Origin of the sequence: Nibribacter koreensis (assembly GCF_039541795.1) — a bacterium.
Taxonomy (GTDB): domain Bacteria; phylum Bacteroidota; class Bacteroidia; order Cytophagales; family Hymenobacteraceae; genus Nibribacter; species Nibribacter koreensis.
Window position 1 is genome coordinate 288,358 of sequence record NZ_BAABGX010000002.1, and the last position, 57,671, is coordinate 346,028.

The following is a 57,671-nucleotide window of genomic DNA, read 5'->3' on the forward strand; positions in this document are numbered from 1 at the left end:
GTTGCCATTGATAAACTTATGCCTGGACGCCCCGGCGGCAGTATCTACTTTAATAAGGGTAGACAAGCCCACTTTCATTGCCAGGCTGTTCAAAGACTCGCGGTTCACCATGCGGGACCGAATCTCCGTCAGGAAGCCTTCGTCTTTGTAAGGGTATTTTTTGAACAGATACTCCGCCACTACCGCGCCTAAGATGGCATCTCCTAAAAACTCAAGGCGCTCATTGGTCTCCTGGTTACCTTTCAGGTTCAGTCGCACGAAGGACGTGTGCGTAAACGCCAATTGGTACAGGTGCAAGTTGTCTGGCGCCATGCCCGTAATCTGCGTGATGGCGTTGACAAAGGCTTTGTCTTTGTAGAAGAATTTGTGAAAAGCGCGGAGAACCGGTCTAATCGGAGACACTAGTCAACAAATTTGCGGAATATCACAGACGTGTTGTGCCCCCCAAACCCGAACGTGTTGCTCAGTGCAATGTTCACCTCGCGCTCCTGTGCCTTGTTAAAGGTAAAGTTAAGCTTGGAGTTGAATTGCTCATCATCCGTTGAGTGGTTGATGGTTGGAGGAACTGCCCCGTTTTGGATAGCCAGAATACAAGCGATGGCTTCAATAGCACCTGCCGCGCCTAACAGGTGACCCGTCATGGACTTGGTTGAGCTAATGTTGAGGTTGTAGGCATGCTCACCAAACACGTGCTCAATGGCCATGGCCTCACTCACATCTCCTAAGGGAGTAGAAGTGCCGTGCACGTTGATGTAGTCTACTTCCTCTGGCTTGATGCCAGCGTCTTTCAAGGCGTTCTTCATTACGTTGCGCGCGCCCAAACCTTCTGGGTGCGGAGCGGTAATGTGATACGCATCGGCAGACATGCCACCGCCAATGATCTCGGCGTAGATTTTAGCGCCACGCGCCTTGGCATGCTCATACTCTTCCAGGATGATGGCACCGGCGCCTTCGCCTAACACAAAACCGTCACGGTCTTTGTCAAACGGACGCGAAGCTGTTTCTGGAGAGTCATTGCGCTCTGAAAGGGCTTTCAAAGCATTAAAGCCGCCAACGCCTGCCTCTGTCACCGCTGCCTCAGAACCACCAGTCACCACTACGTCTATCATCCCCAACCTAATGTAGTTGAAAGAGTCAATAATAGCGTTAGACGCAGAGGCACAGGCAGATACCGTCACAAAGTTAGGTCCCCGGAAGCCGTATTTAATAGAGATGGACCCGGCGCTGATGTCAGCGATCATCTTTGGGATGAAGAACGGGTTGAAGCGAGGCGTACCATCACCGTTGGCGAAGTTCACACACTCCTCTTGGAAAGTACGCAGACCACCAATCCCAGAGCCCCAGATTACACCAATGCGGTCTTTGTCTAGTGCTTCAGAATCAATGCCTGAGTCCTTCACGGCCTGATCGGCCACAACCATAGCAAATTGCGTAAAGAGGTCCATTTTGCGGGCCTCTTTACGGTCAAAATATTGCTCAGGATCATATCCCTTTACTTCGCACGCAAACCGAGTCTTAAACTTAGAGGCGTCAAAGCGGGTGATGGGCGCTGCGCCACTTACTCCGTTCACAAGGCCGTCCCAATACTCTGAAACGGAATTCCCCACGGGGGTAAGCGCACCAAGGCCTGTAACTACAACTCTCTTAAGCTCCATAAGCTGCTAATAGAGGATAGAACCTGTATGATTGTAAAAATTGGATCGATGTAATAAAGAATAGGGGAAGATTACTTCGCGTGCTCTTCCAGGTAGCTGATCGCTTGGCCTACCGTTGCAATGTTCTCAGCTTGGTCGTCTGGAATAGAAACATTGAATTCTTTCTCGAATTCCATGATCAATTCTACGGTATCAAGAGAGTCGGCACCCAGGTCGTTTGTAAAGCTAGCTTCTGGCGTTACCTCAGATTCTTCAACGCCTAATTTGTCAATGATGATAGCCTTTACTTTTTCTGCGATTTCTGACATTTTTTTAGAAGTTTTTTAAAACACAGTTGCAAAGAAATGGATTTGCCAACACAATGTCAAACAAATTGTCTTCAATAGTTTTATACAGGTTTTTTATAAATTCTATTCTTGCGTTTACAAATCGGTTCTTTAAATTGCCCATCCAACATTATTTCCCCCTTACCTGCAATGAAGTCTTATAAGTTAGATGTGGAGTACGATTACGACTTTGACCTGTACGGGGTTGTATCGTCCAGTAAAGAGCACACGTTGGCTTGGGCTTTGAACAAGTCCTTTAGGCTGCGTTTGATCAAGCAGGCAGACCTTTGCATTGATTTTTTAAACAAGGGCCGGCTGGTCATCTCTAATTATCTGCACTGCGCAGAGCATGGCAACTTACGCCTGTTCAGGAACCGTTCTGTGGCCATGAGCACGCTCCCCACCCCGTTTCTGGTGCCAGACATTAAAGAGTATGACTACGTAATACAGGTAACGGGCCGGCTAGATTCATTTCAAGAACAACTATTACACAAATTACACGCGGTACCCTTGGTACAGTACGTGCGGTCTTTTGACCCCAACAGTTTACGTCACAGAGAAAACCTTTTATTTTAGCCCATGGCTATCTATTTTAACAAGACCAAGATTATCGCAACGGTTGGCCCTGCCAGCAACACATCTGAACGCCTCAAAGCCCTGGTGGAAGAAGGCGTGGATGTTTTCCGCTTAAACTTTTCGCATGGCTCTCATGAGGAGCATGCCAAGGTGATTACCGCAGTCAGAGAGCTCAACGTAGAGATGGGCACCAACATCTGCCTGCTGCAAGACTTACAGGGTCCTAAGATTAGGATTAATGACGTAGAGAACGGCGCTGTAGAGATTGCTCCGGGCCAGATCATCAAGATTGTCTGCGACAAATCTATGGGTACCGCTTCTCGCCTATCTACCAGCTACATGCGCCTGGCGCAAGACGTACGCCCTGGTGACGCTATCCTGATAGATGACGGCAAACTAGAACTGACGGTCATTAGCACTGACGGCGACAAAGAAGTAGAAGCCGAAGTAGTGTACGGCGGCACCGTAAAGCCAAGAAAAGGCATTAACCTGCCAGACACCTTGGTGACCGCTCCTTCCTTAACCGAGAAAGACATCCAGGACCTGCACTTTGGTCTTGACAATAACGTGGAATGGATTGCGCTTTCCTTTGTAAGAAAGGTAGAAGACATCCATGAGATCAAGCGCATCATAGCCGAACGCGGCAAAGACGCCCGCGTAGTGGCCAAGATTGAGAAGCCAGAAGCCATCCGCAACATTGACTCCATCATAGAGGCCACTGACGCCGTGATGGTGGCACGCGGTGACCTGGGCGTAGAGATTGGCATGGAAGAGGTGCCTATGCTTCAGAAGATGATTGTAGAGAAGTGCACAGCCATTGGCAAGCCTGTAATCATTGCCACCCAGATGATGGAGAGCATGATCACCAGCCCACGCCCTACCCGCGCCGAGACCAACGACATTGCCAACGCCGTTATGGATGGTGCTGATGCCCTGATGTTGAGCGCCGAGACGGCCGCCGGCATGTACCCCATTGAGACCATCCGGAGCATGAACCGCACTATTCAGTCGGTAGAGAACCAGGCCGAAGTGTTTCACCGCAACTTCGTTTTCAACCCTACTTCTGACACGTTTTACAGTGACACCCTGGTAGCCAATGCCGTGGGCCTGGCCCGTGACACCAACGGCCGTGCCTTGATAGGTATGACCAAGTCTGGTTACACGGCGTTCCAGCTGGCCAAGCACCGTCCTAAAGCCAACATCTTCATCTTCACGGATAACCGGACGCTCCTGAATACCTTGAATTTGGTATGGGGCATTAGAGGTTTCTACTATGACCGCTTTGTGTCTACTGATGAAACCATTGCCGACGTGAAAGAGATCTTGGTGCGCGAACAACACTTGGAGACCGGTGACATCTTCATCAACATCGGTTCTATGCCGGTGATGGAGAAGAAACGCGCCAACATGATCAAATTGAGTATTGTCCACTAAAAGACGCTAGAGGCTAGATTTTAGTAGCTAGACTTATCATACAGCAAGAAGGCCCGTCTCCAAGTGGAGGCGGGCCTTCTTGCTATTGGCAGCATAAGACCCTGTTTTGGGGCTACTTTCTGGAAAACAAGCTAAAAACGAGAAGAAGACAGTTTTCAGAAATGTTACTAAATGGACATTATTGACACAGACGCTCGCAAGTCCTACCGAACGATATGAGGTCTTTTGAATAAAGGCCGTTTTATATGGAAGGCGCTCCTGTCCTCCCCCTACCCCCTCTGAAGGGGGACAGAACGCGCCGGTTGAAGCCAGCGCTCCAGGGCAGTTGCAGAATGCCCGCCATCATGGGACCAAGGCGCAGACTTGAACCATGCCCACGTGATAGCAGATGGCTACAACCGTGCCTTGGCACGCGTGCCTCTGCAGCGACAGGGACGGACTTTACCTACAACCACCTGAACCAACCATCAAGCCCTCACAGGATTGGAACCGAAAACAGTCTTGGCTCTGAGCGCCTCTGTTGTTTCGTCGCCCGCCAGGGCGGGGCCAAAGGCCCAGAGTACAACAGCAGTGCGAAGGGCCAAGACGAGGCCCCGCGGCCGTGAGCGCTTAGCGGAAGAGATGGAACAAAGCTGTGAATGCGCACCGGTAAAGGCATTATTTCTCAGGAACAGCCAATTGCATGCACAAATGTACTACAGCTGGAGAAGCAATATTGGTCGTTGGTGAGAACACCAACAACGGCGGGCGTGGATGGAGAACAGTTAGAAAGCAGGCCTGGCAAATGGGAGTGAGGCTGAGAGGAAGTAAATTTAAGACGCAATCATCAGACCTATGATGCGTGCAGACACAAACGGACGCTTGCCCCTGAGAAGATTGCATTCAAGCAAAGACAAAGGAAGCGCCTAACGTGAATCTGGAGACTCACCCCTCCCATGTCATGAGGCTTGAGGCTAGCGTCAGAGAAAAGGGTTTCAGGGACTTTGTCTGAGTTGGTAATCGGCCACTTGCAAATGACTACCAATAGTTTAAAAAGGCGTTTTCTGCCTATTTACCAGAAAACAAGCCAAAAACAGAAACCAGCTACAACACAAAAAGCCTTGCACAGGGCAAGGCTTTTTGTTCAGCATAAGACAAGGAGGAAATCCTTAAACTTAGGCTGCTAAGCTATTTACAAATTTAGCCAACTTAGATTTGTTGTTAGCCGCTTTGTTTTTGTGGATCACGTTTTTCTTGGCCAAACGGTCTAGCATACCAGACACAGTTTTGAAAAGCTCTTGCGCTTCAGCCTGGTCGGTGGTGTTTTTCAAACGCTTTACAAACGTACGAGTAGTTTTTGCTTGATAACGGTTAAGCAAGCGTTTCGCGTTGTTAGATCTGATTCTCTTTATTGCTGACTTGTGGTTAGCCATGGTTTACAGTGAATATAAATAAATGCTTTTGACTTCTGGTTCTAAATGAGTTTGCAAAACTACAAGACTGCCAGATTAATTCCAAGAAGGAAGGGATTAAAATTTAATATTCTTCCTTTGCTGACCGGCCAATTGTGGCCTCCAGCACCCTATGAACCACCCATCTACCCTTTCAGCAGGTTAGCTTTCCTGCAGGATACTGGAAACCAAAGGACCAAGTGCGGTGTTCTAGGCTTGATTCTGTAAATTTACAACAAAATAAGAATTCACGCACCTAATTTTATAAAAGAACCATGGGAATGTATCCTGAATATATGGTGGCCCCTATCCGGGAAGACCTTACCTCTGTAGGCTTTGAACAATTGATGACCCCAGAAGAAGTAGAATCTGTCCTGAACCAGAAAGAGGGCACTGTGTTGGTAGCTATCAACTCGGTCTGTGGTTGCGCCGCTTCTAAAGCGCGTCCTGCCCTTAAAATGGCCGTAGCCTCTAGTGAGAACAAGCCAGCCAAACTGGTGACCGTATTTGCCGGTATGGAAGGCGACGCCGTGGCCAAAGCCCGCGAGTTCATGTTGCCGTATCCTCCCTCGTCTCCTTCCATTGCTTTGTTCAAAGATGGTGAGCTGGTACACATGATTGAGCGCCATCACATTGAAGGCAATGACTTGACCAGAATCGTGGACAGCCTGCAAGGCGCCTTTGAGGACTACTGCGCTAAGTAATCTATCTTACAACATCACAGAAAAGCCTGACACATTGGTTGCGTCAGGCTTTTTCGTTTTTGGGCTATTTCCTGGAAATCAGGCTAAAAACGCATCAGCACAGTCCCTTCTCCCTGAGGGAGAAGGTTAGGATAAGGGGGTTTGTATTGGAAATAAACCATCTGTATGCATAATCATCCCCCTACCCCCTTCAAAGGGGGACTGAATGCGCGGATTCTATAGAGACTAGGCACTGCGGAGTACCACCGCTCACTTTTGAAAGAATCCGTATTTTCTAGTTCGAATAAACAAATAACCAACAACAACTACCCTACAGCGTCTTAAACCTGTCAAAGGCCAGGCGCTCCAATTCTTCCCGGTGGTTGGGATGGGCAATCTGAATGAGGGCCTTGGCGCGCTGGCGCAGGTTCTTGCCGTATAGATCCGCGATGCCGTATTCTGTCACGATGTAGCGCACGTGGGCCCTGGTGGTGGTCACGCTAGCGCCGGGCTTGAGCATGTTCACTATCTTGGACTCGCCTTTGTTGGTGATGGAGGGCAGGGCAATGATGGGCTTTCCGCCTTCAGAGAGCGCTGCGCCGCGCATGAAGTCCATCTGGCCGCCTACGCCAGAGAACTGGTAGGTGCCAATGGTATCGGCGCAGACCTGGCCGGTCAAGTCCACCTCAATGGCGCTGTTGATGGCCGTCACTTTGGGATTCCTCCTTATGATGGACGTATCATTGGTGTAGATAGCCTCTTTTAAGACCACCCCCGGGTTGTCGTCCAGAAAATCAAATACCTTTTGGGAGCCGTTCACAAAACAGGAGACAATCTTATGTGGCAGAATCTTCTTCTTAGAACCCGTAATGATACCTTTTTCTACCAGCGGGATGATGCCGTCTGAGAACATCTCGGTGTGAATGCCAAGGTCCTTATGGTGCATCAGCTGCGCCAGCACCGCGTCTGGTATGGCGCCAATGCCCATTTGCAAGGTGGCACCGTCTTCTACCAGTTCGGCCACCATTCTGCCAATCTGCAGTTCTATACCGCCGGTGTGCTTGCCAATATGCTCTGGCAAGGGCTCGTCTACCCATACCTTGGCATGAAACTGCTTCATGTGCACCACGCCGTCGCCGTGTGAACGCGGCACCTGCGGATTCACTTCGGCAATAATGATCTTGGCGGTCTCCACGGCAGACAAGGCTACGTCTACCGAGGCTCCCAGACTGCAATACCCATGCGCATCTGGCGGTGACACTTGCACCAAGGCCACGTCTAAGGGCAGGATGTTTCTTCTAAACAAGAACGAAATCTCGCTCAAGAAAATGGGAATATAATCTGCGTGGCCGTCATGGAGCGCCTGGCGGATGTTCCCTCCCACAAAGCACGCGTTGGTCTTAAAACTTTTGGCGTTTTCTGGGTTGGTATAGGGTGCGGGGCCTTCGGTGTGGATGTGGATGAATTCTACCTCACGGAGTTCAGAAGAGCGGGCAGATACGGCATTCACCAATCTAGTGGGTGTCATGGCGGCCCCGTGCACAAACACGCGGTCTCCGGATTTTATGAGTTTGACGGCTTCCTCGGCGGAGGTATATTCTGTGGACATGATCATAGTGCGTGCGGAATTTGTATAAGGACTTTCTTACCCAACGACAAAATTACCCACACGTTGCCTACCCATAAATGACAAGGGCCAACCGTTTGGTTGACCCTTGTCATTTATGACCTAATTCCCAGAAAACAGGCTAAAATCGCTCAGCTACATATTTGCGCAAGTCAAAACCAATGTCCTGCCTAAAATAGCGGCCCGGCCATTTAATGTGCGTGGCTGCCAGGTTTACTTTCTTCAAGGCTTCTTCCATGTCATTGCCTAAGGCGGTGATGGCAATAACGCGGCCGCCGTCCGTCACCACTTGGCCCTGCTCATTCTTCTTAGTACCGGCATGGAAGCAATAGACGTCCTGTGGCACTTCCTTCTCCAGACCGTGGATTTCCTTGCCTTTCTCATAGTCCTCTGGATAGCCGCCCGACACCAGGAAGATGGTAGTGGCCGAGCGCGGGTCTATCTGCAGGTTGAACTGTCCCAGTTCATGGTCATGCAGGGCTTTGAACAACTCAAACAAATCTGACTGGATGCGGGGCAAGATGGCTTCGGTTTCTGGGTCACCCAGACGTACGTTGTATTCAATCACGTAAGGCTCCTCGTTTACGCTCATCAACCCAATGAACAAGAATCCTGAGTACGGGATGTTCTCAGCTTGTAAGCCCTTTAACGTAGGCTCAATGACGCGCTCACGCACTTTGGTCATGAAGGCGTCATTGGCAAACGGCACCGGGGAGACAGCCCCCATACCACCGGTGTTCAGGCCAGTGTCTCCTTCCCCTATGCGCTTGTAGTCCTTGGCCTCTGGCAACATGACATATTCCTTGCCATCGGTTAGAATGAACGCCGACATCTCAATGCCCTGCAAGAATTCCTCTATTACCACTTTGTTGCCCGCACTGCCAAATTTGCTGTGCAAGAGCATGCCTTTGAGCGTGAAGCTGGCTTCCTCAAAATCCTGTGCAATGACCACGCCTTTTCCCGCGGCCAGCCCATCGGCTTTCAAGACAATGGGATAAGACTGCTGTTGCAGGTAGGCCAGACCCTGGTCAATGGTGTCTGCCGTGAAGGTCTGGTATTGCGCCGTGGGGATGCCGTATTTAAGCAGGAACTGCTTGGAGAAGTCTTTGCTTCCCTCCAGTTGCGCGCCAGCTTTGCACGGGCCCACTACCAGAATATGCTTCAGGTATTCCCGCTCCGCGAAGTAGTCAGAGATGCCGGCTACCAATGGATCTTCGGGACCTACTACCACCATCATGATGTTAAAGTCCGTGGCGAATTTGGCTAGTTCCTCAAAGTTGGAGGTAGAGATGTCTACGTTGGTGGCCATCTGGGCCGTGCCGGCATTACCGGGCGCTACGTAGACTTTATCACAGTAAGGGCTCTGCTGAAGTTTCCAGGCCAAGACGTGCTCGCGGCCGCCGGAACCGATGATGAGGACATTCATATTCTTTTGGTTTGCACCCGGGCGTGGCCGCCCAGATATGGTTCAAAATGAAGCCTTGTCCGTTTTTGGCCTGATTTCTGGGAAACAGGCCAAAAACGAAATGCTCTACAAAGGAAACAAAAAAAGCAGGTGTTGCCACCTGCTTTTTCTTTTTTTCTAACGCATTGCCAATGATTAGTTGGCGTATTTAGAAAGGAACTTGATGCGCATCAAACGCAGGTCGTCCTCGGTGTAATCATCAGTGCCCAGTTCTTTCATTGCCTCAGCCATGTTGTCTGTGGTGGCATGCATAAAGTAGTCCATCACCTCTTGCTGGCGCTCTTGGTCCAATACCCCGTTGATGTAGTAGTCCAGGTTGAGTTTGGTGCCTGAGTAGCAGATGTGCTCAATCTCCTCAATCAGCTCGCCCATGGTAATAGATTTAGAAGAGGCAATCTCCTCCAGGTCCATTTTCTTGTCTATCTGCTGAATCACGTAGATTTTGAGCTTGGACTTGTTCACCGTGGTCTTCACCACCACATCGGCGGCAGTCTCAATCTCGTTTTCTTCTACGTACTTGGTGATAAGCTCTAAGAATGGCTTCCCGAACTTCTGGGCCTTGCCCATACCCACGCCCGCAATGTGCGACAGGTCTTCTTTGTTGGTAGGGTACGTGGTGGCCATCTCTTTGATGGACGGGTCCTGGAACAGCACGTACGGCGGCAGGTTCATCTCCTTGGCCAGCTTCTTACGCAAAGACTTGAGCATGTCAAACAGCACGGTGTCATGCCCGGCCGCAGCCTGAGACTCTACCTTGTCTTCTTCCTGCTGTACCTCTTCCTCAAAGTTATGGTCCTTGGCAAACTTGATAGGGTGCGGCTTCTTCAGGTACTCTCTTCCCTTGTCAGAAATCTTCACCGTCCCGAAGTTCTCAATGTCCTTCTCCAGGTAGTCAAACAACAGGGCCTGGCGCAGCACCGAGTTCCAGTATTGGGCGTCATGCTCCTTGCCAGCGCCGTACACTTCTAGCTGGTCATGGCTGTAGCTTTCCACGTACTGGTCTTTCATGCCCATGAGCACGTGTACCAGGTGGTCCATGGCAAAGCGCTCCTTGGTCTGCTGTACCGTTTTAATGGCCAGAATCAATTCCTTCTCGGCCTCAAACTTCTCCTTGGGGTGCACACAGTTGTCGCAGAAGCCACAGTCCTTGTTGTACATCTCCCCGAAGTAGTGTAACAGCTGTCTTCTTCTGCACACCGCTGAGTCTGCGTAAGAAGCCATCTCTTGCAACAACAGCTTAGAGTTGTCACGCTCGGTGACCGGCTTGTCCTTGCTGAACTTCTCTAGCTTGACGATGTCATCATAGCTGTAGAACATGAGGCAGTTGCCTTCCAGCCCGTCACGTCCCGCACGACCCGTCTCCTGGTAATAGCCTTCAATGGACTTAGGCGTGTCATAATGGATCACAAAGCGAACGTCTGGCTTGTCAATGCCCATACCGAAGGCAATAGTGGCCACAATCACATCGGCATCTTCATTCAAAAATGCATCTTGGTTCGCCATGCGGATGGGAGCGTCCAGCCCGGCGTGGTACGGCAAAGCCTTCACGTCGTTCACGCGCAGTAGTTCGGCAATCTCTTCTACCTTCTTGCGGCTCAGGCAGTAAATGATACCGCTTTTGCCTTTGTTTTTCTTGATGTATTTGATAACCTGCTTTTTGGTCTGGTGCTTAGGGCGCACCTCATAGTACAGGTTGGTTCTGTTAAAGGAAGATTTAAACAGAGAGGCGTCATCCATCTGCAGATTGCGCTGGATGTCTAGCTGCACCTTAGGCGTAGCCGTAGCGGTCAGGGCAATGATGGGCAGGTTGCCTATGCTGTCAATAATGCCTCTGATCTTGCGGTACTCTGGCCTAAAGTCATGGCCCCACTCAGAAATACAGTGCGCCTCGTCAATGGCTACAAACGTAATCTTGGCCTGCTTAAGAAAGTCTAGCGTGTCTTCTTTGGTCAAGGACTCAGGAGCCACGTACAGCAACTTCACAGCGCCACTAATGGTCTCACGCTTGACGCGGTTAATCTCTGCCTTAGAGAGCGTAGAGTTCAGGAACTGTGCGTTCACGCCAAAGGCGTTCAGTTGGTCCACCTGATTCTTCATCAGGGCAATTAAAGGCGAAATGACAATGGCCGTTCCTTCCATGGCCAGCGCCGGCAACTGGTAGCAAAGCGACTTGCCCGCGCCGGTAGGCATGATCACAAACGTGTTCTTGCCCGCCATGATGTTTTCAATAATCGCTTCTTGGTTGCCCCTAAATTGACTATAGCCGAAAACTTCCTTTAATTTGTTTTTTAAAAAATTGTCTTGTTTCACTAACATGTGAGATTCCTGTGTTATAAACAAGGTTCTGGTAAACTGTCTTTTGTTGTCTTGTCTAATACAAATTTAACTTGAATATCACGAAAAATATCAAAAACATCGCAAAAAATGTCCTTCAGGAAGAAGCGGCTGCGGTGTTAAAATTGGCAGACTACATTAATGATGAGTTTGAGGCCTGTGTGCAGGCTATTTTGACCATTAAAGGCCGGGTTGTGGTGACTGGAATAGGAAAAAGCGCCAATATTGCCACCAAAATTGTGGCCACCCTCAACTCTACCGGAACGCCCGCTTTGTTCATGCACGCGGCAGACGCCATTCACGGCGACCTTGGTATGATACAATCTGAGGACTTTGTCATCTGTCTTTCTAAAAGCGGCAACACCCCAGAGATTAAAGTGTTGGTACCGTTGCTTAAGCGCAAGGGCGCCCAGTTGGCAGCCCTGGTGTCTAACACAGATTCTTACCTGGCCCAGCAGGCAGACTTTGTACTCAATGCCACCATTGAGAAAGAAGCCTGTCCCAACAACCTCGCTCCTACCACCAGCACCACCGCGCACCTGGCCTTAGCTGATGCCCTGGCCGTGTGTCTATTAGAGGCCAGAAACTTTAGCAGTGAAGACTTTGGCGCTTTGCACCCGGGCGGCTCTTTGGGCAAACGATTGTACCTGAAAGTAGACGATCTAGTCTTGTTGAATGCGGCCCCCAAAGTAACGGCAGACGCGGCTCTCAAAGAGATCATCATTGAAATCTCCTCCAAGCGCCTGGGCGCTACGGCCGTGGTAGACGCGCAAGGAGAATTGGTGGGCATTATCACAGACGGTGACCTGCGCCGCATGCTTTCCAACCATGACGACCTCAAAGGCATCCATGCCGCAGACATCATGACGCCTTCTCCCCTGACCATTGATGTAGACGCCTACGCCGCCGAAGCCCTGGTCATTATGCAACAAAAAAACATTACGCAGCTCATTGTCACTAAATCTGGTACCTTTGTGGGGTTTGTGCATCTGCACGATTTGCTGAAAGAAGGATTAATTTAGACATGAACGCGAATACCTACGTGGTGATCATGGCCGGCGGCATTGGCAGCCGTTTCTGGCCGTTTAGCCGCATCAATCACCCCAAGCAGTTCCATGACGTGCTGGGCATAGGGGAAAGTCTGTTGCAGTCAACCGTGAAGCGGTTTGAGGGCATCTGCCCCCCTGACCATATTTATGTGGTCACCAATAGAGAGTATGAGACGCTTGTCAAGGAGCACCTACCTTCTTTGAATGAGGAACAGTTGCTGCTAGAGCCTATTGGCCGCAACACCGCTCCCTGCATAGCCTACGCCACCTATAAGATTCTTTCTAAGAACCCTAACGCCAACATAGTGGTGAGCCCGGCAGACCACGTCATCCTGCGCGAGGAGTCTTTCAAGAAATGCATTAATCAAGCTTTAGAGGCCACCGCAGACCAGGAGATTCTGGTAACGCTGGGCATCAAACCCACGCGCCCTGACACCGGCTACGGCTACATCCAATTCTTGGATAGCCAGGAGGCTGAATTAAAGAAGGTAAAGACTTTCACTGAGAAACCGTCTCTGGAGATTGCCCAAATGTTTATTGACAGCGGCGAGTTTGTCTGGAACTCCGGCATTTTCATCTGGAACGTACAGGCCATTGTCCACGCTTTTGAGGAGCACCTAAGCGAGCTGGCCGACACCTTTGAGGAAGGAAAAGCGGTCTTGAACACAGACAAGGAAGAAGCCTTCATCAACAGAGCCTATTCGCATTCCCGCAACATCTCCATTGACTATGGCATCATGGAGAAGGCAGACAACGTGTTTGTGATTGAGGGCGATTTTGGTTGGTCAGACCTAGGCAGCTGGAACTCCTTGTACAGCGTGACGGAGAAGACGTCTGAAGGCAACGTGGTAGACGGCAACATTCTGCTCTATGACGTAAACAACTGCATCATTAAGACCCCAAAAGACCAATTGGTGGTAGTGCAGGGCTTAACCGATTATATCATAGCCGAGCATGACAATGTACTCATGATCTGCCGCCGCGAGGATGAGCAGAAAGTGAAAGACTTTGTCTCAGACGCCAAAGCAAAAAAAGGTAACCAGTACATTTAAGCCGTTTTCAGGCTATTTTCTGGAAAACAGGCCAAAAACGGAACGGCCCGCTATTTCTACAATAGCGGGCCGTTCTGTTTTATATTGCAATAAAGTGATTATGCCTTGCTGCGCTGTCTTAGCGTCTCATACAAGACAATGCCGCTGGCCACAGACACGTTCAGGGACTGGATCTGGCCCGTCATAGGGATTTTCACGCGAACATCGGCGCGCTTTAAGTATTCAGGAGAGATGCCATCCTCTTCACTGCCCATCATGATGGCAAGTGGTCCGGTTAAGTCTACCGAGACGTCGGTCAGTTCTTCTTCGGCTTTCTCTGTACAGGCCACCACGCGTATGCCAGACTCCTTCAAAAAGTGAAGGGTGTCTTTGAGGTTGTTCTCTCTACACACTGCAATCAGGTTCAGGGCGCCGGCAGAGGTCTTCAAAGCGTCTGCGTTTATCTGAGCAGCGCCGCGGCTTGGGATCACAATCGCGTCCACGCCCATACACTCTGCGTTACGGGCAATGGCGCCAAAGTTGCGCACATCCGTGATTCTGTCCAGCACCAACAGCAAGGGGTCTTTGCCTTTCTCAAAGATAGAAGCCACAATCTCATCCAGCGGCAAGTAGGTCACAGATGACAGGAATGCCACAGCGCCCTGGTGGTTCTTGCGCGTTAACTGGTCTAGTTTCTCAATAGGCACAATGGAGATGGGCACGCCCGCGGCTCTGGCCAGTTCACTTATCTCCTGGCTGATGCTGTGGTTGACGCCTTTCTGCAGGTAGATTTTCTCCAGCGTTTTGCCGGCGTTGAGCGCTTCTAAAATGGGACGAAGGCCAAAGACCATCTCCATCTTGTCCACCTTGGGTTGTCTATGGTAATTAGGGCGTCCGCCGCCGTCTCTATCTCTGTAATTTCTGTTCTCCATGCCTCTGTTTTCTTACGGCGGGCCAAAACAACGGCGCGCCAATTAGGGCAAAGGTAGAGGGATTTATCCAGACTTCGGCAAGGAGGCTTTGATGGGAGCGGCAAATTGAAACATCTACTCCATTCTGCATAAGGAGAAGACCCATGCTGGCGCAATCCGTTTTTGGCATGATTTCCAGAAAACAAGCCAAAAACGACTCTCTATCTGCAACCTTCTCCTTACCAGACCAGCTCCAAAAACAAAGAGGCCAACCGTTTCCGGCTGGCCTCTTAAAGTATGAGTCAAGAATGCGTTAGTTCCCCATCTGGCTATAGTAGCGCATAAAGGTCTGTTCTATCTGCGCGGCTTTCTCGTTCATGCCAATCTGTTTGGACACCTGCATCAACTGTTGCAAGATGAACAGGTTGATTCTAATCTCAGAGTCAAACAGCGCCTCTTGGTTGAAGTAATATGCCAAGGCTTGGTCAGAACGTTTGAACATGACGTCTACAATCTCTTGGGCCTTCTTCTGCTCGCCCATTTGGTACAACGGCACCACGTACGGCGGCATGTAGTAGTCATACGGGATGGATTTGTCAGGCAACTGCGCCAGCGAGTGCATTAACACTTTCTTGGCGGTAGCCATGTCATCGTCCTTTAGGTACTCTACTGCCAGTTGGTAGTACTTGTCACGGGCGTTAGCCGGGAAGCGCAGGTAGTTCTCGTCATAGAAAATATCCTCACGGTCCATGTTACGCCAAGAAAACTTGTTCATCATGTTGTCATACATAATGTCTTTGGCAATGTAACCCATGTTCTCTTTGTTAGCACTCTTAACCGGCACCACACGGTAAGCCAGGCCTTCTAACTGCAGGTAGTTGTCCAGACCTACAAAGTCTGAGTTGTCTGCCGTGGTAGAGAAGTAGACAGGGCGCTTCCAGTTGTTGTTGGCAATCAAGTCCAGAATAGCTAAGTGCTTTTTCTCCAGACCGCCTTGGTTGATGGTCCAGGTCATGCGGCTCACAATAGAGTCCTGATAGCCTTTGGCCACGGCGTTGTTGGCAATCACGGCCTGCTTGTCCACGTTCAAGAAGAAGTTCTTAGTAGGGAAAGACAAGTAGGTTTTACCAGAACGGTCGCCAATCTGAAGGGCCTCGTGGTTGGCTTTCACCAGTTCAATGTACTGCTTCAAGTCAATACCGGCGGCCACTTCCGGGCGCTCCATATACGGCAGATAGTCATTGATGCCCTGGCGGTAGTTGGCGTTCTCCAAGCTCATCGGGAACGGCTCAGACTCGTAGGCCTGGCGCTTCATCTGGTCTATGTACCAGTCGGTGTTCATGTAGCTCAACACAGCCACGCGTACGTCTGTCCTGAAGCCTTCCACCTCTTGGGCGTACCACAGCGGGAACGTGTCATTATCCCCATTGGTGAACAAGATGGCATTAGGCGCTACGGAGCTCAACAGGTTTTTAGCCGAATCAACGGAATGGTATCTGTCTGAGCGGTCATGGTCATCCCAGCCTTGGGCCGCCATCACGCCAGGTATTGCCAAACCAATCAAAGTAGCCAAGGCACCGGCGGCCACATCTGCTTTCATCATCTTTCTCAGGAAGTCAGCAATGGCCAACACGCCCAATCCAATCCAAATGCTAAAGGCATAGAACGCCCCTGAGAAGGTATAGTCACGCTCACGCGGTTCAATAGGCGGCTGGTTTAGGTACACCACAATGGCAAGACCTGTGAAGATGAACAGCAAGCCAATGATGAAGGCGTCGCGCTCTTTGCGTCTTATTTGGAAGATAAGTCCTAAGATACCTAAGGCCAAAGGTAACATCAGGAAGTTGTTACGGGCCTTGCTCTCGGCTATGCGCTCAGGCAAACCGTCATTACCTTCCCAAGGCCATAAGACACCAGAGTTCTGGATGTCTCCTTCGCGGCCCACAAAATTCCACCCGAAGTACCGCCAGAACATGTGCCCCATCTGGTATTTGAACAGGAACTCCATGTTGGCGCCAAAGCTAGGCTTCTGACCTTGCCGCACATCGGTCCATTTCTGGTATTGTTGCAAATGGCCCGGGGCGTTGCTGTACAGACGCGGCAACAGCACCTTATCTGCGCTGTTGTACACCGGCTCTACCTTAGGATCTACTTTGATGTAGTTCTCTGGCCCTTTAATGTATTGGTCGGCGCCAATTTCCTGGTCTACCGGCTCTGCGTTAAACTGCGGCCCAATCAACAAAGGACGGTCGCCGTACTGCTCGCGCTTTAAATAAGAAACAAAAGAGACAATGTTCTCAGGGTCATTCTCATCAATAGTGGGGTCATAGCCAGACCGGATAGGAATGATCAGGTAAGAAGAGTAGCCAATCAAGATGTAGACAAAACACACCAAAGCGGTATGTAGGACGCGGTTGCCTTTGCGGGTAGAGAATTTAATAGCCCAAACGATGAGGGCAATAAACAAAGCCACAAAAAAGATCACGCCACTGCCAAACGGCAACCCGAAGCTGTTCACAAAAATCACCTCAAACTTACCAGCAATAGACGGCAAGCCCGGGATAACCCCCACCAGGATGATGCCTAGTACTACCGCGCTCACCAGCATGGTAATGATGGCACCTTTGGTAGAGTATTTCTTTAATCTGAAGAAGAAGATGAACGCCAACGCCGGCAAAGCCACCAAGTTCAACAAATGGACGCCAATGGAAAGACCCACCATGTAGGCAATCAAAATCAGCCACTTGTCGGCGGTAGGTTTGTCGGCGCTGATCTCCCAACGCAACATGGCCCATACCACAAAGGCAGTAAAGAACGCTGACAAGGCATATACCTCGGCCTCTACAGCAGAAAACCAGAAAGAATCTGAGAACGTGAACGCCAAGGCGCCAACGGCCGCACTACCCATGATGGCAATGGTCTGGCCCATGGCAGGCTCAGTAGCATTGTCTTGCACCAATAGCTTGCGCGCCAAGATGGTGATGGTCCAGAACAGGAACAGCACAGTGAACGAGCTGGACAAGGCAGACAGCATGTTCACCCACCAGGCTACCTGTGTAACGTCCCCAAAGGCAAACAAAGAGAAGATGCGTCCCAGCAACAAATAGAAAGGCGCTCCCGGCGGATGGGGAACCAATAACTTATACGAGCAGGCAATAAATTCGCCGGCGTCCCAGAAACTGGCCGTGGGCTCTAGCGTGAGTATGTACACTAGGGTTGCCACCGCGAAAACGAGCCACCCCACCAGATTGTTAATCCGTTTGTATTGAAGCATGATGTGTTATTGATTGAACCCTCGAAATTAGCAATTTTCTGAAAGCCTAACGCGCAGGTAGGCCATTTATTAAAAAAAGAGCCAGCGACTGCTGGCTCTTCTAGTATAGGTTACTCTTAAGAAAGGGCTATTGTAGGATAAGGCGCTTGGTCTCCACCATTTTGTCATTCACTAGCAGGCTGTAGAAATAGATGCCGGCGGGCAGCTCAGACAAATCTACCGGCGGCAAGGCCGTCTGTCCTACCTCATAGGTCCTGATCACTTTGCCAATGGTGTTTGAAATACGCACCTTGTAATTGTCATCACCTACCGGGTTCAAAGAAAAGTTGATGATACCGGTAGAAGGGTTAGGATACGCGCTCAGAGAAGGAATCACCTTATGCTCTTTCATGGCCGCGCTCACTGAACGGCTAATGCCAGATTTATAGGAAGAGGCGTTGCGCACGCTTGGCTTTAACGCCAATGATTTGTTTTTCTTGTTGTTGGTGACGTGCAGAAATGGAGAATATTTCTTCGCGTTGGGGTTATAAGATGGCAGATTCAAAGCCGTAGAAATCCCAAAGTCCATCACCGTTAAGCTAGTACCGCTACGCCATACCATCTGCACTGAATCTGACTTAGAGGCATCTGTAGATCTGGTACCCACCGGCACCACGCCAAAAGCCGCGGCCTGGCTACCAAAAACCAGGCAGAAAGCTAAAAACCCTAAAAGAACGCGAGTAAAAATCTTCATACCATATATGCTTCCAATTCGTTGAGAATACATCCCTGAACAGGTCAAATATACCGCCTATATTGTTAAAAGCAAATGAAAGAAGGCAAAAAACCAAGATTTAACGCCTCCTTAACATAACTCTAACCCATTGCCGCTCAAGCGGTTGTTTTTGGCTTGTTTTCCAGAAATCAGGCTAAAAACGCTTTTCAGAAAAGGTACTTGATCTCCTGGAACTGGAAGAACTTCAATTTCTGTTCCACAATGACGGCCAACCGTCCCACCGCGTCTACGCCGGCAATCTGCCCCATCACCCGCTGGCCCTCCACTTCAAAAGGATGCCACTCCTGGTACCGGAAAAGCTGCTTCAGGAACTCCTGCTTTTGCTGGTCGTGGGCCCCGGCGCGCAAGGCCAGGTAGCGGCGTTCCAGGTTTTGCAACAGTTGGGTGACCATAGTTTGCAAGGAGAATTCTTTACCAGCCAGAAGCGCAAAAGAGGTGGCGCGGTCATGCTGAAAAGTGACTTGGTTTACATTTATGCCAATGCCAATGATGCTGTGTTGCAAGAATCTGCCACTTATGGCGTTTTCTATCAAGATACCTCCTACCTTTAAGTTTTGGTGGTAGAGGTCATTGGGCCACTTGATCTTGGCGCCTTCGGGCAGGTGGGACTTGAGCAGGTCCAAAGCCGCCAAAGACACGGCAATGTTAAGGGCAAACTGTTGGGTAGCCTCCAGAAAGGTGGGCTTGAGCACCAGGGACAACGTGATGTTTTTGTCAGGTTCCACGTCCCAGGTATTGCCACGTTGGCCGCGCCCGCCCGTTTGGGCGCCCGCAATGATGACACAACCGTCTGTGGCGTCATTTTTGTTAACTAGCTCCTGTGCCACAGTATTGGTAGAGGCGCATTCAGGCAAAAACAGCAGTTGTTGCCCTACAAACAGGGTATTCAGCGAAAGATTTTGCAAAGACATTCGTATAATTGAAGATCAAATTTATATTTCCCAGATGAAACAAAACACGATTAAGGATAAATCCGACATATTGGCAGAGCTGGTAGTAAAAGGAATGCAGGAAAGAAAGGCAGCCGATATAGTGGTTTTAAACCTGAAATCCCTTAAGAATGCCGTGGCAGATTATTTCATTATCGCTTCTGCCAGTTCAGATACGCAATTGGACGCCATTGCCACTTCTGTTGAAGACGAAGTATTTAAACTTACCAAAGAGTATCCTTGGCAGAGTGAAGGCCGTACCAACCGTGAGTGGGTGGTATTGGACTACGTAGATGTAGTGGTGCACGTCTTCTTGAAAGACAAACGTAGTTTCTACGCCTTAGAAGAACTCTGGGGTGACGCGGACATCACGCACGTAGCCTCTGAAGAAGGCACCAGTAAGGCAGTGGTCTAAACATATCCCCTCTGCCCGAAGTTTACTTGTTTATTGACGAAAACAATCCATGACTGAAAAACCAGAGAATAAGAATAAAAGACGCAAGATAATCCCTAACACTCCACCCAAGCCCACCATGCAAATGTGGGTATTGGCGGCGTTAGTGCTGTTTATTTTCGGGCTGACGTATTACAACAACCAAAACTCTACCGTTGAGATCAAGCAGTATGCCTTTGAAGACATGCTGGCGGCCCAAGACGTGAAGCGGGTGGCGGTAGTGAACAATAACATGGTAGAGGTGACCTTGAAAGACGAGGCCCTTAATAATGATAAATACAAAGGCCAGTTAGAAAACCGCGGCTCCTTTGCCACTAAAACCGGTCCTCACTACCATTTTGACATCATCTCTGCCGAGAGCTTTAAAGAGGATTTTGACAAAATGCAGGCGGCCACGCCAAGAGAGCAGCGTCTGCCGCTAGAGACAGAAAAGCGCGCGGGCCTGATGGAAATCCTGATGGGCTGGCCGTTCTTTATCCTGTTAATGGTGGGCTTCTGGTTCTTGATGCGCCGCATGGCGGGTGGCGGAGCCGGTGGCCAGATTTTTAACATTGGCAAATCACGCGCTGCCTTGTTTGACGCCGAGAATAAAGTAAAAATCACGTTCAAGGACGTAGCCGGTCTAGAGGAAGCCAAAGAAGAGATTGAAGAGATTGTAGAGTTCCTGAAGAACCCTACCAAGTTCACCATCCTGGGTGGTAAAATCCCGAAAGGTGCTTTGTTGGTAGGTCCTCCGGGTACCGGTAAAACCTTGTTGGCCAAAGCCGTTGCCGGCGAGGCAGACGTTCCTTTTTTCTCTTTGTCAGGCTCTGACTTCGTGGAGATGTTTGTGGGCGTGGGCGCGGCCCGTGTGCGTGACTTGTTCAAGCAGGCCAAAGCAAAGGCGCCGTGTATCATCTTCATTGATGAGATTGACGCCATTGGCCGTAGCCGTAGCCGCGGACAGATGCCCGGTGGGAACGACGAGCGTGAGAACACGTTGAACTCCCTTCTAGTAGAGATGGATGGTTTCGCGACAGATTCTGGCGTGATCATTCTTGCCGCTACCAACCGTCCAGACATTCTGGATTCTGCCTTGTTGCGTCCGGGTCGTTTTGACCGCCAGATCAGCATTGACAAGCCAGACGTAAACGGTCGTACGCAGATCTTCAACGTACATTTAGGTCCTTTGACCCTAGCCGAAGACGTGGATGCCAAGAAATTGGCTGCCCAAACGCCAGGCTTTGCCGGTGCCGAAATTGCCAACGTGTGTAATGAAGCCGCTCTGATTGCCGCCCGCCGTAACAAGAAGGCCATTGAGATGCAAGATTTCAATGACGCCATTGACCGCGTGATTGGTGGTTTGGAGAAGAAAAACAAAATCATCTCTCCAGAAGAGAAGAAGATTGTAGCCTACCATGAAGCAGGTCACGCCATTGCGGGCTGGTTCTTGGAGCACTGTGATCCTTTGGTAAAAGTAAGCATTGTGCCACGTGGTGTAGCCGCTTTAGGCTACGCGCAGTACCTGCCAAAAGAGCAGTTCTTGTATAACACAGAGCAGTTGATTGACGAGATGTGTATGGCCCTGGGCGGACGTGCCGCTGAGCAGATCGTCTTCGGGAAAATCTCAACGGGTGCCTTGAGTGACTTGGAGCGCATTACCAAAATGGCCTACAGCATTGTAACCATGTATGGTATGAATGACCGCATTGGCAACCTGTCTTTCTACGACTCAAAACAGCCAGACAATGCATTCACGAAGCCTTACTCAGAAGCCACCGCAGAGACTATTGACTCTGAAGTGCGCCTGCTGGTGAGTGATGCCTACAACCGCACCATTCAGTTGTTGACTGAGAAGCGTCCTGAGTTGGAGTTGGTAGCGCAAGAGTTGTTGGAGAAAGAGATCATCTTCCAGAATGACCTGGAGCGTCTGGTGGGCAAGCGTCCATTTGAAGGCTTGACGACGTACCAGGCCCATACTGCGGGTACAGACCGCAGTAAAACTCAGAGCGAGTTAGATCCAGAAATAAATACAGTGGCACCAACTGGTGCACAAGAAAATCAGGAAGACACACCTACGGCCGCTGAGCCACAAGGCAGACCTAGCGCAGGTTTAGGAGAAGGTACTACGTTTAATTCTTAGTATCTTTCCGGCAGAACCGGCTTAAAATAGAATTTTCTAATGTACGAAGCGAAATCCAAAGAGATTGTGCTCCGCAAGGTAAGAGAGGCGCTGGCTATGTCAGCGCCTTTTCTGCCTCCCACCCCAGACTTCACCACGTCTGTACACGGCCCCTTGCTGGAAGAATTATCTGTACAGTTTGCAGAGACGTTCATCCGGAACGCAGGCACGTTTGTGTACTGTGAGAACGAGGAAGATTTCTTTGACCAACTCTTTACCTTTAAGCGCGAACGCGGCTTGGACAACCTGTATGTTTGGGAATCTGCGCTTAAAAAGATCCTCCACGCGGCCGGCATCAGTTTTAATGGCTCTGAGGATGATTTCATAGGCAAAGCTCAGGCGGCCTTAACCACCTGTGAGGCCTTGATTACGCGCACGGGAAGTATTTTGGTGTCTTCAGCTACTGGGAGTGGACGCCGTTTGTCTGTTTACCCTGAGATGCATTTGGTGGTGGCCAAGCTATCCCAACTGGTGCCAGAAATCAAAGACGGTTTACGCTTGATGGAAGAAAAGTACGGTAAGCGCATTCCTTCCATGATATCTCTGGTGAGTGGCCCTAGCCGCACCGCCGACATCGAAAAAACTCTAGTCATGGGTGCCCACGGCCCCAAAGAATTAATCCTTTTCCTGATTGATGATTACACCGATTGAGCAACTCCCAGCCGGCAAGAAGATTTACTTCGCGTCTGACTTTCACTTGGGAGTGCCTACCCCGGAGAAGAGTCTGGCTCGGGAGAAGAAGATAGTGCGGTGGCTGGACCAGGTAAAGCAAGACGCCCATGCCATCTACCTGCTAGGTGACATCTTTGACTTCTGGTTTGAGTACCGTCACGCCATTCCTAGAGGATTCATCAGGCTACAAGGCAAACTCGCCGAGATTGCCGACAGCGGTATTCCCATCTATCTGTTCACGGGTAATCATGACATGTGGATGTTTGACTACTTCCCTAAAGAGCTCAACATTCCCATTATCAGAAAGCCCATCTCCACTAAGATAGGCCAGCATACGTTTTTCATTGGCCACGGCGATGGCTTAGGACCCAAAGACCATACCTACAAGGTACTTAAGCGTATTTTTGCCAACCGGGTAAGCCAGTGGCTGTTTGCGCGCATTCATCCCAACATGGGCATTGGTCTGGCTAATTACTGGTCCCGCAAAAGCCGTTTGCAAAACACGGTGCATGATGAGGTGTTCTTAGGTGATGACGAATGGCTGGTACATTACTGTAACCGCGTTGAACAACGCCAGCACCATGACTTTTACGTGTTCGGTCACCGGCACCTTCCGTTAGACTTGCCTATTGGCGAGCACAGTCGCTACCTGAACTTAGGAGAGTGGGTCAATTTTTGCTCCTATGCCGTATATGACGGAGAGCAACTCAGCCTTTTGTATTTTGAAAAAGCAGACGCCTAAACTTTTGTTGGTTTCCTTGCTGTGGGTGTGTCTGGCGTTGTCAGGGCACGCGCAGTCAGGCACGCCTTTAAAAATAGCGTTCACCCTGTCAACTCCCTCTCACTCCTTGCTGTCTCTAGACCGGTTTGACAGAGCCTACCTGGCAGACGCCAAGCAGAACATTCTGCAGTTAGATACATTAGGCAAAGTCATTAACAGGTTTTCCCCAACGGTGCAGGGGCATTTGGCCAGCGTAGAGGCATGGAGCATGGCTAAGATTATAGCCTTTTATGATGACCGACAGCGCATTCAATTGCTGGACCGTTTCCTTACGCCCTTAGGCTTGGCGGACTTACGTGATTACACGGACGGCACGGTAAGAGCCGCCACCCTGGCTGCCGATGACCGGTTGTGGCTCTTTGACGAAAGCACGTTCCGGCTTTTGAAAATTGATACCCGTCTCACGCGCATCACCCATGAAACCGCCCTGGAACTCACCCTCAACCGCCGCCAGCATGACATCCGGTTTTTACGTGAGTACCAAGGAAAATTGTACATGGTAGACCGCCTGTCTGGCATTTATGTCTTTGACAACATGGGCAACTACCAACAGCGCCTCCCTATCACCAACCTCACTTACATTGGCTTTCTGGGCGATGAACTATACTACTTGGCAGAAAACAAACTCCAGTTCCAACACCTGTACACCCTAAAGGAGCGTACTATCACGCTCCCAGAAACAACTGCCCCTTACACCCAAGCCCTAGCCAGCGACAGATTTTTGTACCTGCTTACGCCTAACCAACTCACGGCCTACCGCTGGCGTTAAGGCGTTTTTGGCCTATTTCTCAGAAAACAGCCTAAAAACGGAGTCCAACCCCTCCCCCGTGGAAAGTAGCCTTTAAAGCAGGATTCACATGATAGTTGAAGGATTTTCGGGATTGAGACCAAGCTATGGGATTGGGTTGACCTTTCTGTAGAGACCAGGCACTGCCTTGTCTCCGGCGCCTTGCCATCTTCTACTGGCGTGGACACCACCCCTGGTCCCTCCTAAACTAGGAGGGGAGCTTTTTCATCTGCTGGTGTAAACACCCCCCTTCGCCCCCCTCAAAGGGGGAATCATCTCTTAGTCAGGCGAAGTGGGCACAGACGCTCGCAGGTCCTACGGACGCTACGAGGTCCCTTGAGCAGAAGCAGTCGGTGCATAGGTCATGGCTTTTTTAATCTGTTTTCTGAAAATGGCGTTAAAAACGGCGCCTTTGCCCGTAACGTCGTTCCGCGGAACGACGCTACGATGCGGCCATTGGCCGGTTCCGTGAGCCAATATAAAGCAGACCGTGCCTTGGCACGCATGACTATGCAGCGACAGAGACAAGATTTACCTCCAACCACCAGAATCAAGCAATCAGCCTTAACAGGATTGGGACCGAAAACAGTCTTGGCTCTGAGCGCCTCTGTTGTTTCGTCGCCCGGCAGGGCGGGGCCAAAGGCCCAGAGTACAACAGCAGTGCGAAGGGCCAAGACGAGGCCCCGCGGCCGTGAGCGCTTAGCGGAAAACATGCAACAAGAAAGGTGGTGCGCACCGGAGCCAACGGCAGTGCCAAGGGAACAGCCAAATGCGTGCACCAAAGCATAAGTAAGGGATAATGCAGATGAAGAAGCAGTTCTAGTCGTTGGTGATAACACCAACAACGGCGGGAGGGTTAAGTAAGCTTTCCAAAACAGACGGCATTACTCAGGCATAGCCAAATGCATGCACTATAGAATTGGCAAGGGATAATGCAGCTGGAAAAGTTAACCTAGGTTCGTTGGTGAGAACACCAACCACGGTGGCGATATTACAGCCAAAAAAGTCAACGACAAACCTAAGTTTAAAGACTAAAAATTTGGTTGAACATCAACCCCCGCTTGCGTCCTGAACAACTCCCCTACTCCTTCGCTAAAAACTTCAACCCCAACACACCAGCAATAATCAACCCAATGCACAGCAGCCGCACAAAGTCTCTGGGTTCGCCTAGCAGGACTATGCCCAAAATGGCGGTGCCTACGGCGCCAATGCCGGTCCAGGAGGCATAGGCCGTGCCTAAGGGTAACGTTTTCATGGCTTGCGCCAGCAAGACAAAGCTCAGAATCATCACAAAAACGGTAATGACGCTGGGCCAGAGTTTGGTAAAGCCGTCGCTGTACTTGAGGCCATAGGCCCAGCCAATTTCACAAAGACCGGCTAATACCAGGTAAATCCAAGCGGTGTTCATAGGCACTAGAGATAGAAGGCAAAATACATTTCAAGGGGCAAGATAACCACTTGGGCGTGACTTATGCCGCTCTGGTCAGGAAATGCTTGTGTAGCAACATCTAAAACAGTTACTTGCGTACCTTATTTTTTAGAGCTGTCACCCAAAGAAAGACTTCTGCCTACGCATATGCTGAAAACGGCTTTCTCGTTTTTATTAATTCTGGCCTGCACGGTCACCGGCTGGGCTCAGACAGAGACCCAACCTGCGCAAGCGCCCAAGGTGCTGTTTCAGAGAGACTTGAACCATGGTTTTTATTTTGCCCCGTCCCTGCAACTCACCCGTTTTCAAGGCAACTCTGGCTTTACGGTGGGCGGCAGAGGTGCCTGGCTCCTGAATAGCAAAGTAGGCTTGGGCTTGGCAGGATATGCGCTTACCACGCAGAACAACATAGGCGAAATAGAGGAGACCAACAACGCGTTCCTGCAAATAGGCTATGGCGGGGCGCTGCTGGAGTACATTCCAGAGCCAGATAAGTTGTTTCACCTCGCGTTTCCGTTGATAGTGGGTTTGGGCGGGGCAGCATACACAGACAACTTCTCAGACAACCAGAACACCGGCAACTACAGCTATGAAGTTTACAGCACAGATGCGTTTCTGGTGATTGAACCCGGCGTGACCGCCGAGCTGAACGTAGCCCGGTTCATGCGCCTGGGGCTCACCTTCAGCTACCGGTTTACTCATGGCGTGGCGCTCCCCAAAACTACCGACCAGGACTTGAGCGCCCCCGCGCTTACCCTCACTGCCAAGTTTGGCAGGTTCTGACACTTTTGCAACCCTCGTTTTTAGCGTATTTTCTGGAAAACAGGCCAAAAACGAATCCTTTTTTCTTCTTGATTTTAGCTAGTGAAAGGCTGACTGCCAGCCGCCCCGTATGAAGAAGCCCTTTTACCTGAAGCACAAGAAACTGCTTCGTTACGCCGCCAACACCGGCATTGCTTTTGTTCTGTTCTGGACCTTCTTCTTTATCCATAGAACCGGCTTAAAAGACTTTGTGCCCTCAGACGTCTTCCGGCTCATGTACACCTCTGTGATGGTGAACGTAAGCCTAGAAGGTACCCGCCGCATTGCCAAACGCCTGAGCAAGAAGTATGACTGGCGCGAGTTTGGCCTTAGGCGCTTTGTCTATGAATGGGTGGCCGTGCAGGCGTACATCTTGCTGGTGATGGTCTTGTTTGAAGTGGTGCCCCGCCTTATCCTGGGCCACGTATCCTATAGCTTCTCAGATGCCATGGCGTCCAGAGACATCAAGGCGGCCTTTGTTTTCGGGTCTATCATCTTGCTGTTTGTGCACTTCATCAGGTCTGGTATTTACTTCTACAATCAGTGGCACCGCTACCTGGTACAATCAGAAAAGCTCAAAAAGGAGACTATCAAGGTGCAGTTTGAGTCTTTGAAACAGCAGGTAAACCCGCACTTTTTGTTCAACAGCTTAAATGCCCTTTCCTCGCTCATCTACAAAGACCAGGACTTGGCCGCCAAGTTTGTGGAGCAGTTGTCTAAGGTGTACCGCTACGTGCTGGAGAACAAAGACAAGGAACTGGTGCAACTGCATGTAGAGCTTGACTTCATCTACTCCTACCTGTTCCTGCTCAAGATACGGTTCAGGGAGAACCTGCGCGTGAACATACAGGTACCCGATGAGCTGCTCAACCACATGGTGGCGCCCTTGACCATGCAACTTCTCATGGAAAACGCCATCAAGCACAACATTGTGAGCCGCGACGAGCCCCTGTTCATTGACGTGTTTGTAGAAGGCGACTACATCATCATCAAGAACAACCTGCAGTTACGCGAGAGCCGCGAAGAGTCTACCGGCGTGGGCCTTAAAAACATCATCAACCGTTACAAGTTCATCACAGATAAAAAAGTGGGTGTAGAGGTGACAGATGCCAACTTTATTGCCAAATTACCGCTTCTTACCAACGCCGCCTAAGCGCTTGTTTCATTCTTGTGTTGCCAGCGACCCTAGGAAGCGAACCGTTCTGCTAAAGCATTTTTTAAAGCAAGGTAGCAGGGCTGTGGTGAGACCCAACCGCTCAGGCAAGTTTTTTTTGATGCCTGTCTGCAACGCGAAAAAATAGTGTAAACAAGCTCCTCATGAACATTCTCATCATTGAAGACGAGTACCTGGCCGTAGAAAAGCTAGAAGCCCAACTACACCGGTATGACCCTACCATCCAGATTGTAGGCACCATAGATTCTATTAGAAACGCAGTGAAGTGGTTTGAGACCCACCCGGCCCCAGACCTGGCCTTCTTTGACATTCACCTCTCAGACGGTAACAGTTTTGAGATCTTCCAGAAGGTAGAGGTTAAATGCCCCATCATCTTCACCACGGCTTATGATGAGTATGCCGTCAAAGCGTTTAAGGTGAATAGCATTGACTACCTGCTCAAGCCCATTAGTAATGAGGACCTAGGGGCGGCCATGGACAAGTTCAAGACCTTGCGCCGCCAGCTGGAGCAACCTGCCGCACCCGTACTGGACATGGAGACCGTCATGGCCATGCTCAACCGCGGCAAGGCCCAGGCCGCACCCGTGTACAAAAACCGTTTTCTGGTGAAGAGCGGCCAGAAGATTCGTTCTGTCTCCATTGAAGAGATAGCTTACTTCTACGCCGAGGACAAGATCGTTTTCTTGGTGACCACCGCCGGCCAGCGCTTCATCACAGACTTTACGCTAGACACCCTCCAGGAAATCCTTAACCCCGAGTATTTCAACCGGCTCAACCGGCAGTTCATCTCGCACATCCACGCCATAGACGAGATTCATCCCTACATGAAAGGCCGTCTAAAAGTCTATGTACGTCCCACCACAGACAAGGAAATTATCATTAGCAGCGAACGTGCGCACGCCTTTAAAGAGTGGTTGGGGAAATAGTCGTTTTTGGGCTATTTTCTGGAAATCAGGCGAAAAATGGGAATTAATCAATCTGTCTTCAGGGCTCTCAGATATTTGCCAATTCACCAGGGTTGGTGGTTCGCTTTTTAATAGAAGGCTTTACCATCAGCACTCCCTCCTCTCCCCATTGCATCCAGCTCATGTTCAAGAATATTACCATTTGAGCAAGTTTGAGTGATCTTATCTTTGGAATAACAGGCCAAAATCCTACTTTAGCTTCGCTTATTCATTTTCTCCTTCATCATAAATAGCATCTTTTTCCATTACAGACACGGCCATAGGGTCTAGTCTGTAACGGCCCTATTCCTTAACACTACCAACTCTCCCTTTACTAACAACTAAGAACATGGAGCAAACAATTAAGATTCTCATCTACATCCACGCATTTTTTGGCGGCCTAGGTTTGATCACAGGCTTAATCAGCATCTTCGTTAAAAAAGGTGGGTTGAACCATAAGAAAACGGGCAAAGTTTTCTCCTATTCCATGGTGCTCAGTTCATTGATTTCTCTTTTTGTAGCTAGAATGCCTGGCCATGAGAACCTGTTTTTGTTTCTGATTGGCGTGTTCACCATTTACCTGGTCCTGGCTGGCAACAGAGCCCTCACTCTCAAAAGCAAGATTAAACCAAAGGCAGACAGGGTAGACAAGTCCATCTCAGGAGCCATGCTGTTAGCATCTGTTGCCATGTTGGTGATTGGAGGAATAGGTATGATGCAAAAGGTTGACCAAAGTATTCTATATCTTTTCTTTGGAGGGTTTGGGGCGTTCATGTCTCTTAAAGACTTTCAAACGTTCAGGATCTTCACCCACCAGAAAAACGCTTGGCTCCTTAGTCATTTAGGCCGCATGGTAGGCGCTTTGATTGCCTCTGTCACTGCCTTCTTAGTGGTAGGTATCCATATTGGCACAACCCTGGTTTGGATGATGCCCACTATTTTAGGCACAGCCTTTATCCTGTATTGGAACAGAAAATTCACCAAGGGAAAAATGCTTCAGGTGGCCTAAAGGCTCTACTGCTTTTACTAACTTGGCTTGCAACCGTTTTTGGCCTGTTTTCTGGAAATGAGGCCAAAAACGGTTATTAATTGATATCTTAATTCAATTTAGAAATACAATCATTGCTAAAAATAATGAGAGCAATAACTCTAGGGCTTTTACTATTGCTTACCACTGGGCAAATAACGTTTGGGCAAACTAATAAGGAAAAGGCACTTGCAAAGGCACAAGAAGCCATAAAACTTATGGACAGTGGTAAATTTGAAAAAAGCATCACCTTGTTACAAGAAGCTCAAAAACTTGATCCAGACAGATTTGACTACCCTTATGAGTTAGCCTATGCGCATTATTTAAAACAGGACTATACAGGAGCAGTTACAATTCTAGAAAGCACCAAATCGCACAAAGACGTGTCAGACAGGCTGTTTCAACTATTAGGCAATAGCTATGACGTGTTAGGGAAATCAGAAAAAGCGTTTGAGGCCTATGATGAAGGGCTTAACCTGTTTCCTAATTCAGGAAGACTCTACCTAGAGAAGGGAAATGTTTATTGGGGTAAAAAAGAATATGGAAAAGCACTCCCCTTCTATGAAAAAGGAATTGAAACAGACCCTAAATTCCCTTCTAACTATTATCGTGCAGCAAAGATCTATTGTGGTTCAACGGAAGAGGTTTGGGGAATGATGTACGGAGAAATCTTCATGAACTTAGAACGCAACAGTAAGAGGACCGCAGAAATAAGCAAACTACTGTATGACACGTATAAGAGCGAAATCAAGATTTCAAGTGACACTTCTTTTTCTGTGAGTTTTAGCAAAAACGCTACTATGAATGTAAGCGACTTAAAATCCCCAGGTAAATTAAAGCTTCCTTATGGAGTTGGTGTATATGAACCCACGCTCATGTTTTCAATACCTTTCATAGAATCCATTGACATCCATTCACTTGCAAAGATTAGAAGCAACTTTGTTGACAACTATTTTAAATATGGTCATGACAAGGCATACCCAAACGTGTTGTTAACCTATCAGAAGAACGTGAAGGATGCTGGGCATATGGAGGCCTATAACCATTGGATTTTGATGAAAGGGGACGAAGACGGTTTTGGTAAATGGCTATCGGCAAACCAAGACAAATGGGATAGTTTTGTGGCATGGTTTGGAGAAAACACTCTTCCAGTTAGTGACAAAAATAAATTTCACAGCGGTCAGTATTAAGCAAAAGAAAACAGCTTAGACCTTTACCCTTGCATTAGGTAGACTTTAAGCTCCTATTTTCTTTAATACATTGTCTGACTATACAAACACTATCTAGGTGAGACTTTTTATCATCCTCGCTTTCCTTTGCACATCTACTTTATCCTACGCGCAGTCCTTTGAGGGTACGTTAACCTATGTGGCAGACTTTAGGGTGTCAGGAGATTTTATCAAGGCAGGAGTCACCAAAGAAGCACTGCTGGCGAGGATGAACCAAGACGGTTCATGGGCAGACACCATCTGGGTCTCCTACAAGCAGGGCAACTACCACACCTCTAAAAATACTACCCCAAGGTCTTCGGCTATTTATAAACCTGAGGCCAACAAGATCTATTCATTACAAGAGGGGGAGCACGCAGGGATCTGCACCGTCACAGATGCCTCCCAAGACTTGGCATATGCTGGTGCAGGTAAAAAAAGAATAGTCCAAAAAATAGATACCGCTGTGACGGTTAACGGCGTGGCGTGCACTTTGATTCGTGTAAAGCTGGAGGATCAAATCATTGACTATTACTACAACCCCGGTCACTTACAAGTTAATCCTGCCCTGTTTTCGCAACACAAGTATGAGGGACTGGCAGACTTTTTGAAAATGTCCAAAGCCTTGCCGCTCAAGATGGAGAAAACTATTAATGGCATGTTCACGGTCACCATGACCTTGGTCTCTACCCAGGCAGTAGCCATAGACGAGGGCATTTTTACTATTCCCGTCCTTGCCCCTGACCCAAGTCTGAACCTCATTAAAGTGGCTAACCAAGAGGTGATGCGCATTAAAAGGTAATCAAGCCTTGGCCAGTTTTTTGGGTAAACTTTCCTTATCTAGTGATTCCCATTTCCCTAAGTTCAACGTCAAGTAACCGCGTTAAACAATGGCTATTCTATCTATAGCTTGTAGCGGTACCGGGTCTGGTGCCAGGTAGTGCAGGCCAATAGATTCCTTTCTGCTAAGAGCTGCGTCTGTGACCAGCTGAGCCACCGTGCGCAAGTTGTTCAATTCACCTAGTTCAAGAGAAGCCCCATATTTTCTTACCATGGCCTCTACCTCAATGGCCAATTGGGAAAGCTTTTGATGCAGTTCTGTTAGCTCCTCAATGCACCGAACAATACCCGCCCCTTGGCTCATCATGGCCTGTATCTTTTCCCTGATTCTTGAAATTTGCGAAAGATTTTCTGGTTGGCTACGGACCATGGGTGCCTGCCATGCTGGAATAGGGTCCAGAAGCGTGGTGTCTTCTAATTTTGCACACGTGTCTGCGCTGGACCGGTGGGCAAACACCAGCGCCTCTTGCAAAGAATTGGAGGCCAAACGGTTGGCGCCGTGCAACCCCGTACACGCGCACTCGCCGGAGGCATACAGGTGCTGGATAGAAGTCCTACCCCAGGCATCTGTGGTAACCCCGCCACAAAAATAGTGCGCGGCAGGTACCACCGGAATACATTGACGGGCCGGATCCACTCCTATGCTCAGGCATTTCTGGTAGATAGTAGGAAAATGCGCCGCAAAGTCATCAGAGTCCAGGTGCGTCACGTCCAGGAACATACACACGGCTTGTTCCTTTTTCATTTCTGCCTCTATGGCGCGGGCCACAATGTCTCTGGGGGCCAAACATCCCCGAGAATCATAGCGCACCATAAAGGCCTCGCCAGCGGCATTCCGCAGGATCCCCCCAAAGCCCCTTACCGCCTCAGAGACCAGAAAAGAAGGTTTCTCACCGGGGTGGTACAAAGCCGTTGGATGAAACTGGACAAACTCCAGGTGCTCTACTGTGGCGCCTGCGCGATGGGCCATGGCCACGCCGTCTCCAGTGGCAATGACGGGATTGGTGGTAGCCTGGTATACCTGCCCGGCCCCGCCGGTGGCCAGCATGGTAATTCTTGAAAGCACTTTTACCAACTGCTGGTTGCCCAGGTCCAACAACAATGCTCCGTGGCAACTAGGGCCGGCTTCCCCTTGATTAAAGGTGATTAAGTCTACCGCGAAGTGATGAGACAGAACTTCTATGTTGGGCCTCAGAAGAACCTGCTGGCTCAAGGCTTTTTCTAGGGAGTAGCCGGTCTGGTCTTTGCAATGCAGAATGCGGTTTTCTGAGTGCCCTCCCTCCCTGCCCAAGTGAAACGCGCCCGAAGGCGTGGTGTCAAAAGCTACGCCCCAGTCCATAAGGTCTGCAATGCGGGCCGGGGCTTCCTGTACCACGGCTTCTGCCACGGCCAGATTTGAAAGCCAAGCGCCCGCTTCCATGGTATCCTGTACGTGTTTCTGGTAAGAATCCGTGAGTAAGTTCAGCACAGCAGCAATGCCGCCTTGCGCGTAGCTGGTGTTGGTTTCTAACTCGCTGGCCTTAGCCACCACCAGAATCTTACAGGTAGGCAGCAAGTCGGCTACTTTGAGGGCGTAGCTCAGGCCGGCTATGCCAGACCCTATCACCAAAACGTCTACTTCTTTCATTCCCTTTGATTAAAACTACCGGCTTGTCTGGTCAGTGCTTTGGGTTGGCCGCTTTTCTTGTGTTATGATAGTTCCAACATGCGCTGAATGGGGGCCAGTGCCTTCAACCGAAGTTCCTCTGGAAGTTCAATGGCCGGGTCTTCGCGCAGCAGGCATAAATACAGCTTCTCCAGGGTGTTGATGCGCATGTAGGGGCACTCGCCGCAGGCGCACTCGGTATAGGTCACCAGCGGGGCTGGGAGAAACAGCTTCTCTGGGGAGGCTTTGCGCATCTGGTGCAGAATGCCTTCCTCAGTGACTACAATGAAAGTAGAGGCAGCATTTTTCTGGCTGTAATCCAACATATTGGCCGTGGAGTCTACGTAGTCGGCTATCTCCAGAATGGCGTGACTGCATTCTGGGTGGGCCAGGATTTTAGCGTCTGGGTGTTGGGTTTGCAGGGCCTGTATCTTGTCCAATGAAAAAGAATCATGCACAATGCAGGCGCCATCCCAGAGCACCAGGTCGCGACCCGTCACCTTCTTTAGGTAGCGGCCCAGGTTCACGTCTGGTGCAAAGATGATAGGAGTGTCTACCGGAATGGAATCTATGATTTTTTTGGCATTGGACGAGGTGCAGATAATGTCGCTCAGGGCCTTGATCTCGGCGGTACAGTTCACGTAGCTTACCACCACATGCCCGGGGTGCGCATCCTTAAACTGCTGAAAAGCCTCTGTCGGACAAGAATCGGCTAGGGAGCAACCGGCCTCCAGGTCAGGCAGCAGCACTTTCTTCTGCGGCGACAGAATCTTGGCGGTCTCGGCCATGAAGTGCACGCCGGCAAAGACAATCACGTCGGCATTGGTCATAGCCGCCTGCTGGGAGAGCCCCAGGCTGTCGCCCACGTAATCGGCTATTTCCTGAATCTTCCACTCCTGGTAATAATGGGCCAGTATGACGGCGTTTTTTTCCTGCTTTAGTCGCAGGATTTCAGATTGTAACTGCTCATCAGTTAGGTTGGTGAGGGACGCGGTCTGCTTGTATTTTTCTTGAAGCTCTGCAATGGTCATGGTACTGGTTCATTAAGTACTTTTAGGCTGACTCTCTCCATAGGACAAGTGCCTTATGAGCACAAATTGACATGATAGCATGCAGATGTACTATGACATTGGTCACTATTAAAATACAACTGCCTCTTTTATTATGCAGATAGCCTTCGTTTATGGCCTGTTTTTCAAAAATCAGCCTAAAAATGCTCAAAGCGTTGGCAGCCTAATTGGCATGTTGAGGCTTTAAAGACAATTGTGTCACGGATCTAAATACTGGGATACAAAACAAAGGGAAAGGTCTTCACCTGATTCTTTTCAGCTTGTTTTCAGCCTGTTTTGGTGAAAACAGGCTGAAAACTCCTCTGAAGCAAAATAAAATAGTGAGAAGACTTAGTAGGTGAAGATTTCCAATTTTTACTTGAGAGTTTATGATTGCAGTATAAAGCAGTCATTTTCCCCTCTCTATAAACCAACTAATGAAATCTGTCTACCGTCAGGCATCAGGCTACTTTTATTGATGCACGCCTTGACAAGGAATTAAGGTCTGGCTGTTCTAATCCTAGATCACTACTTTTACCCATGATGCATCTAGCATCCCTTTGAATAAAAATATTAATGGATAGTTTGATACTCCCCAACTCAGATACTTTCTTGTAACAGAAATTAGGTATATAAGCCCTCTTTTATCCAAAAACTACTAATCTTTCATCTAGCCCCTATATACTGCATGAGGTTTCTACTCAAACTAAAACACTGGCAACTTTTCTTGATTACCTGGGGGCTTCCCATTTTCATGAACGTAGTTACGTTCTCCAATCCTGTTCTTTTGCTTTCTGTCTTTCCTGTGGTATTGTTAGTTTTCTCACTAGGTATTCTTGGATGGATTTGGGCTATTTCAACTAACCTCCATGTAAAATTGCCAGCAGGTGTAAAATTAAACAGTCGTAGGTTTAAGCTTCTGTTCTTAGTACCTGTGGTGTATATTCTGTTAATCTCGGTGGCCTTGGGGTTGGTAATGACGCAGGGGGTTTCAGTAGTGACGAGCGTTAACGGAGCAGTTGTTGCCAGCATCATCATTCCGCTACATATGCTTTCTATTTTTCTGATTTTCTGGGGAGCTCGTTTCGCGGCTAAAACCTTTAGGTCTATAGAACTTGGCAGGACCGCCAGATTTAGTGACTACATTGGAGATTTTGTGCTGATATGGTTTTCAATGATAGGCATCTGGATTCTACAGCCTAGGCTTAACAACCTCATAGCAGAGGAATAGATTGTAATGAGACTGTTATAGAAAGGAAGGCCAATTTTAAGGCATCAAACAGAAGAGCCGCCCTCTAAAATTTAGGAGGCGGCTCTTCTGTTTAGTGATGTTAGACCGAGACCGACTATTGTTTATAGACCTTGAAAGTAAGCGTACCTCTGGTTTCTGAATGCACCTTAACCAGGTAAACTCCGCGCGCCTTGCCTTCCAGGTTTATGTCTAATTGGCCTTTTACAGTTGTCTGTGGCATAATTTCTTTACCAGCAAGGTCAGTGATGGTAACGGTCACGGCCAAACCGTTCTTTAACTCTAAAATGGATCGGCCCGTGGTTGGGTTAGGATATAGGCTCACAGAGCGGATCATAACTTCATCTGCAGAGGCCGTCAGGTTTTTAATCACCAAGTTGGCGGTAGCCTCGCCTTGGTAGTTGTCATCTGTGATGCTGGCCGTCACGGCGTAGGTGCCCACAGCGCTTGGCACCGTAGCAGAACCGTTATACCTGACCGTGGTCGGTAACCCCGCAGGATTGGTGACCACCGTCACTGGTCTTGGTTGGCCATTATGTTGTTGCTCTAGGTTAGACAGCGTTATGGTAGCGGCAGCTTTGGCGATGGTCAGTTCCATTTCCTTTGAACCGGCCAGGTAACTGGCGGTTTCAGCTACGTTGGCTTTTACTTTCACTTTGCCCGACTTGACCACTTGCACCGTGGCATTGCCGGTACCGGACAAGGTAATGTTACCTGGGTAGGCCGTTGTCTGCTCTTCTACCACGGTATAGGTGATGGCGCCGGTAGAGTTGCTGGTGGCAGCCAAGGCGAAGGTAGACGGGCTGTAAATTCTGCTCACATTGGCAAACGTGATGGTAGGAGTTGCCTTGCCCACGGTCACCGTTTTAGAAAGCGCCGGTCCTTGGCCGCAGGTATTACCTGCTCTCACCGTAATCTCGCCTGTGACACCCGGCGACGTGGGCGTCACCTGGATAGACGTGGTACCTTGTCCCGCATTAATCACAAAACCCGCAGGCACTGTCCAGGTATAGCTAGTGGCTCCCGCTTGCGCGTTCACGGCAAAGGTAGTAGCTACATTATAAGGCACAGTAGAAGGCCAAGTGTTGGAACCGGTCAATGCACCCGGCAATGGATTCACCGTGACATCAATCTTAGCGCGGGCGCTCTCTGTGTTGTCTTTGGTCTGTGATACCCAGTAAGATGTAGTGCCCACCATAGCGGTGCCTGGGGTTGGCGCCGAAGTAGAGCCTGTACCGCCGCTGGCGCTGGTATACCATTTCAGGGCAGTGCCGGTAGCCGTCAAAGCAGTGGCGGTTTGGTTTTGGCACAGAATCACCGGGCTGGTAACGGTAGGTGCTGGCGGGGTAGCGTCTATAGACAGCGTGATGTAGATTTCGCCCCTGGCAGACTCATTGGCAGTATTGAAAAACTCTAAGTACCTGTCTGCGCCATAGGTATGAATAGTAGGCACCAACACATCATAGTAATCTGAGTTTTGAAGGTTGTTTAAAGGATCATGGTCATTTTTTGGGTATTCAAAATAACTGATGATCCTTATGTCATTCAGTGTTTTACTAGTACCGTGCGCCGTATTAAAGGCTTGGACAAATCTGTTAAGTTCAGCGGCTGTGGTAAAAATCCTTCCTCCTCCCCCTTGTACTCCACCGTCTATTAAAAGGCTCCTGTTAAAGAACATGACCTTTTCATTGTAGATTTGGCCAAATCGGCCTACTGCGGTTCTATAGGGTTGCAATGGATCTAGAGAATTGACTTCCATGCAAAGACTTCTGGTAGAGGAACTATTGCCCGTATTGAGAGTTGCAAACAATTTGCCTTCCTGGTCATAAAGACTTTGGAAAACATTTGCTCCTAAAAAAGGCCCACAAGTATTGTCTGTATTCTGTGACTTAGAGGTAAAGACACCTAGTTGTTTAGAGACTTCAGCGTCAAACTTCAACTCTTTCCAGACATTGGATCTAGCAACACCAGTTTGCATGAAATTGTATTGGCCGAAGCCAAAGTAAATGCTATTGTCAGTGGGTACTACTAATTGCCCTGCTGTTTCAAAGGGCATGGAGAGGATGTCTCTGAAAGTATTTGTGGCAGGGTTGAACTCCGCCAATGTGCCATAAGGAGTAGAATATGAGAAGGGTATATAGTAGATGATATACCCTTTGCCTTTGAAAGTGAAAGTATGTTGAATCGCGACTTCAGCTAAATCCTTTTTAGTCCAAGTGTTAGTAGCAAATGCATATTTGTACACAAACAAGTTGGCATAAGTGTCATTAAATAGATATGCCGTATCACCTACCACAAAACTTTTGAATTCTGTACCCACATTCCATTCGTATGGAAGATCGGCTAGCCTTTTCCAGGCATTTGTGCCAGGATTGTACTCATAAAAATCTTTACTGTTGTTATGTCCATTGGCATTAACGCCTGTTCCTGCATATAATTTTCCATTATAGGCCATTGCCACCATCCTTGTCCTTTTCCCGCCGGGGAAAGGAGCTTTTGTAGTCCATGAGTTGGTGGACATGTTGTACTCTAGCAAAGAGTCTGTGTAATTGTTGTAGGTAGAACCAGCAGGCATGGTAGCATCATAGCCGCCCACGGCATATCCTTTGCCATTAATCTCAGTTACTGCCCGTTCACTAAACGTGCTGGTTAAACCACTTTTAGCTCCCCATTGATCTGTGACGAGGTCATATTCCCAGAAGTCTAACAAAGGCTCACTGTCATTACCACCCCCTGTATAAATTTTGCCATTGCTATAAAAACCAATTGCAGAGGTCCTGTTTTTACCCAAATCGTGGTTTACTACCGCCCATGTGTTTGAGGCAGGACTGAATTTGTAAAGGTTATCTGTATAAATGGTTGAGAGGTCACTTCTATTACCGCCAAACAAGTAGAGGTCACCACTTAAGGATGCTATAGCGGCTTGCTTAATATGATAAGGCGAAGCAATAGAGACATCGCTCACGTTCATTAGATTTTGCTTTTTGGCCCAAGTGTTAGTAGTAGGATTATACTCATACCAGTACTGCATGTTTCTAAACGTAATATTATTGTAAGGTCCCTCTCCTAGCCCTGCGTAGCCTTTGCCATTCACACTGGCTCCAGACCCATATCTAAATGGTGCAGGTAATGAAGCTTTAGGCGTCCAAATATCGCCTAAAGGATCATACTCATAAAAGTCATTATAAAGGGCAGACCCATTAGTGCCAGTTCCCCAATAGCCTTTCCCATTTATCTCAAAAGCAATAGTTCCAATTCTAGTAGTAGTTGGTCCGGGTAAGGTGGCCCTTTTGGTAAAAGTATTAGAGACAATGTTGTAAGAATAGAAGTTGTTACTTGATTGCGAGGTTAAGAAAATGGTGTCATTGATCACAAAGCCTGCATCTGGAATAAGGCCCGCATCCAAAAGCCCTCTAGCCTCTGTCCATGTGTTTTGTGCCGGGTCATACACAGAAACCCCCGTTCCATAACCACTAAAATTGTAGATCTTGCCCTTCACTACAAACATTGTTTTTTCTCTAAGGGGGTTTGAGGGGCCTGTACCCAAGTTTTTAAGTTTTTTCAATTCACCTGTAGCAGGGTTGTATTCTGTTAAATCCCTAGGGCCTCCAGAAGTGTTATAACCTCCTAAAATGTAAAGTTTGTTATTTAAGGAAACCATGCTGGCTGCTTCTCGGGCAATCATATCATAGCCCAAGGATTTTTTTGAGGTAAAAGAGCCTATCTGGGCAGAGCAGTAAATGACTTGCAAAAGAAGAAATACGGTTAGCGTAAATTTTATCTTCATAGGACTAAGGTTGGTGAATGGATAGTTGACCGTAATGAACCAATAAACAAAGCGTTAGCCTTTGCAGGCAGAAGGGTACTTATAAAAGAAAGAGCGTCGCCAGAAAGTTGAGCGACAGAATGAAGGAAAAGCGTAAAAGCAGTCTTGATAACCAAAGGGGCACTTTTAATAAGCAAAGAATCTATATCTTAATTACCCTTACAGTATAATCCAGAAAAAGCTTGGCATTATTACAAACTAAAATACTAGAAAGATTTTCTTTTTTCCAAACAACAAGTCCATTTTAGACTTGACAGTCAAGAAGATAGTCTACTGGTTAAAAGTCCGTTTTTAGCCTCTTTCCATCAAAACAACCCAAAAACGGACTGTGGATAACCTGCAAAAGAGTGCCTGCCAATTCGGATTAAGTTATTATATTTGTTAATTAGGGTCTCCGGATTGGCCGTATAAAGACCGGATTGTCTTACCTTCCCAACCGCCTGTGGTTGTAAACACTTCACCGTCAGGCAAGAAATCATCAGTTAGTTAGGGAAGCGCAAGTTGCCATGGCAGGCAGCGGAGACCAATAGTGTGAAAACAAGAATTATCTATATAAAGGAATTTACCTGTGGGATGTAGTTCATGTTCTAGTGGCGGTTGCGGCACCAAGACGACCAGTGCAGATGGCACAGAGGTAGTTGCGGGCTGCAAAAGCAACGGCGGTTGCAGCACGGGAGGCTGTAACCGGTTAAATGTATTTGACTGGCTCTCAGACATGGAAATACCCGTGTCTTTCAAAGAGTTTGACATAGTAGAAATACGCTTCAAAGGCGGGCGCAAAGAGTTCTTCCGGAACATCAACCACCTGCCGCTCATCACCGGCGACGCCGTGGTAGTAGACGTACCCAACGGCCATCACATTGGCCACGTGTCTCTCAAGGGCGAATTAGTGCGCCTGCAGATGAACAAGAAGAAGGTGCAGAACAACGAGGAGATACGCAGTATCTACCGCGTGGCCACGGAGAAGGACATGGAGAAATTCAACCATGCCCGGGAGCAGGAGTCTACCACCATGTACCGCGCCAGGGCCATCATCCAGGAGCTCAAGCTCAAGATGAAACTCTCTGACGTGGAGTACCAGGCAGACAAAACCAAAGCCACGTTTTTCTACTCAGCAGATGACCGCGTTGACTTCAGGGAGCTCATCAAGAAGCTAGCCGAAGAGTTTAAGATACGCGTGGAGATGCGCCAGATCAGTCTGCGCCATGAGGCCGGCCGCCTGGGCGGAATTGGCTCTTGCGGACGTGAGCTGTGCTGCTCTACCTGGCTCACTGATTTTAGAAGCGTGTCTACCACCGCGGCGCGTTACCAGAATCTTTCCTTGAACCCCAGCAAACTATCCGGCCAGTGCGGACGCCTTAAGTGCTGTCTCAACTATGAGTTGGAGACGTACATGGACGCGCTCAAGGATATTCCTAACGTGAACCGCCCGCTGCAGACCAAGGCCGGAGACGCCTTCCTGCAGAAGACCGACATTTTCAGGCGCATCATGTGGTTTGGCTATCGCGGCGACAGCAACTGGTTCCCGGTGACCGTGGACCGCGTGCATGAGGTCTTGAAGATGAACGCCGCCGGCGAAATGCCCGAGAACCTAGCCGAAGAGGTGAAGCAACAGCAGCCAGAAGTGGTGGACTTTGTAGAAGCTCTGGAAGGTAACCTGGACCGCCTGGACGACCAATACGGCAAGAACAAGAAGAAGCGCAAAAAGAAAAAGAAAGGCCCTGGCACAGAAGCCACCGCGGGTGAGGTATTGGCTAACGCCGCTCCTACCCCCGAAGTGCGTCGTGACCGTCCTACGGGTCAAGCCGGTACGGCTACCAGCCGCCCAGAAAGGCAGGGAAGGCCAGAGAGAAACGCTGCTGAGGGTAGACCTGCCAGACCAGAACGTACCGGTAACCGACCAGAAGGAGGCAGAAACCGCCCAGAGCGTAACCAGAACCGTGTGGCTGGCCCTCAAGAAGAAGGCTCGCCAAGAGAAGAACGTGCTCCACGGCCAGAGCGCGAAGGCAGCAACCGTCAACCGCGCCCAGAAGGTGGCAGGCCGCCAAGGCAAGAGCGTGCGCCACGTCCCAACCAGGGCGAGCGCGGACCGCGTCCACAGCCCCAGGCTGGAGCGCCAACCGGAGTTCCAGTAGAAGGGGCCCCTGTAACGGCGGCTGGTGCTGCAGAAGACCGCGGACCCAGACCAGATGGCCAGAACCGCCCAAGACGCAACCGTAACCGCAATAACCGAAACCGCAAACCCGGCGGCGGCAACGGCGGCGCTGAGAATACTTCATCAGGACCTTCAAACGCAGATGCCTCATGAGAATGAACCGTTTTTTGAGCGTAGCCTTGGCGCTCTGCCTAAGCGTGCTCTTAGGTAGCTGTGACGCCAACCGCGTGTTTGAAGAAAACCAAGACCTGCCAAACAACCAGTGGCCGGTCAAGCTCACGCCCACGTTCACCTTTGAGATTACAGACACTACGCAGCAATACAATGTGTATTTTAATGTGCGCAACGCGGTAAGCTACCAGTTCTACAACCTATACCTGCGGCATTACCTGATTGGGCCAGACGGCAAGCAGATCAGTTCTGCCCTGCATGAGATGTTCTTGATGGACCCTAAGACCGGTGAACCCAGAGGGAGCGGCGCCGGAGACATCTTTGATCATCAGTTTAGAGCGTTAAAGAACATCAGATTTGCCCAACCGGGCAAGTACCAACTCAAGGTGAAACAATACATGCGCCAAGATCCTTTGCCGTCTATGATGGCCATTGGCGTACGCGTTGAGAAAGTAGCGCCGTAAGAGAGACACTTCCTTTATCCTGAAATCCGTTTTTGGGCTGTTTTATAGAAATCAGCCCAAAAACGGATTTTGCGTTTAGCCCCATTGGCAGGTTGAAAGTTCCCGTACAGACTTACCGTAGCCTACCCGCAGAAACACTTTATGGGCCAAGACTTCGTATAAAATTACACTGTTGCAGAAAGGCCGTTTTTAGCGTATTTCCCAGAAAACAGGCCAAAAACGAAGCTGATTCTAAGGAAGCAATTCCCTTGTTTTCAGGAAGACAACTTTCCTAGGCCTTTCTGAGTATTTGTACCGACTCTATCAATGCCTTGCGTATGAAATTCGCTCTTGAACTTTTTGGTGGCCTTATGATTATGGCTTCCTTGCTTACCCTGGTTAAAAGCACCTATTGGTGGATTAGGGTATTGGATTTCCCGCGTGTACAAGTTGCCCTTTTCTGCACCCTTGTCCTGGGAGCGTACGGCTATTTTTATGGGTATGAGACCACGGCCGCCAAGCTCTTTGGGGGCCTCTTGATCATTGCCATTGTCAATGAACTTATCCATGTGTACAAATACACGCCGTTTGTGCGCGTGCAGGCGCTCAGGTCAAAGATTAAGGTGCCTAAGAATTCGTTCGGGTTTATGATCTCCAACGTGCGCATGACTAATAAAAAGCATGAGCGTTTCTTAAAATTAGTGAAGGAGACGGACCCAGACATGCTGTTGGTCAATGAACCCAACCAACGCTGGGCCACCGCCATGGAAGAGCTGGATGAGCGCTACCCTTACTCCATCAAGCGGCCGCTGGAAAACACGTATGGCATGATGTTCTTCAGTAAATTTCCGTTGAGCCATGTAGACGTGCGGTACCTGGTAGAAGAAGGCATTCCGTCTTTTTACGCTTTGGTAGAACTGCCCACCGGCAAGAAGTTTGACTTGTTCACCGTACACCCGCAGCCGCCGCACCTCAACAAAGACACAGACACCCGTGAGGCAGAGCTTTTGACCGTTGCCAAGATGGCCAAGGCCTCACCGTGGGCCAGCATTGTGGCCGGTGATTTGAACGATGTGGCCTGGTCTTATTCCACTAACCTCTTCCGGAAGATTAGCGGCCTGCTGGACCCGCGCATTGGCCGCGGCTTCTATAATACCTACAATGCCTTGATCCCTTTCTTCAGGTATTCTTTGGACCATATCTTCTATGACCCGGCGTTTAGATTGATCCGGTTGCAGCGCCTGCCCAAGTTTGGCTCAGACCACTTCCCTATCTTCATCAGGCTCAACTATGAACCTCTGGAAGCCGATGACCATGACGTACCAGTGGCTGACCATGAGGACCATGAAGAAGCGGCAGAACTGATTGAGAACGTCAAGGACATTGTGCCGCCCACCTCGCCGGTCAATGACATTGTGGATTCTTCTAAACAATAGACATATCTCTATATTACAATTTACAGCACCTAAGCACCTCTGCCAAAGAAGTGTCTAAGTAGCTGTGCGCAACCATTTTCTATTCTCCATTTAATCTTCTATTCATTCTTTCTTGATTAAAATTTCATATTAGGTTTTTGAACCATGGTTATTTGTGCTCGTATAGATTTAGCACTTGCCCTGCGTGGATAGAAAAAGGTGTCATTGGTTCATCTCTCTGTTCTTGGGCATGAAATACCATACCTAACTAACCATTCAAAAACTATTTAACAAGGAGAATTAACTATGAAAGACAATCAAAAAGATCAGCAAAGCAGCAACCTAGGATCAACTACTGGCGGTTCTATGGGTAATACAGGTGCAAGCGGCTCTACCGGCAGCGGCATGGGATCAGGTTCATCTTCTTCTGGTATGTCCTCTGGTTCCTCTGGCATGTCAGGCTCCACAGGCAGCATTGGCAGCGGCACGTCAGGCTCAGGATTGAGCGGCAGCACTACCGGCTCTGGCATGTCTGGCAGCACTTCTGGCATGAGCGGTTCTACCGGCTCTTCGTCTAAAAAAGGATCATCTTCAACCTCTTCTAAAGGAACCTCTGGTTCTTCTTCTACCCTTTCTGCGGGTACCTCAGATAAGAAAAGCAGCACCAGCAAATCATCTACCCCCAAGGCCAGTTCCTCTAAGTCTGGCAGCACCAGCAAATCAAGTAAATCATCATCGTCTAAGAGCGGTTCTTCTGCCTCTAACTCTTCTAACATGGGCCAGGACAACGACTCTATGATGGGAGGCAACTCTGATTCTATGCGCAACATGGGCGGCGGACAGTATGGCCAAGGCGGGTACAACCAAGGCGGCTACGGTCAAGGCTCTATGGGCGGCGGCAACTATGGCGGCTCTGGCCAGCAACACGGCGAAAGCTGGGGACAGGGCGGCTCTAACTACGGCCAGGGTGGCTACGGCTCATCACAAGGCGGTGGCAACATGGGCGGAAGCAGCTACGGCCAAGGCGGCTACGGTGGCAACTCAGGTTCAATGGGTGGCAATTACGGTGGGTCTAACCAAGGCGGCTACGGCTCCATGGGCAGCAACCCGTATGGCATGAGCTCACAAGGCGGCTATTCTGGCAACTCTTCCCGTTCAGAGTCTGACCGCGGTGGTTATTCTAACTACGGTGGCTCTGGCTATTACGGCAACCAGATGGGCTATGGCAGCGAAAGCGGCTATGGCATGCATGGCAACCAGGACAGAGGCCAGGGTGGTTACAGCCAAGGTTACAGCAACCAGAACTCAGGCTCTTACGGTGCCATGGGTTCTAGAGGAGGTTCTTACGGCGAAGAGTACGGCTCACGCGGTGGTTCATCTCGTGGAGGCTATGACGGCAACCAAGACTTTGACGGCGGCTCTAGCAACCGCGGCCAAAGCTATGGCGGCTCTAACTACGGCCAAGGCGGCAGCTACGGCGGGTCTGGCCAAGGTGGTTACGGCAGTGGCTCAGGTATGGGATCACGCGGTGGCTACGGCAACACAGACATGGGCTCTAGAGGCGGCTACGGCTCGTCACAGGGCGCTAACCAAGAGTGGCAAGGTTCCCGTGGCTCTAACATGGGCAGCGGCGGCTACGGCGACTCTAGCGGCTACGGGTCTATGAGCGGCGGCATGGGCGGAAGCAACTACGGTGGCAGCTCAGGCCAAGGTGGTTACAGCAGCTACGGCTCACAAGGCGGCGACTTTGGGTCACGCAGTTCACAAGGGGGCTACGGCTCACAAGGTGGTAACTACGGTGGCTCTAGCTACGGTGCCGGCTCAGGCTCACAGGGCGGTAACTACGGCGGTTCTAACAGCGGAAGCTTTGGAGGTTCCAACTACGGTAGCATGGGCAACGACATGGGCTCACGCGGCGGATACGGTTCTTCTAGCCAAGGTGGCCATGGCGGTTCAATGACCGGTGGTGGCTACGGTGACCAAAGCCGTGACTATGGCATGGGCGGCTACGGCCAGGGAGGTTCTTCTCATGGTTCATCTAGCGGCTACGGCTCTATGGGCAGTGGCAATTACGGTGGCCAAAGCGGCAACTCCAACTACGGTGGTGGCGGTTCTAGCTATGACAACTCAGACATGGGCCGCACATCTTATGGTAGCGACGGAGACGACTATTCAGGCGGAAGCAACCGCGGCGGAAGCTCTTCTTCTAGAGGAGGTTCTTCTTCCAACAGAGGAAGATAAGCCGTTGCTTTTAGCTAAGTAAATAAAAAGCCCTGCTGAAATTTCAGCAGGGCTTTTTATTATGTATTCAAGGACTGTCTCTTCGGCATATTTGAATAAAACAGATCGAGCATTGACGGTACAAATTTAGCCAACCAAGGGCAGATACTTCTTACGGTTGTCAAAGAGTATCCAGAGGAGGATAGCCCAAATGACCAAGGCAATAGGCAAGCCGCTTGGCTCCACGAATGCATGCGTCAGCAACACCCCTACCATGACAGGGAATATCACCAAAGCCCCCAGCGCCCTTGTTCTTGGGAATAGAATGAGAAGACCGCCTAGCACTTCCGCTAAGCCAATTAAAGGCATGAGCCACGCTATCTCCGTGATGGCCGTCGTGTCTTTTATTAGTTCGGCGGGTAGGTTGTCTGGCACGGGCATGTAGTTGAAGAATTTGTTCAGGCCACCGTTGATAAGCAACAACCCGAACAGCACGCACAGGACGTTTAAGATTTTCTGTTTCATAGTAGGTAAGGCTTAGTTGTTTTGATAATTGATCATCCAGTTGATGCCGTACTTATCTGTGAAGCCGGCATAATGCGCGCCATAGAACATCTCTTGCAAGGGCATTTCAATCTCACCATCGGCAGACAGCTCCGTGAAAAGCCGGGTGGCTTCCTCCATAGATGCTGGCTCCAGGCTAATGTGCATGTTGTTTCCGGTTGTGAGGGTAAAGCCCATTTCTTTAGGAGCATCCGTTCCCATCAAGACAAAATCCCCTAACAAAGGCAACTCAACATGCAACACCATTTTCTTCACCTCCTCGGCTACTGGTGGTTGGTCTGGAGTAACAGGAATGTCTCCAAACCTTTTGATGCCGTTGATGAACTCTGTCTTGAAAACCGATTTATAAAAGTTAAACGCTTCTTCTGTATTGCCCGGCAAATTGATATAAGCCGTAACCCGTGCGCGGTTGTTGGGCTTGTTTTGTTTGCGCAGATAAAACTGGGTAGCAATGTATTGGTCTAGGTTCTCTAAGCCGGCAGTAAAGCCTTCTTTAAAGCCCATCTGAATGATAGCCTCCAAGTCTTCTAACTTCTCAAACCGCAGGGTGGCGTTCACAATGGTACTATCTCCGTCAGCCGTAAACGTGTTCTCCCATTTCGCTCTGGGATGAGAAGTATTAATCACTGCATGCTCATCACAGAAAGCATCCATCCCAGAAAAATAAGTTTCTGGTTTAATCTCATGGTAGTTAAACAGGCACCAATGCTTTTCTCCTTCGGGACTCTGCATGTAGTAGTGCCACTGACCGCCTTCTGTAAAATTCATGGACTTGGTGACCGCCTGCCAGGGTTTTGGGGCCCACCATTGGTCCAGGATTTCAGACTCTGTCCAGGCGGCCCACACCAGGTCTTTAGGTGCCTGGAAACTGCGTTCCACTTTAATGAGGTTGTTGTCCTTCTCTACCTCAAAATTGAAAAGAATAGCCTTGTTCATTTTTTATTAGTTTTAAGTTTTTTCAAAACATCATCTAACTGGTCAAAACGCTTGGAGAGTAGTTGCTTGAACTGCTCCAGCCAGTGTTCTATCTCTTTCATCTTGGCAGTGTTCAAATGGTAATGAATCTCGCGGCCTTGTTGCTCTTGGGTCAATACCTCACACTCCGTCAGGACTTGGAGGTGTTTGGACACAGCCTGCCGGCTGGTGTTAAAATGCTCGGCCAGGGCGTTGGGGGTCATGGCGGACACGGCCAACAATAAAATGATGGCACGCCGGGTAGGGTCTGCTATGGCTTGAAAAACGTCTCTTCTTGTTTCCATCTCTAATCAATATGCAACCATATGATAGCAAATATAAACGCAACCATTTAGTTGCGCAATAGTTTTCCCATTTTTATTTTCTGTTGGCTTATAAAGTGGTGACTGAGGCTCTTCTCCCTCTGCCAATCACCTCCCCTTAAGAGCGTTTTGCTGGAATAAGCCGATAAAGGACAGACTAAATTTAAAGTGGGCAAAAAGCAAAATCCGTTTTCGGGCTGTTTTAGAGAAAACAGCCCGAAAACGGATTTTGCAAACCAGGTAAACACTGGCTACTACTTTAAAAGCACTCCTTGTAGGCCTGTGCGAACGCCTCAAACGTATGGGGTGGGCGGCCAATGATTTCTTCTACCGTGTTGGTAGTGCCAGAGGCGCAGTTGGCGCGGCAGATGCTGTTCAACTCTAGAAGACTGTCAATCATCCAGGTAGGTAGGCCTTGTTGTTGCATGGCGTTTCTGGCGGCGTCTTCTGGCACGTCTACATAAGAGATGGTTCTGCCGGTGGCTTGTGACAAGATAGCCGCTACCTCCTCGCCCGACAAGGCTTCTGGCCCGGTGAGGGTATAGGCCATACCATCGTGTCCTTCGGGCCGGAGCAGAATCTCAGCTGCCACAGCGCCAATGTCTCGGGCGTCTATGTAGGTCACGCGGCCCTGCCCCAGCGGCAGGTAAAAAGCATTCTCCTGAATAATGGTCTGCGCATGCATGTTCACAAAATTCTGCATGAAAGACGCAGGCCGCAGGTGGGTGTAGTTCAGCTCGGCGGCTTCTAGGTACCGTTCTGCCTCTCGGTGCCATCTGCCCAGTTGGATGCCCGGCTCTGCCTCTGCCCCACTCGCCGACAGTCTGACCACGTGCCGTACGCCAGCTTTCTGGGCAGCGTCAATCAACTGTTTGGCCATGTCTACTTGGTGCTCGTCAAAGGGAGTAATCAAAAAGGCGGTGTCTATGCCTGTAAAAGCCGCCGCCAGGGTGTTGGGCCGGGCAAAGTCAATTTCTACCACCTCTACCCCGGGCAGGCGTTTGAGGTTTTCTCCTTTTACCACCGACCTAATGCCGGCCCGCACGTGCGCGCCCATAGAAGACAGCGCCTTTACAGTTTCATTGCCCACGGTGCCGGTAGCACCGGTTACTAAGATTCTTGGTTCCATAACAATAGATTGAAAGCAGAAGCGCTAAGCAGAAATCTACTTAGCGCCTTGCCTGTTTTATAACATCTTCATTTCTAAATTACGTGACGCCTATTTAGCCTTTAACTGAAAAAGCCGCCCCTTCTCATTGCTAATGAGCATGTCTGTGTTGCTCGTAAAAATCAAGCCTTCGGCCTGACCGGTTTTGTCAATTTTAATCTGGTGTTTGGTGCCTTTGAACACTTGCTCTGGGCTGGTGATGTCAAACAAATACACCCATTCTTCGCCTAGCAAGGCAATGCGCTTACCATCTGGCGAGATGTCTGCCGCCGTAATTTTGGTTTTAATTTCTATGCTGTCTAAAGGAGCCACGTTCTGCTTAGCGCCCGGCTGATTGTTCACTTTATAAAGCTTCACCCAATCGTTGCCCTTGCCTCTGTTTTTAGTAAACAAATAGAACGCGTTGTTGTGCATCAAGAAACCTTCCACGTCAAAGTTAAGGTCTTGCTTGGCCGGCGGAAACTCCGTTTGATCTGCATATTTAAACGGAATGGTGCCTACTACTTTTTTAGCTTTCTCGTCAACTTTTAAAATCTGCAAATCTTCGCGCAGGTTGTCATTGTTGCCCATGTCCCCGATGTACAGAAAACCGTCCTGGCCGCGGGCCACGTCTTCCCAGTCATTGTTGTCGGCGCCTTCTACCACCATGGTTTCTAGCAAGTCACCAGACAGGTTGATTTTATATAGGACCGGCTCGTTGCCCGCATCTGGGTGCGTCCAGAAATTACCATCACCAGAGGCTTCCAGGCCAGAGCTTTCAGGCACGGTTTTCTTGCCCATCTTGCTCACCTCAGTCAGGTCATAACTGGTGTTGACCGTAAAGCCATCCGTAGCCGGATTCTTATCTTTCTTCTTGTCTTCTTGCGCGAAACCGTTTTCTGCCTTCGCTTCTTTTTTAGCGTTGCCAGAATCACAGGCCACTACCACCAATAGGCACAAGCCCACGGTCAATTCAAGAGCTTTGTCTTTTAAGGTCATGTTGTTGGGTACTCAAGTCGTTTAGTTTCTGCCACACCTGTTCAGGCTGGCTCCAGAACTGACGACTGTACACGGTGCCAAATCGCCAGCCTCTTGCGCTTAGCCGGGAGGGCATGTCAGCGTGCGTGGCTTTGGCGGATGGGCGTCTGAAATACAAGTCGTCGTCGGTGAGTAGTACGGCTTGATAGCGCCCCTCGTTTCGGAAAGTAAGGTCTGCGAACGGAAGTTCTGCCTGAACCTCCGTTTTTGGGCTGTTTTGGTCAAAAGAGGCCAAAATTGCCGGGTATAATAATGCGGAGGACGGCACTTGCCCAACCGGCGCTGGCTGAGGCGTGAATCCATTCTCACTGACATGCTTGGCAAAGGCCAGATAATCCCGCAAGAGCTTGGGGCCAGCGTGCTTGACGTTCTCTACCGGGAATTGCTCCGGCCACAGACTGCTCACCACGTACACGCGTTTGATGGCACGCGTGATGGCCACGTTGAGGCGGTTCTCGCCTTTGGCCGCGTTCAAACTCCCAAATTGTGCCCGCACTACGCCGTTCACGTCGGGCGCATACCCAATGGAGAAGATGATGAACTGCCGCTCGTCGCCCTGGATGTTCTCAATGTTTTTGATGATGAGCGCCTCGGGTAGTTGCATGTTCTGCGCCATGGCCTGCTCCTCCAGCAAGTCCTGCACCAGTTGCTGCTGTGGGAAGTTGAAGGTAATGACCCCAATATCGGTCTCGCCCTGGGCTATTAACTCAAACACCAAATCCCGCACGCGCTCTGCTTCTGGCCGGTTGGTCTGGTCTTGCCACAAACCGTCCACTTTCAAGAACTGCAAGGCAGGCTGGGTGCTGTTCATGGCCTCCTGCTTGGGAATGAGTTGTAGTTTATGGCGGTAGAAATGCTGGTTGGAGAATTGAATGAGTTCTGGGTATTGGCTGCGGTAATGCTCGGTGAGCAGGGTCTGCGGCAGATGCAGGGCGCTCAATTGCAACAGGGATTCCACCACCAGTTCTTCGGCCTCGTCTTCCTCGCCGCCAAAGCGCACGCGGTACAAATCAGAAGGTCCTAATTGTTGCTCATCACCCGCAATGACGGCCTGCTTGCCGCGCATCATGGCCGGGATTCCCACTTCGGCGAAACACTGCGAAGCCTCGTCAAAAATCACCAAATCAAACACGCGCGCCAAGGGAAACAGCGCCGACACGGTCTCAGGGGAGGCCAGCCAGCAAGGTAACAGTCGCAACACTTCTTCGCCAAACTGCGCCTGCAGTTTGCGCAATGGGTACAGTTGCCGCTTCTTGCTTACCTGCGTGAGCAACCTACGGTACGTGACCGGGTTGCCAAGGCGGTTGAACTCCATGTTTTTGTAGGTCTGCTCGCGTAGGTTGAGCAAGATAATCTGCCTACTCAGTTCTGCTTTGTGCTGAATGGCTTCTTGCAACTCCACTTCCAAACGTTCCAGTTCGCCGGTGCTTACCATGGTCAATACCGGAAACTTGGCTTCAATGTGCTGAATCCAGGCCAGGTATATGCTGTTCTCCATGGCCCGTAACTGTGCCTCTACCCCTTCTGGCACTGCTTGCCGCAGTTGCGTTAACCAAGCCTTCAACTCAGGAGAAAACGAAGCCAGCAAGGTATCATAAGCCACCAGCCGGTCGAAGTTTTCTGCCAGGCTATGGGAAAGGCGCGTAACCGCCGACGGGTCCACGGCCAGCTGTTCAATTTGGCCTTCGGTGAGCCATTTCTCCCATTCGTTCTGTATAGTTTCCAGCAGTTTGAGTTTTGGCAGTGATTCTGAGAAAACAGCCTGAAAACGCTCGGCTCGCATCTGCAACACCTCTTCTGGCAAAACGTCGTAGGCCACCAGTTGCTGGAGTTGCCCGCGCAGTTCCCAGGCCTTCTGCAAAGCGGTTAATTCTGTATTCGCTTGGGATGAAAACAGCTCCTGCGGAATCTCTAGTGTTGGTTCCTGCGATTGTAGATTCTTCCACTGCGTTTGCAAGGCATCATAGTTATGTAAAGCCGTGCGCATCTGCTCCGTGGCGGTGTCTGCGTGGGTTATTTTCTTTTGCTCCGCGAAGGCTTGTAATTGCTTACGCTCCTGCGCAAACTGCCACTTTATCTTCCCGAAGAACCCTGCCTGCGCCTCATCATGACTCTGTAGCAAGCGCCGCAATTGCTCGGCTTCTATGGCAGACAGTTGCACCGTGGTGGCCTTGGTCTGTTGCTGTAGTTTAGTTACCAGTTGCTCCGCCTCGCGCTGGTTGGTGTTTTTGCCCAAATTCCCGAAAAACAGCCTAAAAACGGTTTTATCCTGTAGGTCATGTTGAAGGATCTGCAAAGCGGAAAGCTCTTGAAGTAAAGCCTGTAAGGCATCCCAAGGCTCGGCTTGGGCGGGAAGTAGCAGTGCTAACGCTTTGGAGTTCTCCTGCACCGCCGCCGGGATTTCCGTTAATAATTGCAGAAGTTTTTGCCGCTCGTTCCAGGTATGGTGTTGGAAACTCCTTCGCTCGTTCCACGGGAAATCTGGCGCTTGCAGGGTCACGGCGTCCTGCAAATAGTGCATCAGACGCGGGCGCTCCTCTTGCCAGGTTTGCGCGGTGAATGGCAGATAGTTGTTCTCCAAGGGCAGTTGCGGCGCGCGCAGGTTACTCCTGAGGTATAATTCCTTCACGCTCCAGCCGCAGACACTGGTGTCAAACAGGGCTTCTTTCAAAGAGTTGAGCCGTTCAGAGATTTGGTTGATGCGGCGGCTCACTTCCAGAAACTGCCGCTCGGCGTGCACGTTGCCCAGCGTTTTATCCTGGCGCTGGTATTCGTCTACTTGCTCTATCTGCTGACGTATTTTATTGAAGACCAAGCCACGGTCCAAGTTCAAATCATGCACCAACGCCGCGAACTTGTCCAAGCCTTGTGTGGACAATCTATGGTACACCACATCCAAAGCCGCGCGTTTCTGACAAACCACCAACACTGTTTTTCCGCGCGCCAAATAATCAGACACCAGATTGCATATAAGCTGAGATTTACCGGTGCCCGGCGGTCCCTGCACCACCACACTCTGCCCCGACTTCACCTGCTTGAGCGCCGCTTCCTGCGAGGCGTCTGCGTCAAAGGCGGTGAATAATTGCTGTTCCAGGGCGGCGATGGCGGGATTCACCTCGGTCTGGGGCAGGAGCAGTTCCTCTAAGGATTCTGCCGGCGGATTTTCCAGTAGCTCCTCGTAATCCGTTAGCTGATAAGAACCGGCCTGCGGGAAGATGCCCAAAACGGCCTCGGGCTGAAGTTTGAGTTGCCCCGGCTTCCAGGTTTTCTCCAGGTCTTCGCGCTTGTAGGTTTTGAAGGCTTGCAGGACGTTGGTGAACAACTCCTGGTTATAGTTGAGGTCTATGTTGCTTTCCTTGAGCGTCTCGTACAGTTTGGTTCTATAGGCTTGGCTGTCCGCGGGAAAATCATCTAGATCCAGTTCCATAAGCGCTTCGTCTACGGGCACGTTGAGGTAATGCGCGTAGGCCAGCAGAAAGCTTTTGTTGAAGAAAGGCGGCTGGTCTTCGGGGCGTACAAGTTGCCATTGGCGCTTCTCATTCACCTGCAATTCCACCGGAAAAAACAGCAAGGGACAGCGCACCAAGGTTCCGTCTGGGAACGCGCCTTCCACGAAGGGCCAGCCCACAAACAACTCCTTCGCGCCGCGCTCTTCCCAAATCATGTGCGCCCGCCGCTGGATGGTCTTCAGTTGCTTATTCAAAGGCGCCAAGGCCGCATCACGCCCATCGGCTACCTCGCACAAGGCAATCTTCTCTTTACCCGCCAACAAGGCCTCCACATACTCAAACGACGGTCCCTTATGCGCATGGTCCAGCGCATGCACATCCAGATGCAGACTCACCGACGGCCTGAGCAACACCAGGGACCGGTTAGAACCGCTTAAGTTAAGCAGGCGGCGTTGGTACTGTTTGAGCAGGTTGGGCAGAGACGTGGCGTGGTTCATAGTAGGTGGCGCAAGTAAGGTGAGTATAAAGAACGGTGCCTGTGGTCAGAATTGCAATGGCCCTAGGGCAACGTCCTTATTGCACCGATAAGTACGGTTGCATTTTCTGAAAGGCCGCCTCGTCAATCAATTTGATTTTGCGCAGGTCCTCCACACTGCCGTAGGCGCCGTGCTGAGTGCGGTAATTGATGATGGCTTTGGCCAGGTTAAAACCAATGTAGGGATGCTGACGAAGCTGGTCAAACGTGGCGGTGTTCAAATTGAGTTTCTGCGGCCCGGCGCCCTGCGCAATGAAGGTGTATTTGCGCACGCTGTCTATCACTGCCGGCGCCAAGCCATACACTTCTGCCACCTGGTTCACCGAATGGAACCCTCCCATCTTGTCCCTGAACTTGACGATGCGCTGCGACAGCTTGCTCCCGATGCCTCTTATCTGTTTGAGTTGAGTGGTATCTGCTGAGTTCAAGTCAAAAGGTTGCAGTTCCCAGCGTTTGCGCGCATACTCCGTTTTTGACCTGTTTTCTGGGAAAGAGCCCGAAAACGTTTCACCTGCTTTTTTAGCATAGCCAGCGCTTTCATCAGGCAAATTAATGTACTGGTACCACAGCTGGAAGAGCGAGTCAGGCAGGCCGTAAATCTTCTGCAGTTGTGCTTTGCTTTTGAAGTCGCCGGCTTTGGCGCGGTAGTTCAGAATGCGCTGCGCGATGTATTTATTCAGTCCCAGTTCCTGCCATTGCGCCACGTTGAGTTGGTTGGGATTGAAGCGGTAGAGTTTGATGGGCTTTTTGTGGTAGCGGTTGGCTCTTTCTGCGGCTACATTGGTGGCTTTGGTATCTAGTTGTACTACCAGACTGTCTAATATCTTTTGGTCAGTGGTGGGGTCATAGGGTTCATCTTCTTGATACAGCAAGAAAGGTGCGGCAATGAAGACCGCCATGGCCAAGATGAGAATGAGAAAACCGTTGAGCTCGCGTTGCGAGAAGTTGAAGTAGTCGCGTATCTGGCGGAGCAAACGGTTGAGCATAGGCCTATTACGGAAAATCTTGGAATTGTTTTCCTCCGCGTTTAGCCCCCAAAGTATGCATAGCTCCCAAGAGTGTCACTTCTTTTTGGTGGCAGGCTTTATTCCAAGATAGCTTTTACTTGCTTCTCTAGGTCTTCTATATTCTCAAACTTTTGTAATTCGAGTTTCTTGCCAGAGCTTTTTAATTCTGCCGTTATTTCAAGTATAAGGTCCAATGGTTCAATTTCATGGCCAAACATATTTTGGTCGAAGTTTGTACCTAATAGCAATCCGTCGTTGTCCATGCCTACACACCAATTTTCCAAAAACTCTGAAAGAGGTATCTCTGTTGGCGTATAGTTTTTCCATCCATCTTTGGAACATGCTCTTGCCAATGCTTTTTCTGACCAAAAACAAATCATTGAAATTGGGTTCTTGTTTTCATCTTCGTAATTATTTGAACTTGACGTAGCAAACCCGTCCTCGCTCTCAAGCCCAATTACGGTTTCCATTTCACAAATCTTCTTAATGAACCGCTCGTGTCTTTGTCTGACAACTATTGAATCCTGTATCATTTTCATTTTTTTAAGATTTCTGCTGATTTTGCCCTAAAAGTAAAAGACCTTACAAGTTCTAAACACTCGTAAGGTCTATACGCTATAGTCGTTTTTGCCTTGTTTTCATAAAATAAGCCAAAAACGATTTCTAAAAACTCATACAATGATTCTATTGAATCTGACCCGCCACAATGGCAATGCTTTCTTTGAAGGAATGCGGTTTGTAGCCGAGTTGGGTCTTGGCTTTGGTGATGTCAAAACCTGTGCGCGGCGGACGTTTGGCTGGTTGCGCAAAGAGCGTGCCGTCCACTTCTTCAATCAAGCTCTTGTCAAGGTTGAAATAATCGGCTACTTGCAGGGCCATTTGGTGGGGCGTGAGCAGTTCTTCGCCGGAGATGTTGAAGATGCCCTGCGCGTCATACTTGGCGGCCAGCCAACAGCCCTGTGCTAAATCCTCAGCTAGGGTGGGCGTGCGCAGTTGGTCGTTGACTACCTTAATCTGCTTGCCTTGCTCCAGACTTCCTTTCACCCATAGCACAATGTTGGAACGGCCGTAGTCATGCACAATGCCAAATACCAGCACCGTGCGCAGAATGGCCCATTTGCAAGCGGCTTGCTTGACCAGTTCCTCAGCGGCCAGTTTGCTCTCGCCGTAGAAATTGACTGGACTGCCTTCGGCTTCCTCAGTGTAAGGACCATTTTCGCCGTCAAAGATAAAGTCCGTGGAGACGTGGATGAGGTGCACGCCGTGGCGCTCGCTGGCCTTCACTAGGTTCTCCACTGCCTCCACGTTTTGCTTCCAGCACTCGTCGCGCTGACTTTCGCAGTCATCTACGTTGGTCATGGCCGCGGTGTGGATGATGTGCGTGGGCTGAGTTTCGGCAATGACTTCTTCCACCTGCTCGGCGTTGGTCACGTCCATGGCCACAAATGCTACCTGCGGGTAAATTTCTGCCAGCTTGTTCTGCCCCCTGGAAGAAGCGATAATCTTCACCGATGCTTCTGTGTGCAACAGGTCTACCAGTTTCTGGCCTAAGAGCCCGTTAGAGCCGGTAATGAGAATGGTTTTCATAGTAGGTGGTTATTCGTAACGGTAGCCGTAGAGCTTAGTGATTTGTTTCTTCTTCATCTTCTTGGCCGTCACCGTCATTTTAATGTCAGCCGTAGGTCTATCGCGGAAGTCTTTCCCTTGGTCGGCAATCTTGTTGATGACAGACAATCCGTCAATCACCTGTCCGTACACGGTGTATTCATTGTCTAAAAAGGGAACACCTTCTTGGTTCTCCACCAGGTAAAACTGCGAGCCGCTGGATTCTTTCTTGGGGTTCATATTGTCGCCTAGACGTGCGGCGGCCAAAGCGCCGTAGATGTGCTTGTGGTGCGGCAGAATCTCGGCGGGGATGGTGTAGCCCGGGTTGCCGGCGCCGTCATCATTGGGGTCTTCGTTCTTGGTATTCGGGTCGCCGCCCTGAATCATGAACTCCTTGATGATGCGATGAAACGTGGTCCCGTCATAGTACTTGTCCTTCACCAGCTTCAGGAAGTTGTCGCGGTGCTTGGGCGTGTCTTCAAACAGCACCAAACGCATGGTGCCTTGTGGGGTGGTGATGGTGATGAGGTAGTCTTTCTTGCTTTTTTTCTGGGCCTGCGTCTGCACAGCAAGGAGCAGGCAAAGGCTAAAAAGGAGAACGAGTTTCTTCAACATATTCTGTTTTTAGGCTGATTTCTGGAAATTAGGTCAAAAACGGATTACTGTTTCGCGGCACGAATCTCCTGCAAAATACGGTCACCGCCTTGGCTCAAGACTACGTGGGCTAGTTGTTCCCCCATGGTCTCTGCCTGCTCTCTGTCGCCGGTGGTTTCCTCCAAAATAAATTCTTCGCCGTCTAAGCTGATGATACCCGCTTTCAAGGTCAACTGGTCACCCTCCAAAGTAGCCAGCGCGAAGGACGGGATACTGCACCCGCCTTCCATGGTGCGCAGATAGGCGCGCTCAGCGGCGAGGCAAGAATGCGTTGGGGCATGGTCTAAGGCTTCTTTTAACTTCAGTTTCCGCTCTAGTGGCAAGGTCTTGGCGCACTCTATGGCTACGCTTCCCTGTCCGGCCGCTGGAATGAAAGTATCCAAAGGCAGATGCTGGGCAATCATGTGGTCATACTGCATGCGGGCCACGCCGGCGTACGCTAGCA

Annotated in this window: 47 protein-coding genes (2 of these 47 only partly in view); 21 read left to right on the plus strand and 26 right to left on the minus strand. The window is 49.8% G+C overall.

What is annotated here, in order from left to right:
* The 3 genes from rnc to ABD880_RS08465 form a co-directional block, all read right to left on the minus strand.
* On the minus strand, positions 1-402 hold the 5' portion of the coding sequence (gene rnc, locus ABD880_RS08455) for a ribonuclease III (RefSeq protein WP_345164608.1). 351 nt of this gene lie to the left of the window's left edge; only the first 402 of its 753 coding nucleotides appear in the window; the start codon lies at positions 400-402; its stop codon lies off the left edge, out of view.
* On the minus strand, positions 402-1,655 hold the full coding sequence (gene fabF, locus ABD880_RS08460) for a beta-ketoacyl-ACP synthase II (protein ID WP_345164610.1): 1,254 nt from the start codon (positions 1,653-1,655) through the stop codon (positions 402-404). The genes rnc and fabF overlap by 1 nt, the downstream gene beginning before the upstream one ends.
* Before the next feature lie 71 nt (positions 1,656-1,726).
* Positions 1,727-1,963 (minus strand): acyl carrier protein, encoded by a 237-nt coding sequence (locus tag ABD880_RS08465; protein ID WP_007659745.1) that lies wholly within the window; start codon positions 1,961-1,963, stop codon positions 1,727-1,729.
* A gap of 168 nt (positions 1,964-2,131) precedes the next feature.
* On the opposite strand from ABD880_RS08465, the gene ABD880_RS08470 reads away from it, so the two are divergent.
* Positions 2,132-2,557 (plus strand): IPExxxVDY family protein, encoded by a 426-nt coding sequence (locus ABD880_RS08470; RefSeq protein WP_345164623.1) that lies wholly within the window; start codon positions 2,132-2,134, stop codon positions 2,555-2,557.
* 3 nt (positions 2,558-2,560) lie between these two features.
* Positions 2,561-3,991 carry a pyruvate kinase gene (pyk, locus tag ABD880_RS08475; RefSeq protein WP_345164625.1) on the plus strand — a complete coding sequence of 477 codons (1,431 nt, stop codon included), beginning with the start codon at positions 2,561-2,563 and terminating at the stop codon, positions 3,989-3,991.
* A gap of 1,154 nt (positions 3,992-5,145) precedes the next feature.
* Here the strand turns inward: pyk and rpsT are convergent.
* The gene (gene rpsT, locus ABD880_RS08480; RefSeq protein ID WP_345164627.1) at positions 5,146-5,403 is read right to left on the minus strand and encodes a 30S ribosomal protein S20; all 258 of its coding nucleotides are present in this window, start codon (positions 5,401-5,403) and stop codon (positions 5,146-5,148) included.
* Between the two features lie 299 nt (positions 5,404-5,702).
* Between rpsT and ABD880_RS08485 the strand changes: the two genes are divergently transcribed.
* Positions 5,703-6,125, plus strand: coding sequence for a BrxA/BrxB family bacilliredoxin (locus ABD880_RS08485; protein ID WP_345164629.1), 423 nt, complete (start codon positions 5,703-5,705; stop codon positions 6,123-6,125).
* Between the two features lie 310 nt (positions 6,126-6,435).
* Here the strand turns inward: ABD880_RS08485 and ABD880_RS08490 are convergent, their stop codons facing one another.
* The 3 genes from ABD880_RS08490 to recQ form a co-directional block, all read right to left on the minus strand.
* Positions 6,436-7,719: an acetyl-CoA hydrolase/transferase family protein gene (locus ABD880_RS08490; protein ID WP_345164631.1), complete on the minus strand. Its 1,284-nt coding sequence runs from the start codon at positions 7,717-7,719 to the stop codon at positions 6,436-6,438.
* A 133-nt stretch (positions 7,720-7,852) separates the two neighbouring features.
* Positions 7,853-9,157: a phosphoribosylamine--glycine ligase gene (purD, locus tag ABD880_RS08495; protein ID WP_345164634.1), complete on the minus strand. Its 1,305-nt coding sequence runs from the start codon at positions 9,155-9,157 to the stop codon at positions 7,853-7,855.
* Between the two features lie 174 nt (positions 9,158-9,331).
* Complete coding sequence (gene recQ, locus ABD880_RS08500) at positions 9,332-11,512, minus strand: DNA helicase RecQ (protein WP_345164636.1); 2,181 nt, start codon at positions 11,510-11,512, stop codon at positions 9,332-9,334.
* 71 nt (positions 11,513-11,583) lie between these two features.
* On the opposite strand from recQ, the gene ABD880_RS08505 reads away from it, so the two are divergent.
* Together ABD880_RS08505 and ABD880_RS08510 are read left to right on the plus strand one after the other, a co-directional pair.
* Positions 11,584-12,552 (plus strand): KpsF/GutQ family sugar-phosphate isomerase, encoded by a 969-nt coding sequence (locus tag ABD880_RS08505; protein ID WP_345164637.1) that lies wholly within the window; start codon positions 11,584-11,586, stop codon positions 12,550-12,552.
* 2 nt (positions 12,553-12,554) lie between these two features.
* Positions 12,555-13,631 carry a mannose-1-phosphate guanylyltransferase gene (locus ABD880_RS08510; protein WP_345164639.1) on the plus strand — a complete coding sequence of 359 codons (1,077 nt, stop codon included), beginning with the start codon at positions 12,555-12,557 and terminating at the stop codon, positions 13,629-13,631.
* Positions 13,632-13,729: 98 nt separating this feature from the next.
* Here ABD880_RS08510 and rlmB read toward each other — a convergent pair whose 3' ends face one another.
* The 4 genes from rlmB to ABD880_RS08530 all read right to left on the minus strand — a co-directional run bounded on the left by rlmB (position 13,730) and on the right by ABD880_RS08530 (position 19,481).
* Positions 13,730-14,542 carry a 23S rRNA (guanosine(2251)-2'-O)-methyltransferase RlmB gene (gene rlmB / locus ABD880_RS08515; protein WP_345164641.1) on the minus strand — a complete coding sequence of 271 codons (813 nt, stop codon included), beginning with the start codon at positions 14,540-14,542 and terminating at the stop codon, positions 13,730-13,732.
* A 292-nt stretch (positions 14,543-14,834) separates the two neighbouring features.
* Positions 14,835-17,795: a glycosyltransferase family 117 protein gene (locus ABD880_RS08520; RefSeq protein WP_345164643.1), complete on the minus strand. Its 2,961-nt coding sequence runs from the start codon at positions 17,793-17,795 to the stop codon at positions 14,835-14,837.
* Between the two features lie 127 nt (positions 17,796-17,922).
* Entirely contained in the window at positions 17,923-18,528 is a 606-nt protein-coding gene (locus ABD880_RS08525; RefSeq protein ID WP_345164644.1) for a T9SS type A sorting domain-containing protein, read from the minus strand.
* A 188-nt stretch (positions 18,529-18,716) separates the two neighbouring features.
* Positions 18,717-19,481: a biotin--[acetyl-CoA-carboxylase] ligase gene (locus ABD880_RS08530; RefSeq protein ID WP_345164645.1), complete on the minus strand. Its 765-nt coding sequence runs from the start codon at positions 19,479-19,481 to the stop codon at positions 18,717-18,719.
* A 34-nt stretch (positions 19,482-19,515) separates the two neighbouring features.
* On the opposite strand from ABD880_RS08530, the gene rsfS reads away from it, so the two are divergent.
* Genes rsfS through ABD880_RS08555 form a run of 5 tightly spaced genes read left to right on the plus strand, consistent with a single transcriptional unit; the run spans position 19,516 to position 24,336 of the window.
* Positions 19,516-19,914: a ribosome silencing factor gene (gene rsfS / locus ABD880_RS08535; RefSeq protein WP_345164647.1), complete on the plus strand. Its 399-nt coding sequence runs from the start codon at positions 19,516-19,518 to the stop codon at positions 19,912-19,914.
* A gap of 49 nt (positions 19,915-19,963) precedes the next feature.
* A complete protein-coding gene (gene ftsH / locus ABD880_RS08540) occupies positions 19,964-22,075 on the plus strand; it encodes an ATP-dependent zinc metalloprotease FtsH (RefSeq protein WP_345164649.1) in 2,112 nt (703 codons plus the stop codon).
* A 39-nt stretch (positions 22,076-22,114) separates the two neighbouring features.
* Entirely contained in the window at positions 22,115-22,765 is a 651-nt protein-coding gene (locus ABD880_RS08545) for a LutC/YkgG family protein (protein WP_345164651.1), read from the plus strand.
* Positions 22,749-23,528 carry a UDP-2,3-diacylglucosamine diphosphatase gene (locus ABD880_RS08550; RefSeq protein WP_345164652.1) on the plus strand — a complete coding sequence of 260 codons (780 nt, stop codon included), beginning with the start codon at positions 22,749-22,751 and terminating at the stop codon, positions 23,526-23,528. The genes ABD880_RS08545 and ABD880_RS08550 overlap by 17 nt, the downstream gene beginning before the upstream one ends.
* Entirely contained in the window at positions 23,509-24,336 is an 828-nt protein-coding gene (locus ABD880_RS08555) for a hypothetical protein (RefSeq protein WP_345164653.1), read from the plus strand. Before ABD880_RS08550 ends, ABD880_RS08555 begins: the two co-directional genes overlap by 20 nt.
* 1,099 nt (positions 24,337-25,435) lie before the next feature.
* Here the strand turns inward: ABD880_RS08555 and sugE are convergent.
* Positions 25,436-25,762: a quaternary ammonium compound efflux SMR transporter SugE gene (gene sugE / locus ABD880_RS08560; RefSeq protein ID WP_345164654.1), complete on the minus strand. Its 327-nt coding sequence runs from the start codon at positions 25,760-25,762 to the stop codon at positions 25,436-25,438.
* Between the two features lie 168 nt (positions 25,763-25,930).
* On the opposite strand from sugE, the gene ABD880_RS08565 reads away from it, so the two are divergent.
* The 6 genes from ABD880_RS08565 (at position 25,931) to ABD880_RS08590 (ending at position 31,739) form a co-directional block, all read left to right on the plus strand.
* A complete protein-coding gene (locus tag ABD880_RS08565; RefSeq protein WP_345164655.1) occupies positions 25,931-26,566 on the plus strand; it encodes a hypothetical protein in 636 nt (211 codons plus the stop codon).
* 109 nt (positions 26,567-26,675) lie between these two features.
* Entirely contained in the window at positions 26,676-27,737 is a 1,062-nt protein-coding gene (locus ABD880_RS08570; protein ID WP_345164657.1) for a sensor histidine kinase, read from the plus strand.
* A 164-nt stretch (positions 27,738-27,901) separates the two neighbouring features.
* A complete protein-coding gene (locus ABD880_RS08575; RefSeq protein ID WP_345164659.1) occupies positions 27,902-28,684 on the plus strand; it encodes a LytR/AlgR family response regulator transcription factor in 783 nt (260 codons plus the stop codon).
* Positions 28,685-29,051: 367 nt separating this feature from the next.
* Entirely contained in the window at positions 29,052-29,711 is a 660-nt protein-coding gene (locus tag ABD880_RS08580; RefSeq protein ID WP_345164660.1) for a hypothetical protein, read from the plus strand.
* A gap of 125 nt (positions 29,712-29,836) precedes the next feature.
* Entirely contained in the window at positions 29,837-30,919 is a 1,083-nt protein-coding gene (locus tag ABD880_RS08585; protein ID WP_345164661.1) for a tetratricopeptide repeat protein, read from the plus strand.
* Positions 30,920-31,016: 97 nt separating this feature from the next.
* A complete protein-coding gene (locus ABD880_RS08590) occupies positions 31,017-31,739 on the plus strand; it encodes a hypothetical protein (protein ID WP_345164662.1) in 723 nt (240 codons plus the stop codon).
* Positions 31,740-31,820: 81 nt separating this feature from the next.
* Here ABD880_RS08590 and nadB read toward each other — a convergent pair whose 3' ends face one another.
* Both nadB and nadA read right to left on the minus strand, forming a co-directional pair.
* Positions 31,821-33,404: an L-aspartate oxidase gene (gene nadB, locus ABD880_RS08595; protein WP_345164663.1), complete on the minus strand. Its 1,584-nt coding sequence runs from the start codon at positions 33,402-33,404 to the stop codon at positions 31,821-31,823.
* A 62-nt stretch (positions 33,405-33,466) separates the two neighbouring features.
* A complete protein-coding gene (nadA, locus tag ABD880_RS08600; RefSeq protein ID WP_345164665.1) occupies positions 33,467-34,453 on the minus strand; it encodes a quinolinate synthase NadA in 987 nt (328 codons plus the stop codon).
* Between the two features lie 772 nt (positions 34,454-35,225).
* Between nadA and ABD880_RS08605 the strand changes: the two genes are divergently transcribed.
* On the plus strand, positions 35,226-35,702 hold the full coding sequence (locus ABD880_RS08605) for a hypothetical protein (RefSeq protein WP_345164667.1): 477 nt from the start codon (positions 35,226-35,228) through the stop codon (positions 35,700-35,702).
* Positions 35,703-35,817: 115 nt separating this feature from the next.
* Here ABD880_RS08605 and ABD880_RS08610 read toward each other — a convergent pair whose 3' ends face one another.
* Positions 35,818-39,228, minus strand: a complete 3,411-nt coding sequence (locus ABD880_RS08610; RefSeq protein ID WP_345164669.1) for an MBG domain-containing protein — start codon at positions 39,226-39,228, stop codon at positions 35,818-35,820.
* A gap of 886 nt (positions 39,229-40,114) precedes the next feature.
* Here ABD880_RS08610 and ABD880_RS08615 point away from each other — a divergent pair.
* The 4 genes from ABD880_RS08615 to ABD880_RS08630 all read left to right on the plus strand — a co-directional run bounded on the left by ABD880_RS08615 (position 40,115) and on the right by ABD880_RS08630 (position 45,971).
* Positions 40,115-41,854, plus strand: a complete 1,740-nt coding sequence (locus ABD880_RS08615; RefSeq protein WP_345164671.1) for a regulatory iron-sulfur-containing complex subunit RicT — start codon at positions 40,115-40,117, stop codon at positions 41,852-41,854.
* Positions 41,851-42,336, plus strand: a complete 486-nt coding sequence (locus ABD880_RS08620; RefSeq protein WP_345164673.1) for a gliding motility lipoprotein GldH — start codon at positions 41,851-41,853, stop codon at positions 42,334-42,336. The genes ABD880_RS08615 and ABD880_RS08620 overlap by 4 nt, the downstream gene beginning before the upstream one ends.
* Before the next feature lie 317 nt (positions 42,337-42,653).
* Positions 42,654-43,751 carry an endonuclease/exonuclease/phosphatase family protein gene (locus ABD880_RS08625; protein WP_345164675.1) on the plus strand — a complete coding sequence of 366 codons (1,098 nt, stop codon included), beginning with the start codon at positions 42,654-42,656 and terminating at the stop codon, positions 43,749-43,751.
* 285 nt (positions 43,752-44,036) lie between these two features.
* Positions 44,037-45,971, plus strand: coding sequence for a hypothetical protein (locus ABD880_RS08630; RefSeq protein ID WP_345164677.1), 1,935 nt, complete (start codon positions 44,037-44,039; stop codon positions 45,969-45,971).
* A gap of 126 nt (positions 45,972-46,097) precedes the next feature.
* On the opposite strand, the gene ABD880_RS08635 is transcribed toward ABD880_RS08630, so the two are convergent.
* The 11 genes from ABD880_RS08635 to hemC form a co-directional block, all read right to left on the minus strand.
* Positions 46,098-46,475 (minus strand): DoxX family protein, encoded by a 378-nt coding sequence (locus ABD880_RS08635; protein WP_345164679.1) that lies wholly within the window; start codon positions 46,473-46,475, stop codon positions 46,098-46,100.
* A 12-nt stretch (positions 46,476-46,487) separates the two neighbouring features.
* The gene (locus ABD880_RS08640) at positions 46,488-47,450 is read right to left on the minus strand and encodes an SRPBCC domain-containing protein (RefSeq protein ID WP_345164680.1); all 963 of its coding nucleotides are present in this window, start codon (positions 47,448-47,450) and stop codon (positions 46,488-46,490) included.
* Positions 47,447-47,773 carry an ArsR/SmtB family transcription factor gene (locus ABD880_RS08645; RefSeq protein WP_345164682.1) on the minus strand — a complete coding sequence of 109 codons (327 nt, stop codon included), beginning with the start codon at positions 47,771-47,773 and terminating at the stop codon, positions 47,447-47,449. The genes ABD880_RS08640 and ABD880_RS08645 overlap by 4 nt, the downstream gene beginning before the upstream one ends.
* Positions 47,774-48,050: 277 nt before the next feature.
* Complete coding sequence (locus ABD880_RS08650) at positions 48,051-48,920, minus strand: SDR family oxidoreductase (RefSeq protein ID WP_345164684.1); 870 nt, start codon at positions 48,918-48,920, stop codon at positions 48,051-48,053.
* 90 nt (positions 48,921-49,010) lie between these two features.
* Complete coding sequence (locus ABD880_RS08655) at positions 49,011-49,937, minus strand: hypothetical protein (protein WP_345164686.1); 927 nt, start codon at positions 49,935-49,937, stop codon at positions 49,011-49,013.
* The gene (locus tag ABD880_RS08660; protein WP_345164688.1) at positions 49,912-53,922 is read right to left on the minus strand and encodes an AAA domain-containing protein; all 4,011 of its coding nucleotides are present in this window, start codon (positions 53,920-53,922) and stop codon (positions 49,912-49,914) included. Before ABD880_RS08660 ends, ABD880_RS08655 begins: the two co-directional genes overlap by 26 nt.
* Before the next feature lie 76 nt (positions 53,923-53,998).
* Entirely contained in the window at positions 53,999-54,946 is a 948-nt protein-coding gene (locus ABD880_RS08665) for a ComEA family DNA-binding protein (protein WP_345164690.1), read from the minus strand.
* A 98-nt stretch (positions 54,947-55,044) separates the two neighbouring features.
* A complete protein-coding gene (locus tag ABD880_RS08670; protein ID WP_345164692.1) occupies positions 55,045-55,506 on the minus strand; it encodes a DUF2750 domain-containing protein in 462 nt (153 codons plus the stop codon).
* Between the two features lie 145 nt (positions 55,507-55,651).
* Positions 55,652-56,554, minus strand: a complete 903-nt coding sequence (locus ABD880_RS08675) for an SDR family oxidoreductase (RefSeq protein ID WP_345164694.1) — start codon at positions 56,552-56,554, stop codon at positions 55,652-55,654.
* A gap of 9 nt (positions 56,555-56,563) precedes the next feature.
* On the minus strand, positions 56,564-57,187 hold the full coding sequence (locus ABD880_RS08680) for a peptidylprolyl isomerase (protein ID WP_345164696.1): 624 nt from the start codon (positions 57,185-57,187) through the stop codon (positions 56,564-56,566).
* 44 nt (positions 57,188-57,231) lie between these two features.
* Positions 57,232-57,671: the final stretch of a hydroxymethylbilane synthase gene (gene hemC / locus ABD880_RS08685; protein ID WP_345164698.1), read on the minus strand. Its footprint extends 505 nt past the window's final position; 440 of the gene's 945 nt are visible here — the last part of the coding sequence; its start codon lies beyond the right edge, outside the window; its stop codon occupies positions 57,232-57,234.

Excerpts from the sequence above, each read along its gene's own strand:
- fabF (WP_345164610.1), bottom strand. The coding sequence starts at position 1,655 with ATGGAGCTTAAGAGAGTTGTAGTTACAGGCCTTGGTGCGCTTACCCCC.
- ABD880_RS08465 (WP_007659745.1), bottom strand. The coding sequence starts at position 1,963 with ATGTCAGAAATCGCAGAAAAAGTAAAGGCTATCATCATTGACAAATTA.
- ABD880_RS08470 (WP_345164623.1), top strand. The coding sequence starts at position 2,132 with ATGAAGTCTTATAAGTTAGATGTGGAGTACGATTACGACTTTGACCTG.
- pyk (WP_345164625.1), top strand. The coding sequence starts at position 2,561 with ATGGCTATCTATTTTAACAAGACCAAGATTATCGCAACGGTTGGCCCT.
- rpsT (WP_345164627.1), bottom strand. The coding sequence starts at position 5,403 with ATGGCTAACCACAAGTCAGCAATAAAGAGAATCAGATCTAACAACGCG.
- ABD880_RS08485 (WP_345164629.1), top strand. The coding sequence starts at position 5,703 with ATGTATCCTGAATATATGGTGGCCCCTATCCGGGAAGACCTTACCTCT.
- ABD880_RS08490 (WP_345164631.1), bottom strand. The coding sequence starts at position 7,719 with ATGATCATGTCCACAGAATATACCTCCGCCGAGGAAGCCGTCAAACTC.
- purD (WP_345164634.1), bottom strand. The coding sequence starts at position 9,157 with ATGAATGTCCTCATCATCGGTTCCGGCGGCCGCGAGCACGTCTTGGCC.
- recQ (WP_345164636.1), bottom strand. The coding sequence starts at position 11,512 with ATGTTAGTGAAACAAGACAATTTTTTAAAAAACAAATTAAAGGAAGTT.
- ABD880_RS08510 (WP_345164639.1), top strand. The coding sequence starts at position 12,555 with ATGAACGCGAATACCTACGTGGTGATCATGGCCGGCGGCATTGGCAGC.
- rlmB (WP_345164641.1), bottom strand. The coding sequence starts at position 14,542 with ATGGAGAACAGAAATTACAGAGATAGAGACGGCGGCGGACGCCCTAAT.
- ABD880_RS08520 (WP_345164643.1), bottom strand. The coding sequence starts at position 17,795 with ATGCTTCAATACAAACGGATTAACAATCTGGTGGGGTGGCTCGTTTTC.
- ABD880_RS08525 (WP_345164644.1), bottom strand. The coding sequence starts at position 18,528 with ATGAAGATTTTTACTCGCGTTCTTTTAGGGTTTTTAGCTTTCTGCCTG.
- ABD880_RS08530 (WP_345164645.1), bottom strand. The coding sequence starts at position 19,481 with ATGTCTTTGCAAAATCTTTCGCTGAATACCCTGTTTGTAGGGCAACAA.
- rsfS (WP_345164647.1), top strand. The coding sequence starts at position 19,516 with ATGAAACAAAACACGATTAAGGATAAATCCGACATATTGGCAGAGCTG.
- ftsH (WP_345164649.1), top strand. The coding sequence starts at position 19,964 with ATGACTGAAAAACCAGAGAATAAGAATAAAAGACGCAAGATAATCCCT.
- ABD880_RS08545 (WP_345164651.1), top strand. The coding sequence starts at position 22,115 with ATGTACGAAGCGAAATCCAAAGAGATTGTGCTCCGCAAGGTAAGAGAG.
- ABD880_RS08550 (WP_345164652.1), top strand. The coding sequence starts at position 22,749 with ATGATTACACCGATTGAGCAACTCCCAGCCGGCAAGAAGATTTACTTC.
- sugE (WP_345164654.1), bottom strand. The coding sequence starts at position 25,762 with ATGAACACCGCTTGGATTTACCTGGTATTAGCCGGTCTTTGTGAAATT.
- ABD880_RS08565 (WP_345164655.1), top strand. The coding sequence starts at position 25,931 with ATGCTGAAAACGGCTTTCTCGTTTTTATTAATTCTGGCCTGCACGGTC.
- ABD880_RS08570 (WP_345164657.1), top strand. The coding sequence starts at position 26,676 with ATGAAGAAGCCCTTTTACCTGAAGCACAAGAAACTGCTTCGTTACGCC.
- ABD880_RS08575 (WP_345164659.1), top strand. The coding sequence starts at position 27,902 with ATGAACATTCTCATCATTGAAGACGAGTACCTGGCCGTAGAAAAGCTA.
- ABD880_RS08580 (WP_345164660.1), top strand. The coding sequence starts at position 29,052 with ATGGAGCAAACAATTAAGATTCTCATCTACATCCACGCATTTTTTGGC.
- ABD880_RS08585 (WP_345164661.1), top strand. The coding sequence starts at position 29,837 with ATGAGAGCAATAACTCTAGGGCTTTTACTATTGCTTACCACTGGGCAA.
- nadB (WP_345164663.1), bottom strand. The coding sequence starts at position 33,404 with ATGAAAGAAGTAGACGTTTTGGTGATAGGGTCTGGCATAGCCGGCCTG.
- nadA (WP_345164665.1), bottom strand. The coding sequence starts at position 34,453 with ATGACCATTGCAGAGCTTCAAGAAAAATACAAGCAGACCGCGTCCCTC.
- ABD880_RS08605 (WP_345164667.1), top strand. The coding sequence starts at position 35,226 with ATGAACGTAGTTACGTTCTCCAATCCTGTTCTTTTGCTTTCTGTCTTT.
- ABD880_RS08610 (WP_345164669.1), bottom strand. The coding sequence starts at position 39,228 with ATGTTTGTAGTGAAGGGCAAGATCTACAATTTTAGTGGTTATGGAACG.
- ABD880_RS08620 (WP_345164673.1), top strand. The coding sequence starts at position 41,851 with ATGAGAATGAACCGTTTTTTGAGCGTAGCCTTGGCGCTCTGCCTAAGC.
- ABD880_RS08625 (WP_345164675.1), top strand. The coding sequence starts at position 42,654 with ATGAAATTCGCTCTTGAACTTTTTGGTGGCCTTATGATTATGGCTTCC.
- ABD880_RS08630 (WP_345164677.1), top strand. The coding sequence starts at position 44,037 with ATGAAAGACAATCAAAAAGATCAGCAAAGCAGCAACCTAGGATCAACT.
- ABD880_RS08635 (WP_345164679.1), bottom strand. The coding sequence starts at position 46,475 with ATGAAACAGAAAATCTTAAACGTCCTGTGCGTGCTGTTCGGGTTGTTG.
- ABD880_RS08640 (WP_345164680.1), bottom strand. The coding sequence starts at position 47,450 with ATGAACAAGGCTATTCTTTTCAATTTTGAGGTAGAGAAGGACAACAAC.
- ABD880_RS08645 (WP_345164682.1), bottom strand. The coding sequence starts at position 47,773 with ATGGAAACAAGAAGAGACGTTTTTCAAGCCATAGCAGACCCTACCCGG.
- ABD880_RS08650 (WP_345164684.1), bottom strand. The coding sequence starts at position 48,920 with ATGGAACCAAGAATCTTAGTAACCGGTGCTACCGGCACCGTGGGCAAT.
- ABD880_RS08655 (WP_345164686.1), bottom strand. The coding sequence starts at position 49,937 with ATGACCTTAAAAGACAAAGCTCTTGAATTGACCGTGGGCTTGTGCCTA.
- ABD880_RS08660 (WP_345164688.1), bottom strand. The coding sequence starts at position 53,922 with ATGAACCACGCCACGTCTCTGCCCAACCTGCTCAAACAGTACCAACGC.
- ABD880_RS08665 (WP_345164690.1), bottom strand. The coding sequence starts at position 54,946 with ATGCTCAACCGTTTGCTCCGCCAGATACGCGACTACTTCAACTTCTCG.
- ABD880_RS08670 (WP_345164692.1), bottom strand. The coding sequence starts at position 55,506 with ATGAAAATGATACAGGATTCAATAGTTGTCAGACAAAGACACGAGCGG.
- ABD880_RS08675 (WP_345164694.1), bottom strand. The coding sequence starts at position 56,554 with ATGAAAACCATTCTCATTACCGGCTCTAACGGGCTCTTAGGCCAGAAA.
- ABD880_RS08680 (WP_345164696.1), bottom strand. The coding sequence starts at position 57,187 with ATGTTGAAGAAACTCGTTCTCCTTTTTAGCCTTTGCCTGCTCCTTGCT.